39 protein-coding genes, 1 tRNA gene and 1 pseudogene are annotated in these 44963 nt (G+C 54.5%); 30 read left to right on the forward strand and 11 right to left on the reverse strand.

What is annotated here, in order from left to right; translation table 11 throughout:
* Positions 1-126 precede the first annotated feature (126 nt).
* The 5 genes and pseudogenes from APU11_RS17470 to APU11_RS17490 all read left to right on the forward strand — a co-directional run.
* Positions 127-1227 (forward strand): annotated as a pseudogene (locus APU11_RS17470) (ABC transporter permease); the annotation flags it as partial.
* A 9-nt stretch (positions 1228-1236) separates the two neighbouring features.
* Positions 1237-2025 carry an outer membrane lipoprotein-sorting protein gene (locus APU11_RS17475; RefSeq protein WP_013095709.1) on the forward strand — a complete coding sequence of 263 codons (789 nt, stop codon included), beginning with the start codon at positions 1237-1239 and terminating at the stop codon, positions 2023-2025.
* On the forward strand, positions 2022-3410 hold the full coding sequence (locus APU11_RS17480; RefSeq protein WP_058651591.1) for a hypothetical protein: 1389 nt from the start codon (positions 2022-2024) through the stop codon (positions 3408-3410). The genes APU11_RS17475 and APU11_RS17480 overlap by 4 nt, the downstream gene beginning before the upstream one ends.
* Positions 3411-3420: 10 nt before the next feature.
* Complete coding sequence (locus tag APU11_RS17485) at positions 3421-4353, forward strand: ACP S-malonyltransferase (RefSeq protein WP_058651592.1); 933 nt, start codon at positions 3421-3423, stop codon at positions 4351-4353.
* A gap of 10 nt (positions 4354-4363) precedes the next feature.
* Positions 4364-5365: a hypothetical protein gene (locus APU11_RS17490; RefSeq protein ID WP_058651593.1), complete on the forward strand. Its 1002-nt coding sequence runs from the start codon at positions 4364-4366 to the stop codon at positions 5363-5365.
* A 73-nt stretch (positions 5366-5438) separates the two neighbouring features.
* Here the strand turns inward: APU11_RS17490 and APU11_RS17495 are convergent, their stop codons facing one another.
* The 5 genes from APU11_RS17495 to APU11_RS17515 all read right to left on the reverse strand — a co-directional run bounded on the left by APU11_RS17495 (position 5439) and on the right by APU11_RS17515 (position 12475).
* Complete coding sequence (locus APU11_RS17495) at positions 5439-7160, reverse strand: TolC family protein (RefSeq protein WP_060578681.1); 1722 nt, start codon at positions 7158-7160, stop codon at positions 5439-5441.
* 4 nt (positions 7161-7164) lie between these two features.
* Positions 7165-8517, reverse strand: coding sequence for an HlyD family type I secretion periplasmic adaptor subunit (locus APU11_RS17500; protein WP_013095714.1), 1353 nt, complete (start codon positions 8515-8517; stop codon positions 7165-7167).
* Entirely contained in the window at positions 8514-10763 is a 2250-nt protein-coding gene (locus tag APU11_RS17505) for a type I secretion system permease/ATPase (protein WP_058651595.1), read from the reverse strand. Before APU11_RS17505 ends, APU11_RS17500 begins: the two co-directional genes overlap by 4 nt.
* Before the next feature lie 258 nt (positions 10764-11021).
* Complete coding sequence (locus APU11_RS17510) at positions 11022-11657, reverse strand: hypothetical protein (RefSeq protein WP_044158869.1); 636 nt, start codon at positions 11655-11657, stop codon at positions 11022-11024.
* 155 nt (positions 11658-11812) lie between these two features.
* Positions 11813-12475, reverse strand: a complete 663-nt coding sequence (locus tag APU11_RS17515) for a hypothetical protein (RefSeq protein ID WP_072200454.1) — start codon at positions 12473-12475, stop codon at positions 11813-11815.
* Between the two features lie 811 nt (positions 12476-13286).
* Here APU11_RS17515 and APU11_RS17520 point away from each other — a divergent pair.
* From APU11_RS17520 to APU11_RS17550, 7 genes are read left to right on the forward strand one after another with little or no spacing between them, the layout of a single operon-like run.
* A complete protein-coding gene (locus APU11_RS17520) occupies positions 13287-14006 on the forward strand; it encodes an FCD domain-containing protein (RefSeq protein WP_013095718.1) in 720 nt (239 codons plus the stop codon).
* Positions 14003-15016 carry an ABC transporter ATP-binding protein gene (locus APU11_RS17525; protein WP_058651596.1) on the forward strand — a complete coding sequence of 338 codons (1014 nt, stop codon included), beginning with the start codon at positions 14003-14005 and terminating at the stop codon, positions 15014-15016. Before APU11_RS17520 ends, APU11_RS17525 begins: the two co-directional genes overlap by 4 nt.
* Positions 15013-16095: an oligopeptide/dipeptide ABC transporter ATP-binding protein gene (locus APU11_RS17530; protein WP_044158868.1), complete on the forward strand. Its 1083-nt coding sequence runs from the start codon at positions 15013-15015 to the stop codon at positions 16093-16095. Before APU11_RS17525 ends, APU11_RS17530 begins: the two co-directional genes overlap by 4 nt.
* Positions 16096-16097: 2 nt before the next feature.
* Positions 16098-17612 (forward strand): ABC transporter substrate-binding protein, encoded by a 1515-nt coding sequence (locus tag APU11_RS17535; RefSeq protein WP_029882427.1) that lies wholly within the window; start codon positions 16098-16100, stop codon positions 17610-17612.
* Between the two features lie 18 nt (positions 17613-17630).
* Positions 17631-18572, forward strand: coding sequence for an ABC transporter permease (locus APU11_RS17540; protein ID WP_058651597.1), 942 nt, complete (start codon positions 17631-17633; stop codon positions 18570-18572).
* 2 nt (positions 18573-18574) lie between these two features.
* Positions 18575-19450, forward strand: a complete 876-nt coding sequence (locus APU11_RS17545) for an ABC transporter permease (RefSeq protein ID WP_058651598.1) — start codon at positions 18575-18577, stop codon at positions 19448-19450.
* A 9-nt stretch (positions 19451-19459) separates the two neighbouring features.
* Positions 19460-21061 (forward strand): gamma-glutamyltransferase family protein, encoded by a 1602-nt coding sequence (locus APU11_RS17550; protein WP_058651599.1) that lies wholly within the window; start codon positions 19460-19462, stop codon positions 21059-21061.
* Between the two features lie 51 nt (positions 21062-21112).
* On the opposite strand, the gene APU11_RS17555 is transcribed toward APU11_RS17550, so the two are convergent.
* Both APU11_RS17555 and fadE read right to left on the reverse strand, forming a co-directional pair.
* A complete protein-coding gene (locus APU11_RS17555) occupies positions 21113-21883 on the reverse strand; it encodes an amidohydrolase (RefSeq protein WP_058651600.1) in 771 nt (256 codons plus the stop codon).
* A gap of 107 nt (positions 21884-21990) precedes the next feature.
* Entirely contained in the window at positions 21991-24435 is a 2445-nt protein-coding gene (gene fadE, locus APU11_RS17560; RefSeq protein WP_029882430.1) for an acyl-CoA dehydrogenase FadE, read from the reverse strand.
* A 239-nt stretch (positions 24436-24674) separates the two neighbouring features.
* Here fadE and lpcA point away from each other — a divergent pair, with 239 nt between their 5' ends.
* On the forward strand, positions 24675-25253 hold the full coding sequence (lpcA, locus tag APU11_RS17565; protein WP_013095727.1) for a D-sedoheptulose 7-phosphate isomerase: 579 nt from the start codon (positions 24675-24677) through the stop codon (positions 25251-25253).
* Between the two features lie 53 nt (positions 25254-25306).
* The gene (locus APU11_RS17570; RefSeq protein WP_013095728.1) at positions 25307-26074 is read left to right on the forward strand and encodes a class II glutamine amidotransferase; all 768 of its coding nucleotides are present in this window, start codon (positions 25307-25309) and stop codon (positions 26072-26074) included.
* Here the strand turns inward: APU11_RS17570 and dpaA are convergent.
* Positions 26045-26785, reverse strand: coding sequence for a peptidoglycan meso-diaminopimelic acid protein amidase (gene dpaA, locus APU11_RS17575; RefSeq protein ID WP_013095729.1), 741 nt, complete (start codon positions 26783-26785; stop codon positions 26045-26047). The genes APU11_RS17570 and dpaA overlap by 30 nt on opposite strands.
* 298 nt (positions 26786-27083) lie before the next feature.
* Between dpaA and APU11_RS17580 the strand changes: the two genes are divergently transcribed.
* Genes APU11_RS17580 through nqrM form a run of 7 tightly spaced genes read left to right on the forward strand, consistent with a single transcriptional unit; the run spans position 27084 to position 33126 of the window.
* Positions 27084-28427: a Na(+)-translocating NADH-quinone reductase subunit A gene (locus APU11_RS17580; RefSeq protein ID WP_020686313.1), complete on the forward strand. Its 1344-nt coding sequence runs from the start codon at positions 27084-27086 to the stop codon at positions 28425-28427.
* Positions 28428-28429: 2 nt separating this feature from the next.
* On the forward strand, positions 28430-29665 hold the full coding sequence (locus APU11_RS17585; protein ID WP_058651601.1) for an NADH:ubiquinone reductase (Na(+)-transporting) subunit B: 1236 nt from the start codon (positions 28430-28432) through the stop codon (positions 29663-29665).
* A complete protein-coding gene (locus tag APU11_RS17590; RefSeq protein WP_013095732.1) occupies positions 29658-30452 on the forward strand; it encodes a Na(+)-translocating NADH-quinone reductase subunit C in 795 nt (264 codons plus the stop codon). Before APU11_RS17585 ends, APU11_RS17590 begins: the two co-directional genes overlap by 8 nt.
* Positions 30445-31083, forward strand: coding sequence for an NADH:ubiquinone reductase (Na(+)-transporting) subunit D (locus tag APU11_RS17595; RefSeq protein WP_013095733.1), 639 nt, complete (start codon positions 30445-30447; stop codon positions 31081-31083). Before APU11_RS17590 ends, APU11_RS17595 begins: the two co-directional genes overlap by 8 nt.
* Before the next feature lie 6 nt (positions 31084-31089).
* Positions 31090-31686: an NADH:ubiquinone reductase (Na(+)-transporting) subunit E gene (gene nqrE / locus APU11_RS17600; protein ID WP_013095734.1), complete on the forward strand. Its 597-nt coding sequence runs from the start codon at positions 31090-31092 to the stop codon at positions 31684-31686.
* Between the two features lie 10 nt (positions 31687-31696).
* Positions 31697-32920 carry an NADH:ubiquinone reductase (Na(+)-transporting) subunit F gene (gene nqrF, locus APU11_RS17605; RefSeq protein ID WP_014830784.1) on the forward strand — a complete coding sequence of 408 codons (1224 nt, stop codon included), beginning with the start codon at positions 31697-31699 and terminating at the stop codon, positions 32918-32920.
* On the forward strand, positions 32920-33126 hold the full coding sequence (gene nqrM, locus APU11_RS17610; RefSeq protein WP_020686315.1) for a (Na+)-NQR maturation NqrM: 207 nt from the start codon (positions 32920-32922) through the stop codon (positions 33124-33126). The genes nqrF and nqrM overlap by 1 nt, the downstream gene beginning before the upstream one ends.
* A 48-nt stretch (positions 33127-33174) precedes the next feature.
* On the opposite strand, the gene APU11_RS17615 is transcribed toward nqrM, so the two are convergent.
* Positions 33175-34038 (reverse strand): glycerophosphodiester phosphodiesterase family protein, encoded by an 864-nt coding sequence (locus tag APU11_RS17615; protein ID WP_020686316.1) that lies wholly within the window; start codon positions 34036-34038, stop codon positions 33175-33177.
* Between the two features lie 157 nt (positions 34039-34195).
* Here APU11_RS17615 and dinB point away from each other — a divergent pair, with 157 nt between their 5' ends.
* The gene (dinB, locus tag APU11_RS17620; RefSeq protein WP_038982941.1) at positions 34196-35254 is read left to right on the forward strand and encodes a DNA polymerase IV; all 1059 of its coding nucleotides are present in this window, start codon (positions 34196-34198) and stop codon (positions 35252-35254) included.
* 61 nt (positions 35255-35315) lie between these two features.
* On the opposite strand, the gene pepD is transcribed toward dinB, so the two are convergent.
* A complete protein-coding gene (pepD, locus tag APU11_RS17625; protein ID WP_020686318.1) occupies positions 35316-36773 on the reverse strand; it encodes a cytosol nonspecific dipeptidase in 1458 nt (485 codons plus the stop codon).
* A 260-nt stretch (positions 36774-37033) separates the two neighbouring features.
* On the opposite strand from pepD, the gene gpt reads away from it, so the two are divergent.
* The 3 genes from gpt to crl all read left to right on the forward strand — a co-directional run bounded on the left by gpt (position 37034) and on the right by crl (position 39300).
* Complete coding sequence (gene gpt / locus APU11_RS17630; RefSeq protein WP_003863205.1) at positions 37034-37492, forward strand: xanthine phosphoribosyltransferase; 459 nt, start codon at positions 37034-37036, stop codon at positions 37490-37492.
* A 104-nt stretch (positions 37493-37596) separates the two neighbouring features.
* The gene (frsA, locus tag APU11_RS17635) at positions 37597-38841 is read left to right on the forward strand and encodes an esterase FrsA (RefSeq protein ID WP_023620942.1); all 1245 of its coding nucleotides are present in this window, start codon (positions 37597-37599) and stop codon (positions 38839-38841) included.
* Positions 38842-38898: 57 nt separating this feature from the next.
* Positions 38899-39300 carry a sigma factor-binding protein Crl gene (gene crl / locus APU11_RS17640; protein WP_023620943.1) on the forward strand — a complete coding sequence of 134 codons (402 nt, stop codon included), beginning with the start codon at positions 38899-38901 and terminating at the stop codon, positions 39298-39300.
* 101 nt (positions 39301-39401) lie between these two features.
* Here crl and phoE read toward each other — a convergent pair whose 3' ends face one another.
* The gene (gene phoE / locus APU11_RS17645; protein ID WP_013095744.1) at positions 39402-40454 is read right to left on the reverse strand and encodes a phosphoporin PhoE; all 1053 of its coding nucleotides are present in this window, start codon (positions 40452-40454) and stop codon (positions 39402-39404) included.
* Positions 40455-40758: 304 nt separating this feature from the next.
* Here phoE and proB point away from each other — a divergent pair, with 304 nt between their 5' ends.
* The 5 genes from proB to APU11_RS17670 form a co-directional block, all read left to right on the forward strand.
* Positions 40759-41862, forward strand: coding sequence for a glutamate 5-kinase (gene proB, locus APU11_RS17650; RefSeq protein WP_013095745.1), 1104 nt, complete (start codon positions 40759-40761; stop codon positions 41860-41862).
* An 11-nt stretch (positions 41863-41873) separates the two neighbouring features.
* Positions 41874-43127, forward strand: coding sequence for a glutamate-5-semialdehyde dehydrogenase (gene proA, locus APU11_RS17655; RefSeq protein WP_058651602.1), 1254 nt, complete (start codon positions 41874-41876; stop codon positions 43125-43127).
* Positions 43128-43238: 111 nt separating this feature from the next.
* Positions 43239-43314: transfer RNA gene (locus tag APU11_RS17660), tRNA-Thr, on the forward strand.
* 76 nt (positions 43315-43390) lie between these two features.
* Positions 43391-43870 (forward strand): DNA-binding protein, encoded by a 480-nt coding sequence (locus tag APU11_RS17665; protein WP_230963087.1) that lies wholly within the window; start codon positions 43391-43393, stop codon positions 43868-43870.
* A gap of 680 nt (positions 43871-44550) precedes the next feature.
* On the forward strand, positions 44551-44963 hold a 413-nt coding region (locus APU11_RS17670; protein WP_131729166.1), incomplete at its 3' end, for a hypothetical protein.

Here is a 44963-nt window from a genome sequence, read left to right on the forward strand (position 1 = left end):
GCTTTATTGTAGGTGGGCCAGTTGGTGATTTTGAACTTTTGCTTTGCCACGGAACGGTCTGCGTTGTCGGGAAGATACGTGATCTGATCCTTCAACTCAGCAAAAGTTCGATTTATTCAACAAAGCCTTTTGAAAGAGCAAACGATTCGAACCAATATTGGTCACGTGCAAATTTATAATGAAAATTATTTCCAGACGTCGAATAAAAATAAAAGCCTGATTGCCGATTATGCATCCCTGAAAAAGGCGATTCTCAACGATCCGGATCTTGCACCGCATATTTCGACGCTGTCCGGTCAGCTGGAATTTACCGGGGTGATTTCGCAATATGAAAGCGAAACGTCCAGCTATTTTTCCGCACTGGGTGTGGAGCCGCTGCCTGCGTTAAAGCTGGGATCGTTTGATAAATTAATTTCCGGCAGCGATCTCTCCCGGGTGCGTACCGACGAAATCACGCTGGGCAGTGGGCTGGCGAAAACGCTCAATGCCCACTACGACGACTGGCTGGATGTGCTGGTGGTGAATACCGAGGGCGGGCAGGGCGCGTTATCGATGAAGCTTCGCGGCATCTTTGAGTCCGGTATTAAGGATTACGATGATGTGGCGATGAAAATCCCGCTTGATACCGCACAGCGCATCATGGGAACCAACAGCGTCAGTAAAGTATTAATCCTGCTGAAGGACGACGATACCGCCGTCTTTAGCGCCAAACTGCGCCAGTTTATTGCGAAGCATCATTTACCGCTGCTGGTCAAAGACTGGAAAGAGACCTCGATCTTTTATCAGCAAGTCGAAGGCTTATTATCCGGGATCTATTTCTTCATTAAGCTCATCGTCGGATTGATCGTGATCTTTATGATCGGCAATTCGATGACCATGAATATTATCGAACGTACCCGGGAAATAACCACCCTCAGGGCGATTGGCCTGAAACCCCTGCACGTCACCAGGCTGTTTTTACTGGAAGGGATTTTCATTGGTCTTATCGGCGCCCTTGGCAGTCTGGCGACAGGTTATGCCATTGCCTCTGCCATCAATCTTTACGGTATTGCGATGCCGCCGTCACCGGGGCAATCGCTGGGCTATACGGCCTTTATTAAAACCGACAGCGTAGCACTGACCTGGATAACCCTGGTATTACCGATCCTGGCCGCAACCGGCGCCTCTGTGCTGCCTGCATTACGTGCTTCACGGCTGAATATTTCAGATGCTTTTAAATTTTCGTAAGGAAGCGATATGAAACGCGTTGTCATCACAAAACTGCTCTTTTGTCTGTGCCTGTTTTCCTCGGCGGTATTATCAGCGCCGGTGGATAACAAAGCATCAGAGATTATTCGTCGTGCCGATGAGGTTCGTTCCCCGAATAAACCTTTTCGCTATACCCTGACCATTCATGAATATAAGTCGGGCGCATCTCAGCCTGACAATAAGCAGGTGCTGGATATTTCCATGCGCTTTATGAAACCCGAAGGGGGAATGAAAGCCGATGCCCGTTCGCTGGCGCGTTTTATTTATCCCCCGCGGGACAAAGGCAAAGTGCTGCTCTCTGACTGGTACGATCTTTGGTTCTACACGCCAGAACTGCGTCGACCGGTTCCCGTTTCGCGCCAGCAGCGCCTGATTGGACAAATTTCCAATGGCGACGTCATTGTCACCAATTTTGAGTATGCCTACCACGCCACGCTGCTGGGCGAGGAAGCATGCGGCGATACGCAGTGCTATAAGCTGGAGTTGGTGCGCAAAACGGATGACGTCACGTGGCCAAAAGTCATCTATTACGTCGAAAAAGAGGGGGAGAACCGTCCTTTTAAAGCGTCGTATTACTCTCTGGATAATAAATTGATGAAAGAAGTGCTGTACCAGGATTTTCAGATGGTATTAGGGAAGATGCGTCCGATGAAAATTATTGTGAAGGAGGCCCGTCACGGCAACAGCTACTCGGTGATGGAGTACAGCGATGTTCGCCTGGAATCCTTGCCTGAATCCCACTTTACTCGCGAGTCTATTCAGCGAGGTGCCAATTGAAACGCACATTACTGGGGTTAACCCTGGCACTCTCCGCTCTGCCGGTGAGCACACTGGCGGACTGCCTGTCCGGTTCCGACTTTGCAAAAAACAGCACTGTCACGCTGTATGAGCAGGTGTCGCTGGTCAAAAAACAAATTTCAGACTGGCGAATTAACGGCCGAAATCCGTATACCAGACACAATATCTACAATGACGCGGGCGTGAATCTCACCAGCAAGTGCGCGATCGTTGATAATGCGCTGGATCTGGATTTGTCTCTCTACGGGCTCACCTGGTACTCACCGCGCAAGGTGGGGGCATTTGAAGAGGACGACAGCCGCTCTCAGCTGCTGATTGAGCGTCTGAGACTGGTTTACGCCGTTTCAGACAGCGTGCAGCTTGAAGTGGGAAAACTTCAGGCGAAGCAGGGTCTCTTTTTCCTGCGCTCACCTTCCGATCTGACTCCGCATTACTACGCCGGGTTCAAACCGACGCGGCTTTACGATCCCGCGCTTCGCACTGCGTATCAGTCCTCGTCCTGGGCCGCGACGCTGTCAATGGACAACCGGGATGAGTCGCTCTCGCTGACCGTGATTCCGAAGCTGGCGACGATCGATAAATACTATCTGACCTCCAGCAACTGGTCCGCGAACCAGCGTGGCAACAGCAGCGAGGCCTGGCTTCTGAGCTATACCTCACATGCCTTCCGTCAACATACGCCGGGGATGCGCATTCTGCTGGGAGACTCGCAGTCGGTTGCCGTCTCTGACAGCTATCACTACACCCCACAGCTGACCCTGAATGCCGAGATGGCCTGGCACCGGGAGCAGCGCTGGCGTCATCTCTCTGAGGAGAAAAGTGCAGAAGTCCAGAACTATGCATTTCCTTCATCGCTGTATGAGACCGAGGACAAAAATGGCGTAGAGCTGTCGGTGGGCGGGCAATATACCACTGATACCTTTAACGTTTTCGGCCTGGAATATTATTACCAGAGCGAAGGCTACTCCCGCACGGAATGGCGCAAGCAGCGCGAGCTGATGACCTTTTTGAATACGCCGACAGGTTATGCGCCGCTCGATAGGGCGTTTGATTCCTATAAGTACCTGATGGCGTCTGAAATCAGCAATACGGGCAACAAAGGCATGTTGCAGGGGAGACACTATCTCAACGCCTGGTCCAGCGTGCAGCTCACGCATCAGATCGCCGTGCAGCCTTATTTTATCGTCAATCTGATGGATAAAAGCACCCTGTCGGGGCTCCACATCAGCGCACCGCTGACCTTTATTGATGACCAGCTGGAAGCGTATACCGGCGTCTATTCAGCACTGGGTAGCGCAAATTCTGAGTTTGCTTTCTTCGGCGATGTTGCCGGTGGCTATGCTGGCTTTAAGTATTACTTATAAGGAAATGACTATGACGCTTGATAATCCATCGCAGCCTGTGGTGCTGCTGTTTTCCGGCCAGGGAAACCCGGTGATTGGTATGGGCAGCGATCTGTGGGATCTCAATGCAACGACGAAACAGATCTGGGATTGTGCCAGCGATGTGTCGGGTCTCGATCTGCGCCGACTCTGCCTTAAGGGGCCGATGAACAGGCTGATCCAGACCACGGTACAACAGCTGGCCGTTACGGCGATCAACGTATCGCTTTATAGCCTCTGCCGCGAGCGCTTCCCGGCGCTGCGCGTCGTGGGTGCCTGCGGCCATAGCGTTGGCGAATACAGTGCCCTGTACGCGGCAGGCGCGATCTCGCTGGAGACCCTGTTCCGTACGCTGCATTTTCGTGCCAGCTCCATGGATGCGGTGAGTAAAAAGCAGAAAGGCGCGATGCTGGCGCTGAAGGGGGTCGATTTTGCCACGCTGAGTGACATCATCACCCGTTCCGGGATCGCGCTGGATATCAGCTGCGACAACACCCCGCGTCAGCAGGTGATTGGCGGGACCCCGTCTGCGCTGAGTGATTTTGCCAAAGTGCTGGCGGACGAAGGCTATGAGCCGATCAAGCTCGGCGTCAGCGGGGCCTGGCATACCCGTTTAATGGCTGAGGGCGTGCAGCTGATGCGTGACTTCCTGGCGGGACAGCCTTTCACCTCGCCAGCCTATGACGTGCTGATGAATGTGACCGCCAGAGTCGAAACGGTGCCGGACAATATCAAAGAGAACCTCTCCCTGCATCTGACGCAGACGGTGAAATGGGCCGATTCCATGGCCAGATTCATCCATCATCCAGACCAGCCGCTGTTCCTGGAGATGAGCAACAAACCCTATCTGGGACAGATGCTAAATGATTTTTCCGGTTTTTCTGCCGGGCGTGTCCTGCACTGCAGAAAAGTGTTAGGGATGTAATGGCCGAGCTATGATTCCAGATTATTTAACCTTCATCCGTTATCAGGATAAAAGGAACGTGCTTTTTATCTATATCGTGACGTTTATCCTGCTGGGCTTTTACTGGAAAAATGCCGGTTTCTCTTTTTCCCGGCAGGATGCCTGGGTCGCGAGCGGTATTTTCGCGCTGATCGGGTATAGCTTCATTGCCGACCTTAAGGCCTTCTGGGCCTATAAATGCGTCGTCAAGAATGTTGATTTGTCGGTATTTGTCGGCAAAGAGAGCCCGAAAACGAATTCGGTCATCTTCGAACCGTTTATCGTGCTGGCCGTCTCGATCCTGATTTTCGCGGGCATCACGGGGCTCTTCCTTGCGCTGACCACGCCAGGCATCACGCTGCTGATCATGGTTTTCGTGGCGCCGCTGATTATCTGGGGGATCTTTGCCGCACTGCGCCATGTCTATATTCAGCAGGTCGTTGCCTCAGCCAGAGACAAGGCAAAATACACGCAGCTTTCACAGTATGTCGCCGTTGCTCTCGTGATGAGTGTGGTGATGAATCTCCTGACCATCAGCCCCTTACGCAACAGTGCGCAGTTTGATCTCTATGGGCGCTACTTCACCTTAACCGCCATCATTACCATGGTGGTGCTCTGCGTGGTGGTGCTGGCAATCAATCTGCTGTTCTTGCGCTTTACCCGACGCTATGTGTTTCTGGGCCATCTGTTCCTTAACGAGATTGATCTCTATTTCTCTCCGTCACTCCCGTGGAGGACGCTGTCTGAGAAACCATTATGGCTGCGGCTGGTGATGCTGGTGGGCGTGGAATGTGTCTGGTCGGCTGTTATCGGCGTGCTGCTTACGCTTTCGGGATGGCAGGTCTGGTTTGAGGTCTATTTCCTGCTTTGCTATCTGCCATGTCTGGTGTACTACACGCTGCATACCTGGTGGAAATGGCATACCGATTTTATGATGTCGAGCGATATGTATCTGCGTTGGGCGGAGATCAGCAGAGAGGACACCCCCTGGTAGTCGCCTTCTGAAAGAGATAAAAAAGCCAGACCCTCATCACTGACGGTCTGGCTTTTTATTACGTCTGTTTCGCTTAGCTCATTTTCATCCATGACAGCAGCATGGAGGGGCTGGCAATGACGTTAATGTTGGAAATATAGCCGTCGTAGCGGTTGTTAATGGCAGAAAGCTGATTATTAAAATGATCGTTTTCTGCCGTCAGCACGTCGAGCAAGGTGCGTTTGCCAAGGTGATACCACTGTTCGTAGAACATACGACGCACCCGATCCGTTTCACTTGTCAGGCGATCGTAATCATCGGCGCGCAGGAAAGAGGAGTCACGTACCTGAATCTGATAGTTAATCTGATACTCCAGATCTTTGTAACTCACTTCATATTGCTGCTGCGCCATATTGGCTTTCGCCCGTGCCGACATCTCAGCGGCACGCTGAGAGCCACCGCTAAACGCCTCCCACTCGACGTTTAAGCCCGTATACCAACCCGCTTCGTTGCCGTTGCTGTCTTTGGCGGTGCTTTTGGAGATGACCCAGTTCACCTGCGGCAGGGCCGACGATTTAATGCTTTCAGCCTCATACTCCGCCGCCCGGACTTTGGACTGCAGGTTCAGCATCATCGGGTTTTTATCCAGCCCAGAAAGCGCCACCGACGCCGGGATGACCGTGTCGTGCCAGCTTATGCCTTCCGGTAATTCTGGCTCGATCCCCAGCAGACGCACCAGTTTAATTTTGCTGGCACTCAGCTGATGCTCAATGTTGTCGAGACTTGCCTGGGCCGACATCAGTTTTGCTTTTGCCTGCACCAGTTCACTCTCTCTGCCGCGGTCTGCCTGGGTAATTTGCGACAGCATGGTGACCAGCTCTTTCATGCGGCCAACATACTGTTTCGCCACAACCTTACTGTGCTGGTAACGCCCCATGTTCATCAGCTCGGACACGGTGTTGTAGGCCAGCTGTTCGCGGGAATACTCTTTTGAATAACGGGCTGCTTTTGCCGTTTCCAGAGAGTTGTCCACCTGGTTACTGATCCTTCCCCAGTCAATAATCGGCGTATTAACGGAGACCGTGCCGCTTGAGTCGCTGATATGGCTATTGTTGGATGACGACTGGCGATCGCCGCCCACGGTCGACAGCGGCGAGGTTACACCCAGACGTACCTGGGGCATGCGCTGGCCTTTTACCTGATCGACCATGTAGTCAGACGCCATCACCTCTGCTGAGGCGGCCCGCAGTTCCGGGCTATACGCCAGCGCTCTGGCCACCATGCTGCGCAGAAAAACAAGCGAATCCTGACTGCCGGCACGGTAGCCCTGCGACATGCCGCTGATGGCTTGACGCGCACCGCCGTCACGACGCACCCCGGCGTACGCCGGGTCCGGTTTGTAATACTCGGTGACGGGCGGGAAGAAGTCTGCGTTTTTCTTCAGCGCAGCCCGGCTTTCCGCCGGTTTTGACGGGGCGGGGGCAAACTCCCTGGCTGTCGGTGCAGAGGCGTAACGTTCTGGGCGCGCAGTGGCTTGCGTTGGCATCGCCTTTTGCGTACTGACGTATTGCGACTGGGTACGCATGGCAGGCAGCGAACGCGGCGATGCCGCACTGTGCGACACCGTCCGCTGCACAGGCTGCACTTCGCGGTTGAGCTGTGACTGTGTGCGCATCGGCGGCAATGACGCCAGGCTGCTTTTAGCCTGAGCAATGTCAGCCGCGTGCAGCGGAATGACAAAAGAAGAGCAGGGCAAGCAGAGTGCAACTGCGGTTGCTACCCTTGCCCAACGACGCTCTTTACGTGCCTTAACCATATAATTATCTCTCCCTGAAGGCTTCGCGCGCTTTCAGTATCGGTTTGAGGATGTAAGACAAAATGGTCTTCTCCCCCGTTCTGATTTCTACGTTTGCCACCATTCCCGGCATGATCGGGAACGACTTGTCTTTTACCTGTAACGCGGCACGGTCGGTGCGGACGAACACCCGGTAATAGGTAGAATCTCCACGCCCCTGACGGGCTTTCTCTTCATCGATCAGGGTGTCTGAACTGAGGTGTTCAACGACACCGTTTAATCCGCCATAAATGGCATAGTCGTAGGCGGTAATTTTTACCGTGGCGGGCAGGCCCGGATGGATAAAGGCCACATCAGAGGGTTTGATTTTGGCTTCAACCAGCAGGTTATCTTCAAGCGGAATGAGGGTCATGATCTCCGCCCCCTGCTGAATGACGCCGCCACGGGTTGTCACCCGGATGTTGTTGACGGTGCCGCGCACGGGCGCCACCACCGTGGTACGGTTCATTACGTCCTGGCGTCCGCGCAGAATTTCTTCCGCCTGCGCCAGCTCAGATTCCAGACGGTTCAGTTCGCTGTTGGCATCAGAGCGGAAGCGGTTGGTACGCTCGGTGATCTGCAGGCTGAATTCGTTCGCCTGGCGCTTGAGGCGCAGGATTTCGACATCCGACATTAACCCTCTGCGCGCCAGCGGCTCCGACAGACTGACCTCGTTTTGCGCCAGCGTCAGGCTCCGTTTTAAGGCCTCTACGCTTTCATTCAGGGTTTTCAGGCGGGCGTTATAGGCCTGGGTCTCATCACGCACGATTGACTCAATCCCGGCGATATCCGGCGGGAAGGTCAGTGGCGTGTCGTAGGCTTCCGCCCTGAGACGGGCAATGCTGCCTTTCAGCCCCTGCACTTTGGACAACGATTCGCCATAGCTGGCCCCGGCGCGAGTCGGGTCAATCTTCAGCAGAATCTGGCCTTTCTCGACGATGTCGCCTTCCTGCACGTTTAGCTCTTCGAGAATGCCGCCTTCCAGGCTCTGAATGAGCTGCTCGCGGCTGGCGGGGATCACTTTCCCGTCGCCACGGGTAATCTCCTCAACCCGGGCGAAATGCGCCCAGACCAGCGCTACCACCACAACCAGGGTGATGGTGTAGAGCATGATCATGCTGAAAGGGGTCTTCTGTGCGATCAGCGCGCCCTGCAGGTCGTGCATGAATTTCAGATCGTCGGCTTTCACTTTCCCCGTTGGCTGTGCAGGGTGTAATGCCAGCCCGGTGCCCGCTCTCTGCGTAGCGTTCACGTTTTCCAGTGCCGTTGAGGGTACGCCTGCATCCGTTTCGGCCTCTCCCTTTGAGGCGTTATGATTCACTTCGTCCTCGTTCATCATTCATTCACACCTTGTTTCTGTTGCTTCTCTTCGACTGAATGCATTGCTTGCTTTTTCTTCATGACATTCTCATTCAGGCTGGCCATCACCTGATCTTTGGGACCGTCTTTCACTACGTGTCCGTCTTCCATGACGATCAGACGCTCTACCAGGCTCAGTACGGACATGCGGTGGGTCACAATGACCAGCGTTTGTCCTTGCGTCGCTTCTTTGAGCCGACGAAGGAACAGGGTTTCCGTCATCGCATCCATTGAGCTGGTGGGTTCATCCATCAGCAAAATCTTTGGTCGCAGCAACAGGCAGCGGGCGAGGGCGACGAGCTGTTTTTGTCCACCGGAAAGGCAATTGCCCATTTCGCCGATAGGCATGTCAAAACCCAGTGGATGTCTGGCCGCCACGTGATCAAGCCCGGTCAGGCGAACCACCCGCAGAAACTCTTCCGTGCTCACGCCCGGGTTACCAATGACGATGTTATGGCGCAGGGTGCCGTAAAACAGGCGGCAGTCCTGCCCGACGTAACCCACCGCAGCGCGCCAGTCGGCGGGATCAACCTGTGTCGCATCCACACCATCAATGAAAAGCTGTCCGCTGCTCTGCTGGTACAGGCGCGCCATCACGCGCAGCAGGGTCGACTTACCGCTGCCAATTTTGCCCAGCACGGCCACCTGCTCCCCGGCCTCGATGTTGATATTGATGTTGTCCAGAATGCGTGGCGCGACCATCATTCCCGGTACCGGATAGGTGAATCCCACCTTTTTCAGACGCAGGCTGCCGGTGAAATTGGGCGTCGGCAGATAATTGATCAGCGCATCGCGCTCGGTCGGTGTTTCCATCAGCTGGTTAAGGGATTTCAGCGCGGTTTTAGCGTGCTGATAACGCAGCGCCAGACCGACCACAGAGGCCAGAGGCGCGAGCGAACGGCTGGAGAGGATCACCACCCCAATCATGGCCCCCATGGTCAGCTCTCCGGCGTGGATTAAATAGACGCCGAGCACCACGATGCAGACGGTGGTGATTTGCTGCACAAAAGAGACAAAGTTGGTGGTCAGCATGGAGAGATAGCGGGTTTTCATCGAGGACGCCGCAGCCAGTGCGCTGAAATCATTCCAGCGCTTTTGCATCACCCCTTCGCCCTGAGCGGCTTTTAAGGCCTCAAGCCCTTCGATGCTCTCGATCAGCAGACCCTGCTTAAGTGAAATTTCCCGGACGTTTTCTTCCATGTAGCGACCCAGTGGCCACTGGATAATGACGCTGACAATCAAAATCAGTGGCATGGCGACCAGCGGTACAACGGCCAGTGGGCCGCCAATCATGTAAATGATGAACATGAACAGCAGACAGAACGGCAAATCGGACAGCGTGGCGAGGGTCGCAGAGGTGATAAAGTCGCGGACGGCCTCAAAATCGCGTAACTGGTTCGCAAAGGTTCCGGAGGATTGCGGCTTGTATTCCATGCGCATCGACATCACCTGGCGAAACAGCTTCGCCCCGAGGATCAGATCTGCTTTTTTACCGGCGATGTCGATCAAATAGGCGCGGATTTGTCGGCTGGCAAATTCAAAAATAATGGCAATCACCACGCCAATCGCCAGCGACCACAGGGTGACGTACGCCTGGGTGGGGATCACGCGGTCATAGACGTTCATGGTGAAGAAGGTACCGGCCAGCGTAAGAATGTTCGCCAGCAGCGCCGCCAGTGCCGCGCTGTAGAAGTAATGCCGGTAGCGCCACAGCGTCGAATAGAGCCAGTGACCTTCATCCTTGGCTTTCGGTAACAGCTGGTCTTCAGCACGCGCGTCCAGCGTGGGTTTTGGCGTCGTCACAAGGGCATAACCGCCATAAGCCTCGTGTAAATCCGCCTCTGCAACGAGGAGCGTTCCGTCGTTTTCAGGTACCACAATCTGATACGTATGTTGCCCGCGCTTTCCCTTGCGTGCGGTAAGAATGCAGTATGTCCCGTCTTTGCGTGCAATAAGCAAAGGGAACAGCCAGGAGGAAAGCGAATTCAGATCGCGCTTAACCCAACCGGCGGATATGCCCATCTGCTCAAGCATACGTAATGCCATTTCAGGCTCCAGCTTGTCGCTTTTTGGCAGGCCTGCATACAGCACCTCTTTGCTGGCATACTTAGAATGATGCCCACAAAGCCATTCAACGCCCCACAGAAGAGAATCTTTTTCAGGGGCTTCAATATCTTCAAGAGTATGCTCTGAATTAATTTTTACCGTGGAGAGATGCGTATTCATTTTGAATTCAGACCTGTAGTTGCGTTCCTCACTTAGAATTAAAAAGTAAAGAATATGTTATTTAAAAACGACCAGGGGCATCCGTAAATACAACGGGTGACGCGGGTGGATTATGTAAAAATACAAGCACTGGTAATATCGTAGTGTAGGGTTTTATCCCTCTCACACACAATAAAGAAAAGTAACTGTTCCTTTAGGAATATTCTACGTCATATTTGCTATGCTGATGTTTTAACATCTCTTTCTTACGTGGACGTATTAGCTCGCCAGCCTTGAAATGGGAACGCCCAGCTTTGTTTCAATTCTTATTTTCATGGCGTAAATGTTTTTGACATTCGTGGCATTTTTCATGGCAATCTTTTTAGGCAGTTGGCCTTTATACAGTTCAGAAAAGAGTGCATATTCATTTGCGCTAAGTTTGGCTCTTTTTTCTGAAGGTCGTATTATTTTTCCCATAAAGGACTGACTGATCTTCATTTTGATATCCTCGGCCAGGTCATCATGAAAAATAACCGTACTGATGATCGTGTCTGCCGTATCGTTGTAGAACCAGTAGTGGGCAATGGCCGCCATTTTTTTGTCGGTGATCAGAATCAGGCGCGAGTTTCTGAACTGAGATAACCAATTGTTTGATAAGAAATAATTTATATTTTTGTAATTAAAGTCTATCACGACAATGGGTTGTGAAATTATTTTTGAATTAATATCAGCAAAGTATTGTAAAATGCCTTCTATCAGAAATGAGTTATTTTCTGGCCAAATATAAAACTCGGCTCCCGAACATTCATCGCACTTTGTGCTGCGAATGGAGGCATAGGCGCATTTATGCATACATCCGTAACAACGCATAGTGTAGTTGTCATTCTCATTTTGTTTAATAGTAATAATGTTCATGTGATCAAACGCTACGCGTCCATATAATATATGTAAAATATTATGTAATATATCAACAATCAGATAAATTATGCATTACGGAAAAACACGAGTGACAGTCAGAATACGCTCTGTTTGTCCAGGAATTTTCGACAGAGCGTATTGTCAGTTTTACACTAACTTGCAAGCCGTGTGATGGACACGCCCAGCTTGCGTTCAATTCGGTTCTTCATGGCGTAGGTGTTTTTAACACTGGTGCCGTTCCGGTAGGCGATTTTCTTTGGCGACCATCCGTTAAAGAGGAATGAAAACAGGCTGTATTCATTCTGACTCAGTTTGGGTCTGTTACCTGTCGGTTTAATCGTTTTTGCCAGGAACGTTTTTTTCAGTTTCGTCGAGACTTCTTCTGCGCTATCGTCATAAAAGATAATTGAACTGATAGTGGTTTCTAACGTGTCGTTGTAAAACCAGTAGTGCGCAATTGCCGTCATCTTTTTATCAGTGACAAGAATCAGTCTCATGTTTTTGAACTGATCTAACCAGTTTTCAGATAAAAAATAATTGATGTTTTTATGACTGAAGTCGATGATGACAACCGGCTGCGAAATATATTTATCATTTACCTCGCCAAAGTGATGGCGAATGCCTTCAACCAAAAAGGTGTTATTATCAGGCCAGATATAATATTCAAGCGCGTGGCAATCACGGTTTTGGCCATCTTCAGACGTATTAAAACGGCATTGCTTTTCGCAACCATAACAACGCATGTCAGGGGTATGACAAACGGGTTGTCCACCCGTATGAGATACATAGCCAGGATTGTTAGTTGCACAGTACATATTATACCTCACACGCGATGTTTTCTTACGTTAATGATATTAAGCCGGAGTCTGACAAACGCCGTCGTTCTTTAGGAATAATCATATGCTGGACCAGGCAATAATCTTAATTAAATAGTCTGAACTGACTATTATGAATGCGATTTAAGAACTAATTTTATATAAAACAATGTATTATAAAAGTTCTTAAATGAGAGTGAGATTCATTTGATTTTATCTAAAATGCTGTAATTGTTGTTTTTTGGTTAATTTCTGGCAGAGTCGTTTACTTTCTGAAATACCGGGTGAAAGATACGGTTTAATAAGCCGAAAAAGCACGGTCTTTATTAACTAAAGTAAGCGGCGTGGAGCAATAAAATACGCATTTAAATATAGCCGCAGAAAATAGTTGTCCTGTTTATAAAGCGTATTATTTACCTGTTTCTTGTGACTCGTCGTCCGTTATATCAGTGCCCGGCGTTACCAACCGGCGGCATCTTTGCCTGTTTTATCGGTTACATAATCTTTAGTTAACAAAGAATATACATAAGCAGTGCATTTATTTAACACTTGATCGTTTTTGGTGCAGTTGTCGCACTGTTTTTGTGCAGCGAGCGGGATGGCTAATGTGCTGGCGCAACGTTTGACGTGCCAATTCGTTTTTGATGTTCTGCTTATAAATTAACAGGTTATTACCCTTTATACTGCGAAATTTTGAACCAATATAAAATTGGTTCGTTTATTGCTTAATCATTAGCACGATAAGTAGCGCCTCATATCAATAACTTATCGTTAATAACAATAAAGTCATGATGAAAGCGAGCGAACCAATATGGAAAAACCGTCACGGTTTCTGGCAAATTCCAGCACCGCGCTTGAACAATTGCGCGGTCTTATTCACCAGCACGAGTCAACACCAGGCCTTCCGCTGCCCACGGAACGTGAGCTGTCGGAAACTCTCGGCGTAGGACGACGTGAAGTACGTCGTGCGCTGGATGTGCTGGAAGAAGAGGGGCGGATCTGGCGTAAGCAGGGCAAAGGCACTTTTATTGGTCCTGCTGCGCCTGTGGAACCGCTGGCCCTTCAGGGATTGGTTCAGCAAACCAACCTTCTGGAAGTGATGGAAGCTCGTCTACAGCTCGAACCCGGCTTAGCCCGGCTTGCGGCACTGCGTGCCACCAGGGAAAACCTCGCGCTCATGCAGCGCATGCTGGAACGCATCGATAAGGTCAGCCCGGACGACCGCGATCTGAATGAACTGTGGGACAGCGCCTTTCACCGCGCCATTGCGGAGGCCGCAGGCAATCGCCTGATGCTCGGTCTTTTTGATGCCATTGATGCCGTCAGGCGTGAGCCAGGCTGGCAGCATTTGCGTGAGCTTGCCCGAACCCCCGAACGGGTCGATGTCTACAACGACCATCATCATAAAATCATGTCCGCGATTATCCATCGCCAGCCCAACGAAGCAGCGGCCGCCATGCGCGAACATCTGCTTAGCCTGCAAAACGCCCTGATACAGGCGATCCACCTTGAGGACGACATCACGCTATGACGACGATTCCGTTTAAGGAAGCCACTCCGGTACTGCGCCTGCAAAACCTCAATGTTAAGTTCGCCGGATCGCCGGTGAGCGTGCTTGACGGTATCTCGCTGACGGTCAAAGCGGGTGAAACGCTGGCGCTGGTGGGGGAGTCCGGCTGCGGGAAAAGTATCACCTCCTTAGCGCTGATGGGGCTATTGCCCGCCAGCGCGCAGATTGTCAGCGGCGATATGCAGTTTCGTCGCCACGATCTGCGAAAGCTTTCCCCGCGGGAATATGCCGATCTCCGCGGTAACGAGCTGGCGATGATTTTCCAGGAGCCGATGACGTCGCTCAACCCCGCCTTTACCCTTGGGGACCAGCTCAGCGAAGCGGTTATGCGCCATCAGAACGTTTCGCGTGCGCAGGCGATGAATACCGCGCTGCAAATCCTGGAGAAGGTGCAGATCCCGGCAGCAGAGATGCGCCTGAAAGCGTATCCGCACCAGCTTTCCGGCGGCATGCGCCAGCGCGTGATGATTGCGATGGCGCTGATTAACCATCCGCGTTTGTTGATTGCCGACGAGCCGACCACCGCACTGGACGTCACCATTCAGGCGCAAATCCTCGCGCTGCTCAACACCTTAAAAGAGGAGACCGGTACGGCGGTGCTGATGATCACCCATGATTTAGGCGTGGTGGCGGAAGTGGCGCAGCAGGTGGCGGTGATGTATGCCGGGCAGGTGGTGGAGCAGGGGAGCGTCGAGGCCATCTTTGCCGATCCGCAGCACCCGTACACCATTGGTCTGATGGGCTCTATTCCGTCCGCGGGCGCGCGTAAAGGGCCGCTCGCCACCATTCCCGGCGCGGTTCCCCTGGCGGAATCCATGCCGAAAGGCTGCCGCTTTGCGACCCGCTGCCCCTTCGCGCAAACGCGCTGCCATAACGAAAAACCGTCGCTCGCGGCGCAGGGGGCTGACCATCTGGTCGCCTGCTTCCGCGTGCCGCTGGAACAACACATTGCGCTGGGAGAGATCGCATGACCACGCCCATTCTTGAAGCCCGTGACCTGAGCAAGCGCTTCCCCGGCCCGAAGAAGCTTTTTACTCCAGCCCGCTTTGTGACGGCGGTGGATCGCGTCTCCCTCTCCGTGATGCCCGGCGAAACGCTGGCGATTGTCGGGGAGTCCGGGTCCGGCAAATCCACGCTCGGCCGTCTGCTGCTGCGTTTGCTGGCCGCCAGCGAAGGACGCGTGTTTTATCAGGGGGAAGAGATCACACACGCCTCAGGAGCTCGTCTCAACCAGTTGCGCCGGGAATTACAGATTATTTTTCAGGATCCTTTTGCGTCGCTAAACCCGCGCATGACGGTTGAGCAGATTGTGGGTGAGCCGCTGTGGCTGCATCAGGAGATGAAAAAAGCCGATCGTCACTATCGCGTTGCGGAACTGCTTAAAACCGTGGGTCTGCCTGCCGCCTGGGCGGCGCGTTTTCCGCACGAGTTTTCAGGTGGGCAACGCCAGCGCATTGGTATTGCGCGTGCGCTGGCCTCCGGGCCAAAACTGCTGCTGGGTGACGAGCCCGTCTCGGCGCTGGATGTTTCCGTGCAGGCGCAGGTGATCAATCTGCTGGAAAGCCTGAAGCATCAGCTGGGGCTAACGATGGTGATTGTTGCCCACGGCCTGGCGGTCATCCGCCATATGAGCGACCGCGTGGCAGTGATGTATCTCGGGCAGATCGTTGAGCTTGCCAGCGTCGACGAGATCTTTGACGCGCCTCTCCATCCTTACACCCAGGCGCTCATCGCCTCTGCACCGCAGATGCAGCCGGGCGCCCGACGCGCAGCCCCGTTGCTGCAAGGGGATTTACCGAACCCGGCCGATCCCCCGTCCGGGTGCCGATTCCATACCCGTTGTCCGTATGCCACGGATGAATGTCGCCTTGCCGAGCCCATTAACCAGGTGCTGGAAGGCGGACGCCAGATTGCCTGCCACCGCTGGCAGGAGATTAACCGCGATCGCAGTGTTATCCAGATAGCACCGCCGTCTACCGCCTTTCTGCGCCGCCGCGCGCTGTTTGAACACGCGGCCTCTCACTCCTCCCTTCCTTCAAGGAACTCATGATAATGACAATGCGTAATTCTCTTTTGACCGTACTGGGAAGTGTTATGTTGCTCGGCGCGGCGCTGCCCGCCCAGGCTGAAAGCGTGCTGCGAGTAGGGCTGGGTGCAGACCCGGATATGCTCGATCCGCATCTGGCGCGCACCTATTATGGCCGTTTCGTTTTTGCCTCCCTGTGCGACAGGCTGGTGGATGTGGACGAAAACCTGAAAGTGGTGCCGGGTCTGGCGAAAGAGTGGACCTGGAGCGAGGATGGCAAAACCCTGACCTTCAATTTGCGTGAAGGCGTCACCTTCCATGATGGCGAAAAATTCGATGCGGCAGCGGCAAAATACAACCTCGACCGGGCGCTGACCTTAAAAGGCTCTCTGCGTAAAAGTGAAATATCGTCCGTGGAGTCCGTTGAGGTCACCGGCCCGATGCAGATCGCCCTGCACCTGAAAACCCCCGATGCTGCCCTGTTAATGCAGCTCACCGACCGCGCCGGGGCGATGATGGCCCCCGAAGCGGCGAAAAAGCCGGACTTTGCCGCCCATCCCGTCTGCTCCGGTCCTTATAAATTCGACAGCCGCGTCTCCCAGGACCGCATTGTTCTGACTCGTTTCGACAACTACTGGAATAAAGACGCTTACCACTTCGACAAGATCATCTATCTGCCGATCCCGGATGCCTCCGTGCGTCTGGCGAACCTGCGCGCGGGCGATCTCGATCTGACCGAAGGCATTGCTGCCAGCGACGTTAAAACCGTCGAAGCCGACAGCAAGCTGTCGCTGGCGAAGGTGACGGGGCTCGGGTATCAGGGCATCACCTTCAATATCAATAATGGCAAGGTGCCAGCGAACGATCCGTTCAAGGACGCCCGCGTGCGTGAAGCGTTCTCTCAGGCCATTGACCGCGATGCGCTCAATCAGGTGGTCTTTGAGGGGCTGTATACGCCTGCCAACCAGCCGTTTTCGACGGTAAGCCCGTATCACGTCAACCTGCCGGTGCCCCCGCGTGACGTCGACAAGGCGAAAGCGCTGCTTAAAGCCGCAGGCGTCGCGACGCCGCTGAACGTGAATCTGCTGGTGCCGAACAACCCAACCTCGCAGCAGGTCGGCCAGGTATTGCAGGCGATGGTGGCTGAAGCGGGCTTTACCCTGAATCTGCAGATGACCGAGTTCGCCACGCTGCTCGATCGCCAGCAGAGCGGTGATTACCAGCTGAGCTTCTCCGGCTGGTCAGGACGCCCGGACCCGGATGGCAGCATCTACGGTTTTATCCACAGCAAAGGGACGCTTAACGACGGCCGTTACAGCAATGCGCAGGTCGATGAGTGGCTGACCCAGGCGCGTCTCAGCAACGATAAAGCCGTTCGCCAGCCGCTGTACGACAAGGTAGTGAAGCAGCTGCAAACCGACATGCCTGTTGCCTACCTCTACTTTGAGCCGCGTATTTTCGGCCTGAACAAAAGCGTGCAGGGCTTTAAGCCATACCCGGACGGCATCGTGCGTCTGGCCGGTGTGACGCTGGCGAAATAACCGTCCCGAGGAGAGACCATGCTGGAACTGATTTGCAAACGGCTGCTGCTGGCCGTTCCGACGCTATTGCTGGTGAGTATGATGGTGTTCGGGCTGCAGAAGCTGCTGCCCGGCGATCCGCTCATCGCCATGGCGGGCGAAGAGCGCGATCCGGCGGTGATCGCCCAGCTGCGCGCTGAGCTCAATCTGGATGCGCCCATCCCGGTGCAGTATTTCCACTGGCTGACGCGCGCGCTGCAGGGCGATCTAGGGGTCTCCTTACGCACGCACGAACCGGTGACCGAGCTTATCGCCAGCAAACTGCCGGTCACGCTGGAGCTGTCGCTGCTGGCGATGATCATCGCCCTGGTGTTCGGCATCAGCATGGGGATCCTCGCGGCGGTGAACAAAAACAGCTGGGTCGATCACGGGGCGAACTTTGTGGCGATCTCCGGGATCTCGATACCGCACTTCTGGCTCGGGATCCTGCTGATACTGGTCTTTTCGGTCAATCTGCAGTGGCTGCCAGCGTCCGGGTTTGTGCCGTTTAGTGAAGATCCGGTGCAGAACCTGCGGACGTTGCTGCTGCCTGCCGCCGTGCTCGGCACCGGGCTGGCGGCCACGCTGATGCGCCATACCCGCGCCTCCATGATCGCCGTGCTCAAAGCTGACTACATCCGCACCGCGCGGGCCAAAGGGCTGCTGCCAAAAGCCGTCATTATCAAGCATGCGTTTCGCAACGCGCTGGTGCCGGTGATCACGCTTACCACGCTGCTGTTCGGCGAGCTGCTGGGCGGCGCGGTGCTGACCGAGCAGGTCTTCACCATTCCGGGATTTGGCAAAATGATCGTCGACTCGGTGTTTAACCGCGACTACGCGGTGGTGCAGGGCGTGGTACTGATCGTGGCGATTGGCTTCCTGTTGCTGAACCTGCTGGCCGATGTGCTGTACGTTCTCATCAATCCGAAAATGCGAGGTTAACCATGGCGGAACTGACAACTCAAACCGTTGCGCCGGTTCTGCCCCGCGCGCAGAACCGGGTGCTGAAGAAATTTCTCGCCAATAAAAGCGCGGTGATCGGCGCGGTGATTGTGGGCTTCTTTGTGCTGGTGGCGCTGCTTGCACCGTGGATCGCGCCGTTCGATCCGGTGAAGGCGAATTTCCTCGCGGTGCGCAAAGCGCCCTCGGCGATGTACTGGTTCGGCACCGACGAGCTGGGGCGCGATATTTTATCCCGCATTATCTGGGGAGCCAGAACCTCGCTGATGGCGGGGTGTATGTCGGTAGTCATCGCCGTGGTCATCGGCGTGCCGCTGGGGCTGGTGGCTGGTTACTTTCAGAAGATGTGGGATGGGGCGATCTCACGCGTTATCGAAGCGCTGCTGGCCTGTCCGTTTCTGATCATGGCGATCGCCCTCGGGGCGTTTTTAGGGCCAAGCCTGACCAACGCCATGATCGCCATTGGCCTTTCCGCGATGCCGATCTTCGCCCATCTCACGCGCGGCCAGGTGATCGCCATTCGCAACGAAGAGTACATCGACGGCGCGCGGGCGATAGGCCTGCCGGATCGCTGGATCATCATCAAATATGTCCTGCCGAACGTCATGTCACCCATTCTGGTGCAGGCCACGCTGGCCATTGCCTCGGCGATTATCGCCGAAGCCAGTCTCTCGTTTCTGGGTCTGGGGCAGCAGCCGCCAAACCCCTCCTGGGGCTCAATGCTTAACACCGCCAAAGGCTTCCTTGAGCAGGCGCCCTGGATGTCCGTCTTCCCCGGCGTGGCGATTTTCCTTGCCGTGCAGGGCTTTAATTTACTCGGCGACGGGCTGCGCGATGCGCTCGATCCGCGCCACGACTAAGGAGTCATGATGACCAAAGCGCTTGATTTTACGTCCGGTTACGCTTCACGACGCCCGCCGATGATGGGCCATAACGCGGTTGCCACCTCGCAGCCGCTGGCGGCGCAGGCGGGGATGAAGATGCTGCAGCTGGGCGGCAACGCCGTTGATGCGGCTGTCGCCACCGCGATGGCGCTGACGGTGGTTGAACCCACCGGTAACGGGATTGGCAGCGATGCCTTCGCCATCGTCTGGGATGGCGAAAAGCTCCACGGCCTGAACGCCTCTGGCCGCTCGCCTGCGAGCTGGCATGCGGATCTGTTCGCTGGCAAAACGGCGATGCCGGAAATCGGCTGGGATGCGGTAACCGTGCCCGGTGCGGTATCGGGCTGGGTGGCGCTGGCGGAACGTTTTGGCACGCTGCCGCTGACCACGCTGGCGCAGCCTGCCATTGAGTATGCGCGTAACGGTTTCCCGGTTTCGCCGCTGATTGGCCATCTCTGGCAGCGCGGTTATAACAAACTTAAAGACCAGCCGGGCTTTAGCGCCTGCTTCGCACCGGAAGGCCGCGCCCCGCGCGTAGGGGAGATCTTCCGTAACCCGGCGCAGGCGAACTCGCTGGAGCTGATTGCAAAAACCAACGGCGAGGCGTTTTATCGGGGCGAGCTGGCGCAGAAAATTGCCGCCTTCGCCAAAGCGCACGGCGCACATCTGACGGCTGAGGATCTGGCGAACCATCGTGTGGACTGGGTGGAGCTGTTGTCGCGCGACTTTGCCGGCGGTTCGGTGCAGGAGCTACCGCCGAACGGGCAGGGGATCGCCACGTTGATTGCGCTCGGCATTCTGGAGCAGTGCGGCATTGAGCAACATCACCCGGACTCCGTGCAATCCCTGCATTTATCCATTGAGGCGATGAAGCTGGCGCTGGCGGATCTCGACCGCTACGTGGCGGATGAAGCGCACATGGAGTTTGCGGCTAAAGAGCTGCTGAGCGACCATTATCTGAAATCGCGCGCGGCGCTTATCGACCCTGATAAAGCCTCGGATTTTGAGTACGGTTCGCCGACGCAGAGCGGCACGGTCTACATCAGCACCGCAGATGCCAGCGGGATGATGGTTTCGTTTATCCAGTCCAACTATATGGGCTTTGGTTCAGGGATTGTGGTACCGGATACCGGCATCAGCCTGCAAAACCGCGGCTGCGGATTTGTGCTGGATCCGAAGCACCCGAACGCGCTGGCGGGCAGCAAGCGTCCGTTCCACACCATCATTCCGGGTTTTGCGATGGACGGCAACGGCCAGCCGCTGATGTCTTTTGGTGTGATGGGTGGGCCAATGCAGGCGCAAGGGCATATGCAGATGGCGCTGCGCATCATGCTGCACGGGCAAAACCCGCAGGCGGCAATCGACGCCCCGCGCTGGCGCGTGGTGCAGGGCCGGGAGGTGATCGTCGAATCGACGTTCGATCGCAACACCATTGCTGCCCTGCGTGAACGTGGCCACCACATCGTCGTGGAAGATCCGCTCCAGGAGTATAACTTTGGCGGTGCGCAGGTGATTTACCGGATGCCGGAAGGGCACTACGTGGCCGCGACGGAGAGCCGCAAAGACGGGCAGGCGCTGGTGAGTTGATCTTTTATCCTCCCTCTCCCTTTGGGAGAGGGTTGGGGTGAGGGGAAAGTGTCACCCAATACTAAACGGATCCGCATCCTGCCATGCGGGGAACTTCTCGCGATACTCCTTCAGCGCCGTCAACGACAGCTCGGCATCAATGCGCGTCGCCTGATGCGGTTCGGCGGTGGCGATGATCTCGCCCTGCGGATTCACCACCCGGCTATCGCCCCGGTAGTGATGTCCGTTGCCGTCTGTTCCCACGCGGTTACACCCCACCACGTACGCCTGGTTTTCAATTGCGCGTGCCACCAGCAGCGACTGCCAGTGCAGGGAGCGCGGCGCAGGCCAGTTGGCGACATACAGCGCCAGGTCGTAATCGTTGCGGTTGCGCGACCAGACCGGGAAGCGCAGGTCGTAACAGACCAGCGGCAGAATACGCCAGCCGCGCCATTCAAACACCACACGTTCGTTGCCGGCTTCGTAGTGATGATGCTCATCGGCCATGCGGAACAGGTGTCGTTTATCGTAAAAATGGACCTTCCCCTCCGGCTCAACCAGCAGGAAGCGGTTCACCGGGCCGCGTTCCGTTTGCAGGGCGGCGCTCCCGGCGATCAGCGCGTTGGTCTGCTGCGCTTTGGCGTGCATCCAGGCGACCACCTCATCCTGCGGCATCGACTGTTGTGCGGCTTCCATCGCGAAGCCCGTGGTGAACATCTCCGGCAGGACAATCACATCGCGCCCGGTAATGCCTTCCAGTTGACGATCAAAGTGGCGCAGGTTGGCAGGGCCATCCATCCACACTAAAGGTTGCTGCAAAATAGAAATCTTCAGACCAGGCACAATTCAGACTCCTCAAACGACCCTTTTTGACACTGTAGCACGACATAAAGAGAAAAGATGGCAATAAAAAACCCCGCTCGTGGCGGGGTTTTTCAGGACGAAACGCGTTAAGCGGCTTCAGGTTTGCGGTGTTTCTCCGGCAGCTTTACCGGCTGTGTCGCCAGCTCATCCGGTTCGAAATCATCGACGTTAATGCTGCGCAGACGGCTCTCTTCGGCTTTCACCAGGAGTGCGGCTTCGCTGTTGTCAATGATGCCACCCGCCAGTGCCTGTTTCGCCAGTTCATCCAGGCGGGTAAACGGCAGGTTTTTGCCCAGCTGTTTACAGATCTTCTGGTGAATCGGGTCGGCGGCCATCACGTCCAGCAGCGCCTCTTCCAGCAGACCCACCGGGTTATGTGGCGTTGGCGCCAGATACTGACCGCGGCCGATACGTGAGCGGGTTGCGCTCGGTACCTGCAGGATCTTCGCCACTTTATGATCCAGCTTGTCAGACGGCGCCAGATGATGACGACCGGTCGGGAAGATCGCCACGCGCAGGGCACCTGCCACCAGACGGTTAGGGAAGTTCACCAGCAGATCGTCAATCGCCTGCTCGGCCTGATACAGCGCATCCTGCACCCCCCAGTGCACCAGCGGCAGATCCGCTTCCTGACGGCCTTCGTCGTCGTAGCGTTTCAGTACCGCAGAAGCCAGGTAGAGCTGGCTCAGCACATCACCCAGACGGGCAGAGATGCGCTCGCGACGCTTCAGGCTACCGCCCAGCACCGCCATGGAGACGTCGGACAGCAGCGCCAGGTTGGCGCTCAGCCGGTTCAGATGCTGGTAATAACGTTTTGTCGCATCATGGGTTGGCGTGGCGCTGGTCAGCCCACGGGTCAGACCCAGCCAGAAGCTGCGCACTTTATTGCTGCCTACATGACCGATATGTTTGAACAGCAGCTTGTCGAAGGCATCCACGTCGTTGTTCTGCGCGGCGGCCATCTCCTCCAGCACGTACGGATGACAGCGAATCGCCCCCTGGCCGAAGATCATCATGCTGCGGGTCAGGATGTTTGCCCCTTCTACGGTGATGGCGATCGGTGCGCCCTGATAGCCACGCGCCAGGAAGTTGCCTTCGCCGAGCATAATGCCTTTACCACCTGCGATATCCATTGCATCAATGATCGACTGTTGTGCGCGGTGGGTGCAGTGGTACTTCACAATCGCGGACAGTACGGCCGGTTTTTCACCCAGCATAATGCCGTAGGTAATTAACGACGCGGCGGCATCCATCACGTAGGCGTTGCCTGCGATACGCGCCAGCGGCTCTTCGATCCCTTCCATCTTGCCGATGGAGATTTTGAACTGACGACGGATGTGCGCGTAGGCACCAATCCCCATCGCCACCGATTTCAGCCCGCCGGTTGAGTTCGACGGCAGGGTAATGCCGCGACCAACGGACAGACATTCCACCAGCATACGCCAGCCCTGACCGGCCATTTTCGGCCCACCGATGATGTAATCAATCGGGACAAAGATATCCTGACCGCGGGTCGGACCGTTCTGGAACGGCACGTTCAGCGGGAAGTGGCGACGACCAATTTCAACGCCCGGGGTAGAGGTGGGGATCAGCGCACAGGTAATGCCCAGATCTTCTTCACCACCCAGCAGTTTTTCCGGGTCGGAGAGTTTAAACGCCAGGCCCAGCACGGTAGCGACAGGCGCGAGCGTAATGTAGCGTTTGTTCCAGGTCAGGCGCATACCCAGCACCTGTTCGCCCTGCCATTCGCCCATGCAGACCACACCGGTATCCGGGATGGCGCCTGCATCGGAACCCGCTTCCGGGCTGGTCAGTGCGAAGCATGGAATTTCCTGACCGCGTGCCAGACGCGGCAGATAGTGATCTTTCTGCTCTTTTGTACCGTAATGCTGCAGCAGTTCGCCCGGGCCTAAGGAGTTAGGTACGCCCACGGTGATCGCCAGGATCCCGGAGACGCCAGCCAGTTTTTGCAGCACGCGAGCCTGAGCGTACGCGGAGAATTCCAGACCGCCATACTCTTTTTTGATGATCATCGCGAAGAAGCGATGCTCTTTCAGGTATGCCCACAGCTCCGGCGGCAGGTCGGCCATTTCATGGGTGATGGCAAAGTCATTGGCCATACGGCAGGCTTCTTCTACCGGGCCGTCAATAAAGGCTTGTTCTTCCGCTGTCAGACGCGGCTGCGGGTAGTTATGCAGTTTTTTCCAGTCCGGGTTGCCCTGGAACAGATCGCCTTCCCACCAGGTGGTACCGGCGTCAATCGCTTCTTTCTCGGTGCGCGACATCGGTGGCATCACTTTGCGGAAACCTTTGAATACCGGCGCGGAGATCATCGACTTACGCATCGGGGCAAAGTTAAACGGCAGAAGGATGATGGCCAGCGGCACTAAAAGCCAGATATTCCAGAGACCTGCGACGCCAAGCGCAGCCGTCCAGGCCAGAAGAATCAGGCTGCTCAGGAATAAACTTACACGGTGATAGAACAGCACACCGAGCAGGACAACGGTTGCGAGAATGCTCAAAATCATCATAAAGAAAAGCTCCCTTGCTTGTAGGAGGTCTGACCACTTGTGATGATATGGTTGTAGTTGATGTTATTTCCTTTAGCAATGTGTTTACAAAATAATTACAACCTGGTTCACATTGTTCGTTTGTTTGCCGGCACGAAAACGCAAAACGTCAGACGATTCGCATCCCTTTAGCTTCTCGCTTTTATTGCTATCCGGTACACTCCACTGTGTTATCTCATCAATACTGAAGGATTATCCTCATGTACCAGGATCTTATTCGTAACGAACTGAACGAAGCGGCGGAAACGCTGGCTAACTTTCTGAAAGATGATGCCAATATTCACGCTATTCAGCGCGCGGCGGTCCTGCTGGCCGACAGTTTCAAAGCCGGTGGCAAAGTGCTCTCCTGCGGTAACGGGGGGTCCCACTGCGACGCTATGCACTTCGCAGAAGAGCTGACCGGGCGTTATCGTGAAAACCGTCCGGGCTACCCGGCGATTGCGATCTCCGACGTGAGCCACATCTCCTGTGTGGGCAACGATTTCGGTTACGACTACATCTTCTCCCGCTACGTTGAAGCGGTTGGTCGTGAAGGTGACGTGCTGCTGGGTATCTCCACTTCGGGCAACTCTGGTAACGTGATCAAAGCGATTGCGGCGGCGCGTGAAAAAGGGATGAAAGTCATCACCCTGACGGGCAAAGATGGCGGTAAGATGGACGGTACCGCGGACGTTGAAATCCGTGTTCCGCACTTCGGTTATGCTGACCGCATTCAGGAAATTCACATCAAAGTGATCCACATCCTGATCCAGCTGATCGAAAAAGAGATGGTTAAGTAAGGCTTCGCTGGGGGGCACCGGTGCCCCCCGCAGTTGTGGAGTGGAGGTAATCTATGTGCGAACTGCTCGGGATGAGCGCCAATGTGCCAACCGATATCTGCTTTAGTTTCACCGGGCTGGTACAGCGCGGTGGGGGAACCGGGCCGCATAAAGACGGCTGGGGTATCACCTTCTACGAAGGCAAAGGGTGTCGCACGTTCAAGGATCCACAACCCAGCTTTAACTCACCGATTGCCAAACTGGTGCAGGATTACCCCATTAAATCCTGCTCGGTAATCGCCCATATTCGTCAGGCAAACCGCGGCGAAGTGGCGCTCGAAAACACCCATCCGTTTACCCGTGAGCTGTGGGGCCGTAACTGGACCTACGCGCATAACGGGCAACTTACGGGCTATAAGTCGCTGGAGACCGGTAATTTTCGCCCGGTTGGCGAAACCGACAGCGAAAAAGCCTTTTGCTGGCTGCTGCATAAGCTAACAGAGCGTTATCCGCGCACCCCTGGCAACATGGCGGCGGTATTTAAATATATTGCGTCGCTGGCGTCTGAACTGCGCGAGAAGGGCGTGTTTAACATGCTGTTGTCTGACGGGCGCTATGTGATGGCGTTCTGCTCGACGAACCTGTTCTGGATCACCCGCCGTGCACCGTTTGGCGTGGCAAAGCTGCTCGATCAGGATGTGGAAATTGATTTTCAGAAAGAGACCACACCAAATGATGTGGTCACTGTTATCGCCACGCAGCCGCTGACCGGCAACGAGACCTGGCAGAAGATTATGCCAGGCGAGTGGGTGTTATTTTGTCTCGGGGACCGTGTAATTTGATGCCAGCTGTGGGTGGACAACTTCGTGGCTCAGCGGTTTGCTGACCACATAACGGCCATCCACAACCGAGACGACAGGCGGCTTGTGCGTCTGCTCGAAATAGTCATAGCCCGGTTTTAGCTGTTTCCAGAAATCCGCGTAGTAAGAGTACTTGTGACGCGCCATGTTGGCATCGGTCATGCGGAACGGATAGATGCTGACCTGAACGTTTGGCTGACCAAAGACCAGTGCGCCCGTGACAAACTGGAAAATCTCATCAATGCCGGAATCGGTCATCGCGTAACAGCCGATGGACACACAGGCACCGTGGATCATCAGATATTTACCTTCGTAACCGTGCGCACGGTCAAAGGCATTCGGGAAGCCGATATTAATCGCTTTATAGAAACGGCTATCCGGTTTTAGCTGGTTACGCTGAACGTTGTAAAACCCTTCCGGGCTTTTGAAATCGCCCTGACGCTGTTTTGGCCCCAGACCACCGGAGTAGTTACAAATCTTGTAGCTGTCGAGCAGCTGATATGTCTCACCCATTTTCACAAACAGGTCGAGTGTGCGTTCTTCCTTGAAGATTTGAATATAAACGGGGGATCCCATTAGCTGCTGTTTATATTCTTTGCTCACAGGCGTGGTTGAACTGTTGCTGCTGAGCAGCCCGGCAAACGACACGCACGGAATCAGGAGCATCGCAATGAACAATGCGATTTTACGCATACTACAAGTTCCTTGATAAAACTAAGACCAACTTGCCAGAACGGCAAAAGAGACCCGAAATCAGATTAATCTGTTAGGAGCGCTCACATTAGCACCGCTATAGATTTTCGCAAGAGCGGAGCTGTTAGTTTACAAATTAGTTTTACTTTATAACCCATCAAAATCGCGCTGGCTCCAGGAACTTTGCGTATCAGTTCGCAATTTGACACCTGCAGCGGCGTTTTATCTGCCCGGAAAACGCCGGAAATGGTACACTTCACGCCCTCAGAATAGTTGTTCACGGAAACTTGCTAACCACATGTTTAAAATAAGAAAAGGACTTGACCTGCCCATCGCAGGCGTGCCCGAACAGCACGTTTCGGCAGGCGCAAGCGTTCGCCATGTTGCCATTCTGGGCGACGATTACGTGGGGATGCGCCCCTCAATGCTGGTCCAGCAGGACGATCGCGTCATTAAAGGGCAGGCGCTCTTCGAAGATAAAAAAAATCCCGGCGTGATGTTTACCGCCCCTGCCAGCGGCACCGTTGTGGCGATCAACCGTGGCGAACGTCGCGTGTTGCAGTCGGTGGTTATCCGCATTGAAGGGGATGAACAGCGTGAGTTTGCCCATTATGAGGCCGCAGACCTCGCGGCGTTGAGCCGTGAAACCGTTCAGGCGCAACTGCTGGACGCCGGTTTGTGGACCGCATTTCGCACACGCCCTTTCAGCAAAACGCCTGTGCCTGGCACGGTTCCGGCCGCTATCTTCGTTACGGCAATCGACACCAACCCACTCAGTGCAGACCCGCAGCCGGTTATTCTGGCACAACGCCAGGCCTTTGATGCCGGGCTGACCGTACTCACGCGGCTGACGCCCGGGAAAGTCCACGTGTGCCAGGCCAGTGCCGGTAAACTTGGCGGCCATCCGCAGGGACAGGTGACGTTCAATGAATTTGCAGGCCCGCATCCAGCGGGTCTGGCGGGAACGCATATTCACTTCCTTGAGCCGGTCAGCCTGACAAAACAGGTCTGGCACCTTAACTATCAGGACGTGATTGCCATCGGCAAACTCTTTACCACCGGTAAGCTCTGCACAGAGCGAGTGATCGCGATTGGCGGGCCGCAGGCGGCAAACCCGCGCCTGGTGACAACGCTGTTGGGTGCGGATATCAATGAACTGCTGGACGACGAAACCAAAGCGGGTGAAAACCGTCTGATTTCCGGTTCGGTACTCAGCGGCCGTCATGCCGTTGGGCCGCAGGCCTATCTGGGGCGCTTCCATCTGCAGGTGAGCATTGTGCTGGAAGGGCGTGAGAAAGAGCTCTTCGGCTGGGTGCTGCCAGGTGCAGAAAAGTATTCCGTCACCCGCACCACGCTCGGCCACTTCCTGCGTCATAAGCTGTTCAACTTCTCCACCAGCACAAACGGCGGTGAGCGTGCCATGGTGCCGATTGGCAACTACGAGCGTGTTATGCCGCTCGATATTCTGCCCACCGTGCTGCTGCGCGATCTGCTTGCCGGGGACACCGACAGCGCCCAGGCGCTGGGCTGCCTGGAGCTGGACGAAGAAGATCTGGCGCTCTGTACCTATGTCTGTCCGGGAAAATACGAATATGGACCGGTATTGCGCGAGGTGTTAACCCGCATTGAGCAGGAAGGATAACCATGGGCTTAAAACACCTCTTTGAAAAAATAGAGCCGCATTTTACCGAGGGTAAACTGAAGAAGTACTACCCGCTGTATGAAGCGACGACGACCATTTTCTACACGCCAGGTCTGGTGACGAAAGGCGCGGCGCACGTTCGTGACGCCATCGACCTGAAGCGAATGATGATTCTGGTCTGGTTTGCCGTCTTCCCGGCAATGTTCTGGGGCATGTACAACGTGGGGCTGCAGACCATTCCGGCGCTGCATCATCTGTACGATGCTCAGCAACTGGCGCAGGTGATCCAGTCTGACTGGCATTACCGTCTGGCACAGTCGCTTGGCGTAAGTTTTGCCCCAGACGCGGGCTGGATCAGCATGATGACGCTGGGGGCGGTGTTCTTCCTGCCGATCTACATCACGGTATTTATCGTGGGTGGGTTCTGGGAAGTGCTGTTTGCAATTATTCGTAAACATGAGATCAACGAAGGCTTCTTTGTTACTTCCATTCTGTTTGCCCTGATTGTCCCGCCAACGTTACCGCTCTGGCAGGCCGCGCTGGGGATCAGCTTTGGTGTGGTCATCGCGAAAGAGATCTTCGGGGGAACCGGGCGTAACTTCCTCAACCCTGCGCTGGCAGGGCGTGCGTTCCTGTTCTTTGCCTATCCGGCGCAAATCTCCGGCGATCTGGTCTGGACCGCTGCGGACGGCTTCTCTGGGGCGACACCGCTTTCACAATGGGCAGCGCACGGCGGTGAAACGCTGGTGAACAATGCGACAGGCCAACCCGTCACCTGGTTTGATGCGTTTATGGGCAACATCCCGGGCTCCATTGGGGAGGTCTCCACGCTGATGATTTTGATTGGCGGGGCGATCATCCTGTTTGGTCGCGTGGCCTCCTGGCGGATTGTCGCCGGTGTCATGATCGGCATGGTGCTGACTGCCACACTGTTCAACATTATCGGTTCCGCCACCAACCCGATGTTCTCCATGCCCTGGTACTGGCATCTGGTGCTGGGCGGTTTCGCCTTCGGCATGATGTTCATGGCCACCGATCCGGTTTCTGCTTCCTTTACTGACAGAGGGAAATGGAGCTATGGCGTGCTCATCGGGGTGATGTGTGTCCTGATTCGTGTGGTCAACCCGGCCTATCCGGAAGGGATGATGTTGGCCATTCTGTTTGCCAACCTGTTTGCACCACTGTTCGATTATCTGGTCGTGCGCGCCAATATTAAGCGGAGGAAGGCACGTGGCTGAAATCAAAAATAACGACAGCATCGGCAAAACGCTGCTGGTGGTGCTGGTCCTGTGTCTGGTCTGTTCCATTGTGGTGGCTGGTTCTGCCGTGGGGTTAAAGCCGCGACAGCAGGAGCAGCGCGCGCTGGATAAACAGCGCAACATCCTGGCCGTCGCCGGGCTGATGCAGGAAGGGATGAGTGCAGACGATGTGTCGGCCGTCTTTGCTGAGCGCATCACCGCGCGTCTGGTGGATTTAAAAACGGGTCAACTGCTGGATAAAGATCCGGCGAAATATAACCAGGCGCTGGCATTAAAAGACCCGCAGATGAGCATGACGCTGGACGCATCTCAGGATCCGGCGGGCATTAAGCGTCGCAGCAATCTGGCTGAAATCTACCTCGTACGTGATGAGCAAAAACAGGTGCAGGAAGTGGTGCTGCCCATCTACGGCAACGGCCTGTGGTCAATGATGTACGCCTTCGTGGCGCTTGATACGGATGGCCGCACCGTGAAAGGCATCACCTACTATGACCAGGGTGAAACGCCGGGGCTCGGTGGAGAAGTGGAGAACCCTAACTGGCGCGCGCAGTTTGTTGGGAAGAAAGTGCTCGACGACAGCGGAGCGCCTGCGCTGAAGGTGATGAAAGGGTCTGCGCGTCCTGACGATGTCTATGCCGTTGACGGGCTATCCGGGGCCACGCTCACCTCCAAAGGGGTGCAGCACAGTTTTGATTTCTGGATGGGCGAACTCGGATTTGGTCCTTTCCTGAAAAATGTACGTGAAGGAGCGCTGAACCATGGCTGATACGGGTGAACTGAAAGAAGTTAAAAAGGTGCTGATTGGCCCACTTTTAGCCAATAACCCGATAACGCTGCAGGTGCTGGGTGTGTGTTCAGCCCTGGCGGTGACCACCAAGCTGGAAACGGCGGTGGTGATGACGCTGGCAGTAACGCTGGTAACCGCGTTTTCCAGCATGTTTATCTCGATGATCCGCCACCATATCCCCAACAGCGTGAGGATCATCGTGCAGATGGCGATCATCGCCTCGCTGGTGATCGTGGTCGATCAGCTGCTGCGAGCCTTTGCCTATGAAATATCGAAACAGCTTTCGGTATTTGTGGGCCTGATTATCACCAACTGTATCGTGATGGGGCGTGCAGAAGGCTATGCCATGAAAATGCCCCCGCTGGCGAGCTTTATGGACGGCATCGGCAACGGCCTCGGCTACGGCGTGATCCTGCTGTCCGTAGGGTTCCTGCGTGAGTTGATTGGCAGCGGTAAGCTGTTTGGCATCACGGTGCTGGACACGGTACAGAACGGAGGCTGGTATCTGCCAAACGGCCTGTTCCTGCTGGCTCCAAGCGCATTTTTCATTATCGGTTTGCTAATCTGGCTGATTCGTACCCTGAAGCCAGAACAGCAGGAAAAGGAGTAACCGACAATGGCTCATTACCTGAGTTTATTTGTGCGCGCGGTGTTTGTTGAAAACATGGCGCTCGCGTTCTTCCTCGGCATGTGTACGTTCCTTGCCGTGTCCAAAAAGGTATCGACAGCATTTGGCCTGGGCATAGCGGTTACCGTGGTGCTTGGCCTGTCGGTGCCGATCAACAACCTGGTGTACAACTTTGTCCTGCGCGACAGCGCGCTGGTGGAGGGGGTGGATCTCAGCTTCCTGAACTTCATCACCTTTATCGGTGTGATTGCGGCGCTGGTGCAAATCCTTGAGATGATCCTTGATAAGTATTTCCCGTCACTCTACAACGCACTGGGGATCTTCCTGCCGTTGATTGCGGTGAACTGCGCCATCTTCGGTGGCGTCTCGTTTATGGTTCAGCGTGATTACAACTTCAGCGAATCAATTGTGTATGGTTTCGGCTCCGGGATCGGCTGGATGCTGGCTATCGTCACCATGGCGGGGATCCGCGAAAAAATGAAATATGCCAACGTGCCTGCAGGCCTGCGTGGCTTAGGGATCACCTTTATCACCACCGGTCTCATGGCGCTGGGCTTTATGTCCTTCTCCGGTGTGCAGCTATAAGGGCTAACTGATGGAAATTATGCTTGGCGTGGCGATGTTCACGCTGATTGTACTGGTGCTGTCGGGGTTGATTCTGGTGGCGCGCGCGAAGCTGGTGAATTCCGGCGATGTCATTATCGATATCAACGATGAACCGCAAAACCAGATCCGCACACCAGCCGGCGATAAACTGCTGAATACGCTTGCCGGCAACGGCATCTTCGTCTCTTCGGCCTGCGGCGGCGGTGGCTCCTGCGGGCAGTGCCGCGTAAAGGTGAAAGAGGGCGGTGGCGATATTCTGCCCACTGAGCTGTCGCACATCACCAAGCGTGAGGCGAAAGAGGGCTGCCGTCTGGCCTGCCAGGTCGCGGTGCGCCAGAACATGAAAATTGAACTGCCGGAGGAGATTTTCGGCGTTAAAAAATGGGAATGCGAAGTTATCTCCAACGATAACAAAGCCACCTTTATCAAAGAGCTTAAACTGCGGGTGCCTGAAGGAGAGAGCGTTCCGTTCCGGGCGGGGGGCTATATCCAGATTGAATGTCCGGAGCACACCGTAGCTTATGCTGACTTCGACGTGCCTGATGAATACCGTGCCGACTGGGATAAATTCAACCTCTTCCGCTTTGTCTCTGAGGTTAAAGAGCCCGCGCTTCGTGCTTACTCCATGGCGAACTACCCGGAAGAGAAGGGTATCATCATGCTTAACGTGCGTATCGCCACGCCGCCGCCAGCGGTACCGCATGCGCCGCCGGGCGTCATGTCATCGTATATCTGGTCATTAAAACCGGGTGACAAGGTGACCATCTCTGGCCCGTTTGGCGAGTTCTTTGCGAAAGAGACCGATGCCGAAATGGTATTTATCGGCGGTGGTGCAGGTATGGCGCCGATGCGTTCGCACATTTTCGACCAGCTCAAGCGGCTTGGCAGTCAGCGTAAAATCAGCTTCTGGTACGGGGCGCGTTCGCTGCGTGAGATGTTCTATGACGATGAGTTCGAACAGCTGGCGCGTGAAAACCCTAACTTCACCTTCCATGTGGCGCTCTCCGATCCGCAGCCGGAAGATAACTGGACCGGCCATACGGGCTTCATCCACAACGTGCTGTATGAAAACTACCTCAAACAGCATCCTGCGCCGGAAGACTGTGAGTTTTATATGTGTGGTCCGCCAGTGATGAACGCCGCAGTGATCAAAATGCTTAAAGATCTGGGCGTGGAAGATGAGAACATCCTGCTGGATGATTTTGGAGGCTGATGATGCTGACGTTTCTGGCAACCTTCGCGGTCTTTGTACTGGTCATATTCGGCATGTCGTTAGGCTGGATCATCAAGCGCAAAAGCATTCAGGGCAGCTGCGGTGGGATCTCGTCCATTGGCATGGAAAAAGTCTGCGACTGCCCGGAACCGTGCGATGCCCGTAAAAAAAGGATGGCGCGGGAGCAGCAGCGCCGAATTTTGTAAATCGCGACGTAACGATAACAGCAGGCCGCATTATTGCGGCCTGCTGGCTTATTTAGCCCATGCTTTTGCGGCGGCGGGCGAGTCGACCATCACCGCATCCGCCTGCAGCGCCTCTGCCTTTTTATAATCTTCGGCGGTGTTCACGCCCAGCAAGATAACGTGACTGTTGCCCTGCGAGCGGAAACAGTCCATGGATTCTTTATCCCAGGTGAGGGTTGAGCGGGACACCCCTTCACCAAGGGTAAATTTCTCAACCACGTCAACGGTTCTGTTCAGCTCTAGCGCGTACCAGTACTCCTGCATCGTCTGCTCTGGTGGCAGGCACTGATGGCTCAGCGATACCGTTACCAGCCTGGAGCGCGTTTCACTGCGGGTAACAAAGCGTGGGATTGCTGCCGGAAGCGAGGCAAGATAACGGTCCTCAGTAGAATAAACCCTCACCCGCCCCAGACTCTGGGTCTCATTAAGCACCGCAAGAAGCGCTTTTCCCATCGTGGCCGGATCGGCGTCAGGTGATTTGATATCAATATAAAACCGGGTTTGTGGCCAGGTTTCCAGTACGCTTTTCAGGGTGGGGATCGTCACCCCTTTGCCACGCCAGGGATGGGTTTCACCGCCCCAGCTCCAGCCAGCGTCAACTGCCGATAACTCCGCAAGCGTGTAGTCCGAGATTTTGCCTGTTTTGTTCGTCAGCGCTTTTAAATCAGAAGGACGATACAGGACCGGAACGCCATCTTTACTGAGCTGCACGGTTATCCAGACTGCCTGAGCCTGATTCTCTAAGGCCAGTTTGATCGCTTGTACTGTGTTTTCTGGTGCGTCGGCTGTTCCGCCCCGGTGGGCAACGATCTGTGGGCCAGCGAAGCTCGTTCCCGTCACGAGCAGCAGAGAGAGCGCGAGTATTTTTCTCATGAATTTATATCCTTATTCACATAAAAAATTAATATATACAACAAGTTACGTGTTGTTTTTTGCATCATATTTTTATGACAAATAAGAGAAGGTAAATCTGCTGTCGCATTTTTTAGACTTTGATATACTGTATATAAATACATGTGTGGTGGTCGTAATGCGCAAAATAATCCATGTCGATATGGACTGTTTTTTTGCCGCAGTGGAGATGCGTGACAACCCGGCGCTGCGGGATATTCCTATTGCCATTGGCGGTAGCCGTGTCCAGCGCGGTGTAATCAGCACCGCCAACTATCCTGCGCGCAAATTTGGCGTGCGCAGCGCCATGCCTACCGCCATGGCGCTTAAGCTCTGTCCTCATCTCACGCTTTTACCCGGTCGGTTTGAGGCGTACAAAGAAGCGTCCCTGCATATCCGCGAAATCTTCTCTCGCTACACCTCACTGATTGAACCTCTGTCGCTGGACGAAGCTTATCTTGATGTCACCGACAGCGTGCACTGTCACGGCTCCGCGACGCTGATGGCGCAGGAGATCCGCCGGACTATCTTCCAGGAGCTGAATCTGACCGCGTCGGCAGGTGTCGCACCGGTGAAATTCCTCGCTAAAATAGCGTCCGATCTCAACAAGCCCGACGGCCAGTACGTTATCACCCCGGAAGAGGTCCCGGCGTTTTTAAAAACGCTGCCGCTCGGCAAAATCCCGGGCGTAGGCAAAGTCTCTGCGGCAAAGCTGGAAAGCATGGGGCTGCGAACCTGCGAAGATGTACAGCGCAGCGATTTAGCCATGCTGCTTAAACGCTTTGGAAAATTTGGCCGCGTGCTGTGGGAGCGCAGTCAGGGGATAGACGAGCGCAGTGTCAGCAGCGAGCGGCTGCGAAAGTCGGTCGGGGTTGAACGCACACTGATTGAAGATATTCATGACTGGTCTGAATGCGAAACCATCATTACGGAGCAGCTCTATCCTGAACTGGAACGGCGCTTAATCAAGGTCAAACCGGACCTGCTGATTGCCCGTCAGGGCGTGAAGCTTAAGTTCAATGATTTTCAGCAGACGACTCAGGAGCACGTCTGGCCGCGCCTGAATAAAGAGGATCTCATCGCGACGGCGAAAAGGGCCTGGGATGAACGTCGGGGCGGGCGAGGGGTCAGGCTGGTGGGGTTACACGTTACCTTGCTGGATCCGCAGCTGGAACGTCAGCTGGTATTGGGATTGTAAAAAGGCCGGTGGCGCGACGTTGTTCACCCTCTCCCTTTGGGAGAGGGCTGGGGTGAGGGTGTTACTTAGCAGGAATCGCTTTCAGCAGTTCAGTCAGCAGGGTCCAGTAATGGCCCACGCTTTCAATGTGAACCTGCTCATCCGGCGAGTGTGGTCCGGTAATGGTTGGCCCAATGGAGACCATATCCATGTTCGGGTACGGCTTCTTGAACAGACCACATTCCAGACCCGCGTGGATCACCTGAATGTTTGGGGTGCTATTGAACAGACGCTGGTATGTTTCACGCACCAGTGCCATCACCGGAGAGCTTGCGTCCGGCTGCCAGCCTGGGTAGCTGCCTTTGGCAGAGGTTTTCGCACCGGCCAGCGTGCCCAGAGATTCCAGCATGCTCACTACGTACTCTTTACCGGTGTCGATAAGCGATCGGATCAGGCAGATGATCTCTGCGCTGTCGTCGCCCATGGTGACCACACCCACGTTCAGAGAGGTTTCAACCACGCCTTTCGCGACGTCTGAGTTGCGGATCACGCCGTTTGGTGTCGCGTTTAACAGCTGAATAAAGGTGTCACGAGACTGGGTGGTCAGCGCGGCTTTATCCGTGGAGACGGACTCCAGCACTACGGTCAGGTTCTTCTCTTTCGCGGACAGTTCGTTTTTCAGGATATCCAGATAGACGCTGGAGAGCTTTTTCAGCTCGTCCGCTTTGGCAGCTGGAACGGCTACCGTCGCGAACGCTTCACGTGGGATTGCGTTGCGCAGCGTACCGCCGTTGAAATCGACCAGACGCAGGTCCAGCTCAGCCGCGTGGCCCGCCAGGAAGCGTGCCAGCAGTTTGTTGGCGTTGCCCAGGCCTAAGTGAATATCACCGCCGGAGTGGCCGCCTTTCAGCCCTTTCAGCGTCAGCTTGAAGGTCTGGAAGCCAGCAGGCACCGCTTCACGGGAGAGCGGCAGGGTAGAGATAAAATCAATCCCGCCCGCGCAGCCCATGTAGATCTCGCCTTCTTCTTCGGAGTCGGTGTTGATTAGAATATCCGCCTGCAGCCAGTTCGCCTGCAGACCAAACGCACCGTCCATGCCCGCTTCTTCGGTCATGGTCAGCAGCACTTCCAGTGGACCGTGCTGAACGCTGTCGTCCGCCAGTACCGCCAGCGCAGAGGCCATACCGATACCGTTATCTGCACCCAGCGTGGTGCCGCGCGCTTTCACCCAGTCGCCGTCGATGTACGGCTGGATCGGGTCTTTCGTGAAGTCGTGAACGGTGTCGTTGTTTTTCTGTGGCACCATGTCCAGGTGCGCCTGCAGCACAACCGGTTTACGGTTTTCCATGCCTGCGGTCGCCGGTTTGCGGATCAGAATGTTGCCAACCTGATCGCGTTCAGCGTGCAGACCTTTTTCCTTCGCCCAACCCATAATATGTTCGGCAAGCTGTTCTTCATGGTAAGACGGGTGTGGAATGGAGCAGATTTTGGCAAAAATATCCCACAGCGGCTGGGGAGATAATTGAGACAGTTCAGACACGATAAGTCTCCTTGTCGATGCCCTGCAAAGCGAGTTGCAGGGCACAGGGTTAGCAGGTTAATAGTTACCACAAGTCAGGCTTGCGAGATGCAACTGAGAATACCACTTTCTCCGATGGCTGGTAGCATAAAGCATGTAAAAACTCAGGCAGAGGGCGCTAAACACTGGTTTTTAGTGCGTCAGATCTCTATAATCTCGCGCAACCTATTTCCCCCTCGAACACTTTTTAAGCCGTATAAAAACAGGCTGGGACACTTCACATGAGCGAAAAATACGTCGTCACCTGGGACATGTTGCAGATCCACGCACGCAAACTGGCCGCGCGTCTGATGCCTTCTGAACAGTGGAAAGGCATTATTGCCGTTAGCCGTGGCGGTCTGGTACCGGGGGCGCTGCTGGCGCGTGAGCTGGGTATTCGTCATGTCGATACCGTCTGCATCTCCAGCTATGACCACGACAACCAGCGTGAGCTGAAAGTGCTGAAACGCGCGGAAGGCGACGGTGAAGGTTTCATCGTTATTGATGACCTGGTGGATACCGGCGGTACCGCGGTGGCTATCCGCGAAATGTACCCAAAAGCACACTTCGTCACCATCTTCGCAAAACCAGCGGGCCGCCCACTGGTGGATGATTACGTGATTGATATCCCACAGGATACCTGGATTGAACAGCCATGGGACATGGGCGTGGTCTTCGTACCGCCTATTTCCGGCCGTTAATTTCCGTACGTAACTTTACACGCCCGGCTATGCCGGGCGTTGTTCTTTTTATTCTGCCACGCGTTACAATGGACACTATATGACGTATCCATGGAGGCAACGCAATGACGCAGGCGAATCTCACCGAGACACTCTTCAAACCCCGTTTCAAGCACCCTGAAACCTCGACGCTGGTGCGTCGCTTCAATCCGGGGAACCAGCCTGCCGTCCAGTCTGCATTAGACGGTAAAAACGTGCCTCACTGGTATCGCATGATTAACCGCCTGATGTGGATCTGGCGCGGTATCGATCCGCGTGAAATCCTTGATGTGCAGGCGCGTATCGTCATGAGTGAAGCCGAGCGTACCGACAGCGAACTCTACGATACGGTGGTGGGTTACCGCGGCGGCAACTGGATCTACGAATGGTCGAAACAGGCGATGCTCTGGCAGCAAAAAGCCAGCCAGGAAGAGGACGCCACCCTCAGCGGCAAGCACTGGCTGCACGCAGCCAACCTTTACGCCATTGCCGCCTATCCGCACTTAAAAGGGGATGAGCTGGCGGAGCAGGCGCAGGCGCTGGCAAACCGTGCCTATGAAGAGGCTGCCCAACGCTTGCCGGGCCGGATGCGCGAGCTTGAGTTCACCATCCCCGGCGGCGCGCCCGTGACTGGGTTCCTGCATATGCCTGAAGGCGACGGCCCGTTTCCGACCGTGCTGATGTGCGGTGGGCTGGATTCGCTGCAAATCGACTATTACAGCCTGTATGAGCGTTACTTCGCCCCAAAAGGGATCGCGATGCTGACGCTTGATATGCCCTCTATCGGTTTTTCCTCTAAATGGAAACTGACGCAGGATTCCAGTCTTCTGCACCAGCATGCGCTAAAAGCGCTGGAAAACATTCCCTGGGTCGACCACACCCGCGTCGCGGCGTTTGGTTTCCGCTTTGGGGCGAACGTGGCCGTGCGTCTGGCCTATCTTGAGGCGTCACGCCTGAAGGCCGTAGCCTGTCTTGGGCCGGTGGTTCACGCTCTGCTCAGCGATCCTGCCCGTCAGGGCAGCGTGCCGGAAATGTACCTCGACGTGCTGGCCAGCCGCCTTGGCATGCATGATGCTTCAGACGAAGCGCTGCGCGTGGAACTCAATCGCTATTCGTTAAAAACGCAGGGCCTGCTGGGACGCCGGTGTCCAACGCCGATGCTGTCCGGCTTCTGGAAAAACGATCCGTTTAGCCCGGAAGAGGAGTCACGCTTAATCACATCGTCATCTGCGGATGGCAAATTGCTGGAAGTTCCCTTCAGCCCGGTGTATCAGAATTTTGACAAAGCATTAAAAGAGATTACGCGTTGGATCGCCCAGAGATTGTGTTAAGAGATTGCTAAATTTTGATGGTTTGGTAAAACAGTGGCTTCACAAAAGGAGATCGTAATGACGTTACCGAGTGGACACCCGAAAAGTAGATTGATTAAGAAGTTCATGGCTCTTGGCCCGTATATTCGAGAAGAGCAGTGTGAAGAGAATCGCTTTTTTTTCGACTGCCTGGCTGTATGCGTCAACGTGAAGCCTGCACCCGAAAAACGTGAATTCTGGGGCTGGTGGATGGAAATGGAAGCAGAAGAGAAACGTTTTACCTATAGCTACCAGTTTGGCCTGTTTAATAAAGACGGCAACTGGCAGGCCACCACCATCAAAGATCAGGAAGTGATTGACCGCCTGGAATATACCCTGAAAGAGTTCCACGACAAGGCGCGCGATTTACTGGCCACGCTGGACCTGAAGCTTGAGCCTGCCGATGATTTTTCCAGTGAAAAGGCGAAATTGACGGCGTAAAGACGAAATAATGCCGGGTGATGATCCCGTAGGCCCGGTAAGCGCAGCGCCACCGGGCACAAAAAAACCGGCTTAATGCCGGTTTTTTTATTACTGCCGACTCAGAACTGGTAGGTCATACCCAGGGCAACGATATCATCGCTGCTCACGCCCAGTTTGTTATCGTCATCAATCTGGTTGATTTTATAATCAACAAACGCGGACATATTTTTGTTGAAATAATAGGTCGCGCCGACGTCGATATATTTCACCAGATCTTCATCGCCAATACCTTCGATATCCTTGCCTTTAGACTGGACATAACCCAGGGATGGACGCAGACCGAAATCGAACTGATATTGTGCGACCACTTCAAAGTTCTGCGCTTTATTGGCAAAGCCGCCAGAAATTGGGGTCATATTGCGGGTTTCGGAGTACATCGCCGCCAGGTAGATATCGTTCGCATCATATTTCAGACCGGTTGCCCAGGCTTCGGCTTTTTTGCCTTCGCCGCGGGTCAGCAGGTTCTGCGCGTTGGTACGGTCAGAGTTAGTGTACGCGCCGCTTACCGCGAAATCGCTGCCGCCAAAGTCATAGGTCAGAGACGTACCAAAACCGTCACCGTTCTGTTTTTTGACGTCGCGGTTTTCGTTTTTACCCTGGTATTGCAGGGTCATATCCAGACCATCAACCGCGCCGAAGAAGTCGGTGTTACGGTAAGTGGCCAGACCGCTTGCACGCTTGGTCATGAAGTTATCGGTCTGCGCGGAAGAGTCGCCGCCAAACTCAGGGAACATATCGGTCCACGCTTCCACGTCATACAACGCGCCCAGGTTACGACCGTAATCCAGAGAACCAAAGTCTTTCAGCTTCAGACCGGCGAATGCCAGACGTGTTTTCTGAGTGGAATCGCTCTCTGCTTTGTTGCCCGCAAATTCCGCTTCCCAACGGCCATAGCCCGTCAGCTGATCGTTAATCTGAGTTTCACCTTTAAAACCGAAACGCACGTATGTCTGGTCACCATCTTTTGAATCGTCATCACTGATGTAGTGCATTGCTTTAACTTTGCCGTACACGTCCAGTTTGTTGCCGTTTTTATTATAAACTTCGGCAGCGTGAACAGATGCGGAAGCCACAACGCCCATAACCATTAATGCCAGAGTGCTCTTTTTCATTTTCGATCCTGTCTTATAAACGCGCTTAAAAATTCGCTGGACGATAAGCTCATGCTTAAGTCCCGTGAAAAAACAGAAAGGGTTTTAACGTTACGGAATGAAACTTTTATGACAAAGTAAGATTAATTTTAAAAAACTGTGATTTATTATTTCGGTAATAAAATTGTCAAAGTCCGCCGCTACGCTTCCTGATCCCGCGCAACAAAGTGTTTCGCGATGTGCTGTGGCAGTTGGCAACGGGCCTGACACCTGTTAAAACGTTCGTTCGACATCACTTTCCCTTATCGTTGAACGGCAGAGAATCATGAGTGACAGCCAGACGCTGGTGGTAAAACTCGGCACCAGTGTTTTAACAGGCGGATCGCGCCGCCTAAATCGCGCCCACATTGTTGAGCTTGTACGTCAGTGCGCTCAGCTGCATGCCGCAGGGCATCGTATTGTTATTGTGACCTCCGGGGCGATTGCCGCCGGGCGTGAACATCTGGGTTACCCCGAACTCCCCGCGACGATCGCCTCTAAACAGCTGCTGGCCGCCGTGGGACAAAGCCGACTCATTCAACTCTGGGAACAGTTGTTCTCAATCTATGGCATTCACGTCGGGCAGATGCTGCTGACGCGCGCGGATATGGAAGACAGAGAACGCTTCCTGAACGCCCGCGATACGCTGCGCGCGCTGCTGGACAACAATATCGTCCCGGTGATTAACGAAAACGACGCCGTGGCTACCGCTGAAATCAAAGTGGGTGACAACGATAACCTCTCTGCGCTGGCGGCGATCCTGGCCGGTGCCGACAAGCTCTTGCTCCTGACCGACCAGCAGGGGCTGTTTACCGCAGACCCGCGCTCCAACCCGGAAGCTGAGCTGATTACCGATGTACACGGCATTGACGATGCGCTGCGCGCCATCGCCGGCGACAGCGTCTCTGGCCTGGGAACGGGCGGCATGGGCACTAAACTGCAGGCGGCGGATGTGGCCTGCCGCGCCGGGATCGACACCATCATTGCGGCGGGCAGCCGTCCTGGCGTCATTGGCGACGTGATGGAAGGCATTTCCGTTGGCACGCGCTTCCACGCCCAGGAATCCCCGCTGGAAAACCGCAAACGCTGGATTTTCGGCGCGCCGCCGGCAGGTGAACTGACCGTGGATGAAGGGGCGACCGCCGCGATTCTGGAAAGAGGGAGTTCATTGCTTCCTAAAGGAATTAAAAACGTGACAGGCAACTTCTCCCGTGGTGAAGTGATCCGTATCCGTAACCTTGAAGGTCGCGACATCGCTCACGGCGTCAGCCGCTACAACAGCGATGCTCTGCGCCGTATTGCGGGTCACCACTCGCAGCAGATCGACGCCATTCTGGGTTACGAGTATGGCCCGGTTGCCGTGCATCGTGACGACATGATTATTCGTTAAGGAGCCAGAAAATGCTGGAACAAATGGGTGCCGCCGCCAAGGCCGCCTCTTACAAACTGGCGCTCCTTTCCAGCCGCGAGAAAAACCGCGTGCTGGAAAAAATCGCTGATTATCTGGAATCGCAGTCGCCGGAAATCCTCCTCGCCAACGAACAGGATCTGCTGGAAGCGCGCCGCAATGGTCTGAGCGAAGCGATGCTCGACCGTCTGGCGTTGACCCCGGCACGCCTGAAAGGCATCGCCGACGCTGTCCGTCAGGTTTGTAATCTGGCCGACCCGGTCGGGCAGGTGATTGACGGCGGATTGCTCGACAGCGGTTTACGTCTGGAGCGCCGCCGCGTGCCGCTCGGCGTTATCGGCGTGATTTATGAAGCCCGCCCGAACGTGACGGTGGATGTTGCTTCCCTGTGCCTGAAGACCGGTAACGCCGCCATTCTGCGCGGTGGGAAAGAGACCTGGCGCACCAACGCCGCGACGGTGAAAGTCATCCAGCAGGCGCTGCAGGAGTGCGGCTTACCGGCAGGTGCCGTGCAGGCTATCGAAAGCCCGGACCGTGCTCTGGTGAACGAGATGCTGCGCATGGACAAATACATCGACATGCTGATCCCACGCGGTGGCGCGGGCCTGCACAAGCTGTGCCGCGAGCAGTCGACGATCCCGGTGATCACCGGCGGTATCGGCGTGTGCCATATCGTGGTGGACGAGAGCGCCGAAATTACACCGGCGCTGAAGATTATCGTGAATGCCAAGACCCAGCGTCCAAGCACCTGTAATACGGTGGAAACGCTGCTGGTGCATCAGGGTATCGCGAACACCTTCCTGCCAGCCCTGAGCAAGCAGATGGCCGAGAGTGGCGTCACGCTGCACGCGGACGAGAAGGCGCTGGCGCTGCTGAAAGACGGCCCGGCGACGGTGGTGCCGGTAAACGCGGAGCAGTATGACGACGAGTTCCTGTCTTTGGATCTGAACGTGAAGATCGTAGCCGATCTCGACGACGCTATCGCGCACATCCGTGAGCATGGTACTCAGCACTCTGACGCCATCCTGACGCGCACGCTGCGCAATGCCGACCGCTTTATAAACGAAGTGGATTCTTCTGCCGTGTACGTGAACGCATCAACCCGCTTCACCGACGGTGGACAGTTTGGTCTGGGCGCGGAAGTGGCCGTCAGTACGCAGAAACTGCACGCGCGTGGTCCGATGGGCCTGGAAGCGTTGACTACGTACAAGTGGATCGGCATCGGCGACGATACGATTCGTGCGTAAATAATCACGGGTGATGCAAAAATAGCCGTTTGATTCAAAAGGGCATTGACGCATCACCCGGATAGATCTAACCTTTTGCCCCGTGGTTACGCTCGTAACCGGCCTCTCAGGGCCGATATAGCTCAGTTGGTAGAGCAGCGCATTCGTAATGCGAAGGTCGTAGGTTCGACTCCTATTATCGGCACCATCTTTTCAAAAGTTACGCATCCTTCATATTTTCATTATTTTGACTGTAGAATATTTTCGGGTCTGAAGTCCTTTGAATGGAAAAGACGTCACACAAATTACACAGGTATAACAATCTCGTTTACGGGAAGGACGATGATCCATCAGATGTACAGCCACGTATGACCTGCCTTGACCAGTTAAGCGAACATGTCAGCGCGATGCTCAAAGGCAGCCAACGCCAGACAAGTTCAGAAGATAAGCAGGCCGCCGTATGGGTATGGGAGCATGACGGCGGGAAAGAGCTGTTGGCTGGTATTGATGCTGGCCAACGGATAGAGTCCGCAGCCGCTGGGCTGAGTTTTGATGTTGAACACGAGCCCGATGAACAACTGCTGATTCTCTTCTGGCCGAATGAAGAAACCCACAGCTTCTATGGCAAAGATCACATGGCTGGTGGTCTGCGTTTCCTGCGTTCCGAGCTGGCATATGTGGCCGCAATGCATCCCGACATCCAGGATGACTGGAGCGAAACAGGATTAAAGGCACTCTGTCTGCTGGCAGATGAAAAACTGTAAACCCCCAGCCAAACCTAACTCCTCTAACTTGACACTTTTTCGTGAAAAAAAGGGAAAAGTGTCAACCCAACCTAACGGATCCTAACGCTCACGCACAACAGCTGCATCTAACGTGTAAAGAGCTGATGCGAAGCAGGGCAGGTGTAAGCCTGTTATGGTTTGTTATGCCTTACTAGGGAAACTAGGGGGGAAAGTGTTAACTGCTACCGCTTCAGAAAGCTTCAGGTATACGAACTCGTGAAGGGGAGGTGTTAAGCACCCCCCCCCCCTTTGCAACCATCCTCAAGCCTCTTTCAGAGCGATGTTCTGGTTTGCCCGGACGCTGGCGTTCAGATTGAGTTGTCAAAATTTGTCACCCACCGGCAGCGCCAGTGGGGATTTTTGGCAGAACGCGCTCTAAGTTACAGTTGCTTCAAAGTGAAGATTGGTATTCTATAGGAAACCATCAATCTCGTTACATAGGGTGGTGCTAATTTATAAGTATCATTTCGCGTCACTGGTTATCGTTAACAGGGTGATTGTTGCTATGTTTTAGTATCGTTCAATCATGAGAGGAACCATGCTATGCGAATAGCTACTATTTTATTAAAATCAAGGTTTTTTTAATTAATTGATGATATACTGCTGATTGCAGTAAAATGATTTGTTTTTGTATTAAACTATTTATTAAAGGTTTTGTAATGTCTGAACGCTCTGATCTTTATAATGTATTGAAAACAATCGATGGTGTTACTGATATTGACGAAGGCAGGCTTTTAAAGAAGGATGAGTTGGGTTATACAGCCGTTGGGAATTTTGATTACTCTTCCGATCCAAATGATGGAACATACTCAATAAACTACTTTACTTCTAAGCGTGCTGTTTCCTATTCCATTAGTCTGGCTATTCATTTTATTTATGAAAAAGTTGAAAGCTCTATTGATGAATGCGATTTGTTAAAATTAATTGATGCTTATAATAGAACGGTTATTGGGATAAAAGTTACTAACCTGCCCCAAGAAAGGGATGATGAACTGAGGATTTCTTTAAAGACTGAGTTTTATACCCCTGCTGAAAATTGTTCTCTTGAAGATTTCAAACCTAGCCTATGGAT

Origin of the sequence: Enterobacter sp. 50793107 (assembly GCF_001463365.1) — a bacterium.
Classification (GTDB): Bacteria; Pseudomonadota; Gammaproteobacteria; order Enterobacterales; family Enterobacteriaceae; genus Enterobacter; species Enterobacter cloacae.

Excerpts from the sequence above, each read along its gene's own strand:
- APU11_RS17475 (WP_013095709.1), top strand. The coding sequence starts at position 1,237 with ATGAAACGCGTTGTCATCACAAAACTGCTCTTTTGTCTGTGCCTGTTT.
- APU11_RS17580 (WP_020686313.1), top strand. The coding sequence starts at position 27,084 with ATGTTTAAAATAAGAAAAGGACTTGACCTGCCCATCGCAGGCGTGCCC.
- phoE (WP_013095744.1), bottom strand. The coding sequence starts at position 40,454 with ATGAAAAAGAGCACTCTGGCATTAATGGTTATGGGCGTTGTGGCTTCC.
- APU11_RS17525 (WP_058651596.1), top strand. The coding sequence starts at position 14,003 with ATGACGACGATTCCGTTTAAGGAAGCCACTCCGGTACTGCGCCTGCAA.
- proB (WP_013095745.1), top strand. The coding sequence starts at position 40,759 with ATGAGTGACAGCCAGACGCTGGTGGTAAAACTCGGCACCAGTGTTTTA.
- gpt (WP_003863205.1), top strand. The coding sequence starts at position 37,034 with ATGAGCGAAAAATACGTCGTCACCTGGGACATGTTGCAGATCCACGCA.
- APU11_RS17585 (WP_058651601.1), top strand. The coding sequence starts at position 28,430 with ATGGGCTTAAAACACCTCTTTGAAAAAATAGAGCCGCATTTTACCGAG.
- APU11_RS17485 (WP_058651592.1), top strand. The coding sequence starts at position 3,421 with ATGACGCTTGATAATCCATCGCAGCCTGTGGTGCTGCTGTTTTCCGGC.
- APU11_RS17540 (WP_058651597.1), top strand. The coding sequence starts at position 17,631 with ATGCTGGAACTGATTTGCAAACGGCTGCTGCTGGCCGTTCCGACGCTA.
- nqrM (WP_020686315.1), top strand. The coding sequence starts at position 32,920 with ATGATGCTGACGTTTCTGGCAACCTTCGCGGTCTTTGTACTGGTCATA.
- APU11_RS17535 (WP_029882427.1), top strand. The coding sequence starts at position 16,098 with ATGACAATGCGTAATTCTCTTTTGACCGTACTGGGAAGTGTTATGTTG.
- nqrF (WP_014830784.1), top strand. The coding sequence starts at position 31,697 with ATGGAAATTATGCTTGGCGTGGCGATGTTCACGCTGATTGTACTGGTG.
- APU11_RS17505 (WP_058651595.1), bottom strand. The coding sequence starts at position 10,763 with ATGAATACGCATCTCTCCACGGTAAAAATTAATTCAGAGCATACTCTT.
- APU11_RS17595 (WP_013095733.1), top strand. The coding sequence starts at position 30,445 with ATGGCTGATACGGGTGAACTGAAAGAAGTTAAAAAGGTGCTGATTGGC.
- APU11_RS17510 (WP_044158869.1), bottom strand. The coding sequence starts at position 11,657 with ATGAACATTATTACTATTAAACAAAATGAGAATGACAACTACACTATG.
- APU11_RS17545 (WP_058651598.1), top strand. The coding sequence starts at position 18,575 with ATGGCGGAACTGACAACTCAAACCGTTGCGCCGGTTCTGCCCCGCGCG.
- lpcA (WP_013095727.1), top strand. The coding sequence starts at position 24,675 with ATGTACCAGGATCTTATTCGTAACGAACTGAACGAAGCGGCGGAAACG.
- APU11_RS17500 (WP_013095714.1), bottom strand. The coding sequence starts at position 8,517 with ATGATGAACGAGGACGAAGTGAATCATAACGCCTCAAAGGGAGAGGCC.
- APU11_RS17530 (WP_044158868.1), top strand. The coding sequence starts at position 15,013 with ATGACCACGCCCATTCTTGAAGCCCGTGACCTGAGCAAGCGCTTCCCC.
- APU11_RS17550 (WP_058651599.1), top strand. The coding sequence starts at position 19,460 with ATGACCAAAGCGCTTGATTTTACGTCCGGTTACGCTTCACGACGCCCG.
- proA (WP_058651602.1), top strand. The coding sequence starts at position 41,874 with ATGCTGGAACAAATGGGTGCCGCCGCCAAGGCCGCCTCTTACAAACTG.
- APU11_RS17570 (WP_013095728.1), top strand. The coding sequence starts at position 25,307 with ATGTGCGAACTGCTCGGGATGAGCGCCAATGTGCCAACCGATATCTGC.
- frsA (WP_023620942.1), top strand. The coding sequence starts at position 37,597 with ATGACGCAGGCGAATCTCACCGAGACACTCTTCAAACCCCGTTTCAAG.
- APU11_RS17615 (WP_020686316.1), bottom strand. The coding sequence starts at position 34,038 with ATGAGAAAAATACTCGCGCTCTCTCTGCTGCTCGTGACGGGAACGAGC.
- crl (WP_023620943.1), top strand. The coding sequence starts at position 38,899 with ATGACGTTACCGAGTGGACACCCGAAAAGTAGATTGATTAAGAAGTTC.
- APU11_RS17490 (WP_058651593.1), top strand. The coding sequence starts at position 4,364 with ATGATTCCAGATTATTTAACCTTCATCCGTTATCAGGATAAAAGGAAC.
- dinB (WP_038982941.1), top strand. The coding sequence starts at position 34,196 with ATGCGCAAAATAATCCATGTCGATATGGACTGTTTTTTTGCCGCAGTG.
- APU11_RS17495 (WP_060578681.1), bottom strand. The coding sequence starts at position 7,160 with ATGGTTAAGGCACGTAAAGAGCGTCGTTGGGCAAGGGTAGCAACCGCA.
- APU11_RS17520 (WP_013095718.1), top strand. The coding sequence starts at position 13,287 with ATGGAAAAACCGTCACGGTTTCTGGCAAATTCCAGCACCGCGCTTGAA.
- APU11_RS17665 (WP_230963087.1), top strand. The coding sequence starts at position 43,391 with ATGGAAAAGACGTCACACAAATTACACAGGTATAACAATCTCGTTTAC.
- dpaA (WP_013095729.1), bottom strand. The coding sequence starts at position 26,785 with ATGCGTAAAATCGCATTGTTCATTGCGATGCTCCTGATTCCGTGCGTG.
- nqrE (WP_013095734.1), top strand. The coding sequence starts at position 31,090 with ATGGCTCATTACCTGAGTTTATTTGTGCGCGCGGTGTTTGTTGAAAAC.
- fadE (WP_029882430.1), bottom strand. The coding sequence starts at position 24,435 with ATGATGATTTTGAGCATTCTCGCAACCGTTGTCCTGCTCGGTGTGCTG.
- APU11_RS17515 (WP_072200454.1), bottom strand. The coding sequence starts at position 12,475 with ATGTACTGTGCAACTAACAATCCTGGCTATGTATCTCATACGGGTGGA.